This window comes from Planococcus sp. 107-1 (assembly GCF_021513255.1).
Classification (GTDB): domain Bacteria; phylum Bacillota; class Bacilli; order Bacillales_A; family Planococcaceae; genus Planococcus.
Window position 1 is genome coordinate 3,333,446 of sequence record NZ_CP090977.1, and the last position, 56,748, is coordinate 3,390,193.

Below are 56,748 nucleotides of genomic sequence, written 5' to 3' on the forward strand. Positions count from 1 at the left end.
AGATTCCTTGCTGATCTGCAATTTCCACTACTTTATCTATTGGCATGGGAATCAGTCCCTGCACAGATGAAAGCGGGACATCCAATGTTTCTGCTGCCCATGGAACTTCTGCAATTTCCTGGGTCTCGATGTCTGAAGACGGGGCATCCCCGATCCAGACTGACGGTGGATAGCCTTCACCGGAATTTGTGATGATGGCTTGGAAATTGTTTCCCCAAAAGCCGGACCACGGCAAGCCGGTCATTACTAGAAACAGCAGACCGCCCGTTAACCAAAAAGCCGGGACGGCGTGTAAATCGCGCCGAAGGATTTTTCTGCCTTTTCCAAAGCGGGGAAATAATACGCCGCCGAAGCCTTTCCGCTTTTTCGGAAACCACAGGAAAAAGCCTGTAGCCATGAGCACAATCGTCCAACAGGCAGCTAACTCTACAATGCGGTCGCCAATCTTACCGGTCATCAGCTCCCCATGAATCTCCTCGATTTTATCCATGATCCGGTCGTCGTCTTTTAATTCACCAACCGATTTGCCCGTATAAGGATCCATGAATACTGTAAGCGATTCTCCATTTGAACTGACCGTCACTTCGTTGGATCGCGCTTCATCTTCTCCGGGACGATATTTGGTGACAATTGCCCCTGGATACAAAGCCTGCACTTCCTCTAGCTGCGCCGAAACGGATACTTGCTCGCCCTGCGGCTCCACTTGGTAATAATCCGCGTACAGTACATTCTCAATCTCCGCCTTGAAAAGATAAATGGACCCTGTCACGGCCAATAGTACGAGAATCGGTGCAAAGATAATGCCCGCATAAAAATGCCAACGCCAAATGGTTTTATGGAGCTGATTATTTTTTGAACTTTTTTGTGCACCAGAAATACCTTTTTGTTCTTTGTTTTCTTCCATTTGGTTTTCCTCATTTCAGAAACTTACGGATTTCCGGTGAATTCCTGCAGTTTGATTTTTTACTTTATCTAACGGAAGAAATCCCGTTTTAGATCTCTTTTTTGCTGCAGCAATGTCCGCCGCCCATCTCTTTGGCTAAGCGTTCCACCGCTTCTTCAAAGGGATAACTCTCACCGCTGAACCCAAGCTGGAAGCGATCTGCCTGGCTGCTGTTTGCAAACGGGATCAATTGTGGTTCACAGCAATTGAGTTTAAGTTCCGCGTTCATTAAAAAAGTCCCCATTTTCGCATTGAAGGTTGTATCCGTTAAATAATCTTTGCCGATGATGTAGGCCACTTCATCAGCGATGTCGCGATAACGCAGCAGCCCGCAATGAGCACAGCAAGCCTGTTCTACCTGATGGTTCGTTTTGATCAGTTGGAACGCTAAGCGCGTATCCGCTTTTTTAAAACAATAAGAACACGTATCTGCCGTAGCGGAAACCGCTGCTTTTAGCGCTACCCCGTTCGACGTCTTTTCCACTTTCTGCTCTTCAACGAGTGATTGTATATCGCGGTAGACGGTCATTTCTGAGATGCCTAAGCGACTGCTGATGGCGGAAACTTTTAATGGCCCTTCTTTTTCTAACCAGTCTAAAATTTGTTGTTGCCGTTCAATAGGAAGCATGGCTTTGTCCCTCTTCTCATTTATATTTTCTGCTCTTAAGTTTCATCTTAAAAGAAAGGTTAAGAAAGAACTAGCACTTCTTGTTAATAAATGTGAATTTATGATGAACATTCACAAATTCTTGTTTCCGGTTTGCTGAAACCACTCACATTCTGTAGAATTCAATTTATCTATAAAATTGAAATAGTTGAAAACAGTATGAGAATCCACAATAGACTGGAGTAACCTTCATGAAAAATTTAACCCCTGAAACACAAATCGCTATTTTTGAAGCCATGCTGAATGGCAGTCGAGTAGCAACTGTGGTGACAGACCCGCAACAGCAAGATAACCCGATCATTTATACGAATAAGACTTTTGAAAAACTGACCGGCTACTCCCGCGAAGAGTCGATCGGACACAATTGCCGCTTCTTGCAAGGGCCGGAAACGGATCAAGCAGCGATTCAGCAATTAAGAGATGCCATTGCCAACAAAGAGCAAACTACTGTGACTATAAAGAATTTCAGAAAAGACGGCTCAGCTTTCTGGAATCGTTTGAACATTGAGCCTGTCACTGTTGAAGACCATCTGTACTTCATCGGGACCCAGACGGATGTTTCAACTGAAGAATATCAACGCCTTCTGCTCGCAGAAAAAGAGGATGAAATCAATCGCCTGCTGCTGCCGATTTTACCCATCCACGAAAACTTGGGTGCTGTGTCACTAGTCGGCAAGATGAATGAAGAGCGTTTTACTGTTCTGACTGAAAAATTAAGTGAATATGTCCAAAAGAATGCGACTCGCCATATTATCATTGATATTTCCGGCGTCATCTGGGAAGAAAGTTTCTTATTTGCCCGCCTCTTGATGATTCAGGATGTCCTTCGCCTAATGGGCGGAACTTTGTATATTACCGGAATCACACCAAAGACTGCTATTGAAATCTCCAGCATGCAAGCACCTGAGCATTCCCTTCGGACGTTCTCGACCGTTCAGCAAGCGATCGAAACCGTGATGGGAGCTAACGGAAAACTGAACAACTAAAACAACTAGATAAATCAGAAGCCTTAATCCTTTCGCAACCAACGAAGGATTAAGGCTTATTTTTAAGGAGGCTGTTTATGTTTTCAAACGACGACTTGCAACAATTGATCGCCGGAAAAATCATCAGCAATCAATTCCCATACGATACTCGGGACGAAAAGGAAGTCAACGCCCATATTAACCGCTTGTTCCACCGGATCTGCAGGATTCCACATGTGGTGTGCGAAGCCGAATGGAATCATTTCGGCAGCGGCTACGCTTCTTTTGTGGAGTTTTTCTGTTATCGAAATGAGGATGTTTCTGTCATTCAAGAAAAAGCAACGATCCGTGAGGAAAAAAGAGAAGGCTTGATTATTGATATATGCCGATTGGCACCCGCAGCCATTTTGGGTGGAGATATCCGCTATCGAACCACCGACAGAAGGACAAGTGAAGAAATCAGCGGAGCATACGGCTCACTTCTGGACGGACCAGAACGATTAAACGTGCCGGAGAAATTAAAGCCTCTTGCCTCTCAATTGTCCCAAGCATTGAGAGAATTTGGCTACGAAGAAATGGAAGCGGAAAAGCTTGTCGAACTTCTCCCATTTAAGAGCCGGATTCCTACCCTTTATCGCAAGCCGAAGGATTACTTGATACTTGATGCTTTCTTTTATTGGGAAGACTGACTGGATTTTTTGCTTGATTATTAATTCATAAAAAATAAGATTACGATTGCAATTGATCTTAAAATGAATTAAATTGAATCTAACGTATTTTTTGTTGCATTTGCAATAAAAAGAAAGGCGGCAGCCATGAAAGAAATTCTTCGGGAAATTGGGATGATTTCCAGAGCATTGGATTCCATCAGCAATATCGAATTCAAGGAATTGAACCTGACAAAAGGGCAATACCTCTATCTGGTCCGGATTTGTGAACATCCCGGCATCATTCAGGAAAAGTTGCTGGAACTGATTAAAGTTGACCGCTCCACCGCAGCCGCGCCGTTCAAAAGCTGGAAGCTAACGGTTTTATCGAGAAGCGCGAAGACCCGCAGAATAAAAAAACGAAAAAGCTGTTTCCTACTGAAAAAGGTAAAGCAGCTTATCCTTTTATCAAAAAGGAAAATATCCATTCGGATCGTATGGCCATGGATGGATTTTCAGAAGAAGAGAAGGAAATGGCGTTTTCCTTGCTTCAACGTATCCGAAAAAATGTAGAAAAAGATTGGGAATTCGTGAAAAAAGGACATAAACGAATTTATTAATTTGGAAAAGGAGTGGCGGCCCGATGACAGCAATTATACAAAAATGCACCTTAGAAGATTTGCAGGAGCTTCAGAAAATCAGTATTGAAACCTTCACGGATACATTCCAGGAGCAGAATTCGCCCGAACATTTGCAGGCTTACCTGGAAAAAGCCTATAATTTAGAACAATTGCAAAAGGAGTTGGCGAATCCGTTCTCCCACTTCTTTTTCGTCTACAGCGGCCAGGATATTGCCGGCTATCTGAAAATCAATACCGGATCAGCCCAGACAGAAGAATCGGACGAAGATGCGCTTGAAATCGAGCGGATTTACGTCAGAACAAAATTCCACAAACATGGGCTCGGCAAACAATTGCTGCAAAAAGCGATCGACCTGGCGCTGCAATTAGGGAAAAAGAAAATTTGGCTTGGCGTCTGGGAAGATAACGAAAATGCCATCGGCTTTTATCAGAAAAAAGGATTCGTCCAGACAGGTGCGCATTCATTCTTTATGGGAGATGACGAGCAAATCGATTTGATCATGACCAAAACCCTTTCGTGAAAGGCGGAACGCTATGTATATTCCAAAACAGTTTAAAGTCAACGATTTCGAAGAAGTCCATGGGTTTCTCCAGCAGCACGCGTTTGGAACGCTCGTCACCACGAGAAAAGGACGGCCCATTGCCACCCACCTCCCTTTCCAGTTTACAAAAGAACAGGAAGACTATTATTTAACCGGGCATATGGCTTATGGAAACCCCCAGTGGCGGACATTCGAACATACGGAGGAAGTGCTCGCTATGTTCCAAGGGCCGCACGCCTATATCTCCTCTTCCTGGTACGAACAGGAAAATGTTCCGACCTGGAACTATCAGTCTGTCCACATTTACGGAACGCCGCAAATTCTTTCCGGACAAGAATTGGAGCACGACTTATCGGAGCTTTTGAATAAATACGAGAAACACCGCGAACACGCTGTACTCTGGGATACTTTGTCTCCTGAATTGCTCGAAAAAGAACTGAAAGGCATCGTCGGTTTTAAGATCCGTGTGACCGAAATCCAGGCTGCCAATAAACTCAGCCAAAATCGCAATGAAGCAGATTACCGGAACATCGTTCAAAAATTGCAGGAAGAAAAGTCAGCTGCTTCTCAGGAAATGGCACATGTGATGGAAAAGAAACGTTGAGCGCAGCTTTTTCTGTCCCCTCAACCCTTTTGGATTGAAACATCGTTCTAAATAAAGTAAGCTTTGAATTAACTGCATATCGGAAATGTTTTCTAGGGTTCCGCAGCCTCCGTGCTGGCCTGGTCCGAGAGAAAACTCATAGCTTTTGCTATGCCACGGAAGGACAAAAGCCTGGGAGAAACTGTTTTTACAGTTCTCCCGGGCTTTTTTTATTTTTATTATCCAAAAGGAGGAAGCAATCATGAATGTAAATTGGTTAAAAGTCATACTAGCAGCTGTTTTTGAAGTGGTTTGGGTCATCGGATTAAAGCATGCGGATAATTTTTTGGAATGGACGATTACGGTCATTGCGATCATCATCAGTTTTACCGTGATGATTATGGCTGGCCGGAAGCTGCCCGTCGGAACAGTTTATGCAGTATTTGTCGGGCTTGGCACCGCTGGGACGGTTCTCTCAGACATTCTATTATTCGATGAACCGCTAAAAATCGAGAAGTTGATTTTGGTCGGCGTTTTGCTGGCTGGCGTCATCGGGCTGAAGCTCGTAACCCCTGATGCAAAACACGAAGGAGGCGATTCGTAATGGCTTGGGCAGCACTAATACTAGCTGGCATCTGTGAAATGTTCGGTGTCTCAATGATCAATAAACTGCATCAGGACCGCAATTGGCAGTCCGCTGTTCTACTCGTTTTAGGGTTCGGGGCAAGCTTTGTCTTTTTGGCCTACGCGATGGAAACTTTGCCGATGGGAACCGCTTATGCCATCTGGACCGGCATCGGTGCATCCGGCGGCGCTATTCTCGGAATGCTTTTTTACAACGAATCAAAAGACTGGAAACGGATTTTCTTCATTGCGCTGGTATTGGGGGCAGCTGTCGGATTGAAATTGGTTTCTTAAACGGAAAAGAAGGCAAAGTCTGCAGTAGACTTTGCCTTCTTTTCATTTCTTATACAGTTATTTATTGCGCTTGTTCCTGTTTCTTCTTTTTCACACTGATCAACGCGCCGACTGCTACAATTCCGAGTAGGACTCCCCAGAAAATCAGTTTCCATTCTGTCGAATGGGCAAATTCATAAGGGATGATCTCAAGCTCTTTATGTCCCAGAGTGAGGACAGTCAATTTGACGCCCACCCACCCGACAATGACAAAGGCCGTCGTTTCTAATTGCGGATAGTTCGCCAATAGTTTAACGAATTTATGGGCAGCAAATCGCATAATGACGAGTCCGACCAATCCACCCGCTAGCATCACTGCAAATTGCCCGGAGTTGATGCCGCCAATTTCACGGACGCCGAATAAATCCAAATGCGGTAAGGTAATCGCCAGAGCGACTGCTGCCAACATGGAATCGATCGCAAAAGCGATATCCGCCAATTCGACTTTCAATACTGTCATCCAGAAACCGGAGCCTTTTGTCGCTTCTGGCTCAATTGTGTGGTCTTTCCCTTTTCGCTGATCGTAAATATGCTTAAAGGCGATAAACAGCAGGTACGCTGCCCCAAGCGCTTGAATCTGCCAAACGTCTACCAACAATGTAATCATGAACAATGCCGCAAAGCGGAAGACAAACGCTCCTAGAAGACCGTAGAATAACGCTTTTTTCTGTTGCTCTTTCGGCAAATGCTTCACCATGACCGCCATGACCACCGCATTATCGGCCGCCAATAACCCTTCCAGTGCTACCAGTACGAGCAGCACCCATAAATATTCCAATAAAATTGCTTCCATCTTTCATCCTCCTCCTAATTTTTACCAACAGAAAAGACCCTTGCCTAATAAAAGGCAAAGGTCTTGCTAAGCAAAATTGTTTGCTATCACAACCGATGGCTACGAACCATGTAATGACGACTGTGAAATAGGTTTCCCTATAGCTACTCCCCTTTGACATAAAGTCAAAGTCTATTGAGTTGTACGGTTAGTATAGCATCTCTTTAAACATGATGAATCATCACATTTGTCTAAATTATGGCACAGTCATTTTTCTAAAGAAGAAGCTTTACTGTCCAGCGATTTCTTGACTTTTTAAATTTTTCTTTTCGCCTCTTGGATGCGGGCTTTTTGGAAACCTTGCACAATATCCATTAAAGCGGTCACGATGACAAGCAGTAAAATACCGCCAATCACCCAGTTCATATTGAAATCTGCGCCGAATATCGCGTTGATTTCAACTAGGAAGCGCTCGTTGAATAACGTCGCATCTGTGAAAATGACGACGAAAACAACGGTCGAAATTGCTTGGACAGCAGCATTCAACACGGCCAACCTCACTGTCCACTGCTCCTCGCGCCATTTATAGATTGATAATGCAATCTCCAATACGATGACAAGTGCCACGAGCAGCCAATAGGACACAAGAACTTCCTGGTTGAACGTCGGCGTGATCAATTCACCGTTTCGGTAAACCCCTACCCAGTTGTCCGCATTAAAGTAGAACACAGACCAAATAGCCGTCCAAATCAAACTTCCTGCAATTTGATATTTGGTGATCTTTTTTCTTTCGGAATATGGATCGTTTCCTTTAAATCGTCCGGCGTCCATTCCTGGTATTTCGATGTCAAAGGTGTATGGGAAGTTGAATGATCGGCCCTTTCGATAATCGCGAAAACAATCGTCAGCCAGAAAAACACTTGGATGGCTGCATTGACGCTCGCTGAAATGGCATTCCCGACAATCGCAGTGATGGTTTCTGTGATCGTAGCGCCTCCATCTGCAGTGAAAATCGATGTAATGACGACTGCGATCAGTGAGACAAGGACAGCAATCGGCAATATCAGTTTCAATAAGTCGATGTAAAGATCATAGAATCGCGGCCCGATTAAATGCATCGGCCGTTCTTTATAGCCGCTGGCGAGAATCGCGGGATTTCCGAGCTTCGCCAGCACTTCCTTTACATCATGCAGCGTATAATCCTCTGGCAGCATGTCTTCAATGGTCGATCGCAATTCCAAGGCAATGTCTTCCCTGTTCTTCTCAGGCAGCCTGCGCGTCACTTCTCCAATGTACAGCTCAATCAGATTCATTTGTCTCCGCTCCTTTAAGTAAAATGTAGAGCTCACGCGACGTCTTTTCCCATTCTTCTTTCAGCATGCCAAAAATCTCTGTTCCGTAATCGCTCAAAACATAATATTTCCGCGGACGGTTTTCGGTCGTATCCCAACTGCTTGTGACAAGTTCCTGTTTTTCCAGCCTGCGGAGCAACGGATACAAGGTGCTTTGTTCCATTGAAATTCCGCTGCTTTCCAATAACTGAACAAGCGAATAACCGTATTGCGGAGTTTGGAGCTGACTCAACACGGCTAACGTCAAAGTTCCTCTTCGCAGTTCAGTGGATAAGCTATTAAATAAGGAATTGTCCATTTTTACACCTCCCTAGCTATACTGTACGACGTACACCTTTATACTATGTATCATACACTATTATGAAAAATAAAACAATAATAATCTGATAATTCAACTATATTTATGGATATAAAAAAATTGGCCCCGTAAAGAGCCAATTTCCCATTGCAATTCGTTCCTATTAATTCCTGCTTTACTTATAAACTTGCGGCTTTTTTCACCGTCTTCTTAACTAAGAACAAATAAGCCATTAAAGCAATCAGACACATGGAAAAAATGGTCAAGCCCATGGGCACCGCTGTTTCTTCTCCAGCAATCCCGACGAGCGGCGCACTTAACGCACCCAAAACAAACGGCAAAAGCCCCAATAGCGCTGAAGCACTGCCGGCCGCTTGGCTTTGCGATTCCATCGCCAATGTGAATGAAGCCGTGCTGACAATCCCGATTGATGTAACGAAAAAGAAAATCGGCACTACGACTGCCCATAATGGCCCCTGTAAAATCACTACGGAGAGCAGCACAGCTCCGGCAAGAGTCGCCCCGTAAAGAGCGGTTTCAAGAAATTTCTTTTCTGAAAATACATGGCTGAACCGTCCTACCGCATAACTGCCGGCAATCAAGCCGATGCCATTCATGCCGAAAAGCAAACTGAATACTTGAGGGGACACGCCGTAAATATTTTGATAAATGAAAGGCGTTCCGGAAACATAGGCGAACACGCCGCCGATTAAAAAGCCTTGCGCCAGTGCATACCCCGTAAATTGTTTGTCCTTTAATATGGAAGCGAAATTGGAGAATGTAGCTTTTAAATTGCTTGGCACTCTCCGTTCTACCGGCAAGCTTTCAGGAAGGCGGAAACCGGTAATCAATAATAGAACCATTCCCAAAATCGTTAGGGCCAGGAAAATCCCTTTCCAGTCGGCAAACAATAACACGCCGCTGCCTACAGATGGTGCCAATAAGGGCACAAGATTATTTACCACCATTAACAGTGCAAACAGCCGAGTCAATTCTGCCCCACTGCTCACATCTCTTACTATTGCCCGGGAAATAACGAGGCCGGCAGAAGCCGCAAAGCCTTGCAAAAAACGAAGCAAGACAAAAATATAAATGTTGGGAGCAAATACACAAGCTGCAGAAGCTGCTGCGTAGACAAACAGCGAAATCACCAAAGGCTTGCGCCGTCCATGAACGTCACTTAAAGCCCCTGCGACTAGCTGTCCTACGGCAAGTCCAAGCAAACAAGCCGTCAAACTTAATTGGATAGATGAAGCATTTGTTTCAAATACCTCTGCCAGGACTGGAAAAGACGGCAGGTACATATCGATGGTAAAGGGGATCAAAGAAGTAAGAGCTCCTAATAAAAGAATGAAGCGGATACGTTTAAAGCCAACCAGTGTTTCCATTCGTGCAACAACCTTTCTGCATAAAAAACATGAAATCTTGCTTTTTATTTCGAGACTTGAAATACATCTTTATACAGTAGCATAAAACTTTTTCGGCTTGAATTTATTTGACTTTTTTTATCCAACCAGAAAACCTTCATTCTGAGAATGAAGGCATGGAATCCACTTATGTTTTCTCGTAATTTAAAAATTCCTGGATTTTTTTCGTGTATGCTTCCGGTTCTTCCACACTTGGCATATGGGAGCTGTTTTCAAATACATGAAATTGAGAATCCCGCACTAGACTCGCATAATAAGCAGTGGCTTCCGGTGTCGCTTCATCGTAGCGGCCACAAGTGAAAAGGGCCGGCATCTTCAATTCTCGAAGCCACTCTGCAGCATCATAATCTTGCAATGTACCCGTCACTGTAAATTCTGAAGCCCCCCACATGAAATTATAGATTTGCTGATTCATATTCTCTAATTCCTCGCTTACTTCCGGCGGCCACGGATCGAGCCTGCAAAGGTGACGATGATAGAAGCCATACATAGCCGATTGATATTCAGGGGAATCGGTTGTCTTCTGGAGCTCGTTTTTTTCAATGGCTGCCTGCAGTTCCAAAGGCATTTTTTTCAGATGATTTCGCTGGTCTCGCTCCCACCTTCGCGCTTGCAGGGCCGGCCCTGAAAAAATGACGCTTTTTACCCCTTTCGGCTGTTTCGAAAGAAAGGCTGCTAAAAGCATCGTTCCCCACGAATGGCCAAGAATATGGACTTCTTCCAGCTCAAGCGCTTTTCGAACCTGTTCCAGTTCTTCCACATAGCGCTCGACTGTCCAAAGTTCGGTATTGCGCGGATGCCCTGAATTGCCGCAGCCTAGTTGGTCGTATTGAATAATTGGACGTTCCTGTCCTAGCGAGCGCAGCGGATCTCGATCACTGCTTTTCCCTCCAGGGCCGCCGTGCAGGAGAAGGAGCGGTGTTCCTCGTCCATTGCCCGTAATGCGGTACCAGACATTCCCGCCATTGACGGAAATAAACCCTTCCGTTACGTCATCCATTGTTTTTTCTCCCCCTTTTTCACCATCACTCGTTTTATTGATTCTCCAGGTGGCGTTTAATTCCTTTATTTCAGCCATTTACGGCCAACTTTCACGTTTACAAAAAAAGGCACGCATCCATTGCAGATGCGCACCTTCTTTTCTTATTTCACTTCCACAGTCCAGCCAAGCGAATCTTCCACTTTTCCTGTCTGGATGCCCGTGATCGTGTCATATAATTTTTGAGACAATTCACCGATTTGGTGATTGTTGACGACCATTTTCTTCCCTTGCCAGTTCAATTCGCCGACTGGCGAAATAACAGCAGCCGTTCCAGTTCCGAATACTTCCTCCAACTGTCCCGCTTCGTATGCTTCATGAATTTCGTTGATCGATATTTTACGCTGCGTGACTGAAATGCCCCATGAACCCAGCAATTCGATGATCGATGTTCGGGTAATGCCATTCAAGATGCTGCCGTTAAGCTCCGGTGTTATGATTTCTCCGTTAATCTTGAAGAAAATATTCATGCTCCCGACTTCTTCGATGTATTTCTTCTCAATTCCATCAAGCCATAATACATCGGCATTCCCAGCTTTTTTCGCATTCGCTTGTGCCTGGTAGCCGGAAGAGTAATTCCCGGCCGTTTTCGCCATTCCTGTGCCGCCTTTTACCGCTCTTGTAAACTGGTCTTCAACATGGATGATGACAGGCGTCAATCCGCCTGTGAAATACGAACCTACCGGTGAAAGGATGATCATCAGCTTGTAAGCTTTTGCCGGGGCTACTGCAAGGTTCGCTTCTGTCGAAATGATGAACGGACGGATGTATAAGGAAGTGCCCTGTGTGGCGGGTACCCAATTTTTCTCAAGTTTGATCAGCTCCGTCAAATAGTCAAGCATCGCTTTTTCATCTACCGGCGGAATGCTTAAACGTTCACTTGATAAATTCAAGCGTTCAAAGTTCTTTTCCGGACGGAACAATAAGACGCGGCCATCTTCTGTGCGGTAAGCTTTCATGCCTTCAAAAACGGTTTGCCCATAATGGAAAATCATTGCTGCCGGATCCAATGTGATCGGGCCATAAGGAACGATTTTCGGTTCATGCCAACCTTTTCCTTCTTCATATTCCAACGTGAACATGTGATCCGTGAAGATGGTGCCAAACGGCACTTGGTCATGCAAAGGCTTGTCCTTCTTATTTGTGCTTTCTACAACTTCCAATTGATATGTATTCACCATTGTGAGGCACTCCTCTCATTTAAACAATATAATTGCAGGTATTTGAATAATTATACATTCTCTTAAATTAATTTCAAGTTTATTTTTATCCACTTAGTGAAAATTAAGAAAAAAGACCCGAACCATTTTTTCATAAAAAAGAGACCATTCAGCGAATGATCTCCATAAAATGTGCCAATATACGGGCCGTTAGCCCCCAAATGACCTTGTCTTCGTATAAATAAAAGTACTCTTCCATCTGCCTTGGCTGAAAACTGTAATCTTGTCCGCCTTCAATCAAGTCATATGGGAAATTTTCTTCTGGCTGTATATTAAAATTCATATAGTAAATTTCCGGCCGGGTTTCTAAGAAAAAAGACAAAGGCACACTAAAAAGGCTATCGACTTCGGAAGGGTTTGGTTTAAATTCCGCTTCTGCGTCGATTGTACCTGCAAAAGCATAAATGATCATGCCGAACGGCGAGACCATGTAATCGAGCGGATAAACAGCGGAAATTTCTTCTGAACGGATGCCAAGTTCCTCTCTTGTTTCCCGAAGCGCCGCAGCTTGCGGGGTCGCATCTCCCGCATCAATCCGGCCGCCCGGGAAACAGATTTCTCCCGGCTGCCTCCGCAATGTATGGGCCCGGACTTCAAAAACAATGTGGATTTCTCCGTTCCGCTCCAACAGCGGCAACAAGATGGCGTACTTCGAGAAATCCTTGCTGCCCAAGACAGCCGGGTCATGTGCTTGTATCTTTTCGAGTATTTTTTCCGGTTGCATTCCATCACCTCATTCAATCATCAAGATTTCCCGGATGTCTTCTTCTGTCATTGCCGTCAGCGCTTCACTTCCAGGTTGGATGACTTCATCAATCAGGTTCTTCTTTTTCTCCTGAAGTTCGTTGATTTTTTCTTCGATTGTCCCTTTGGCCACCATACGAATCACCTGCACCGTATTTTGCTGGCCCATCCGGTGGGCACGGTCTGTTGCCTGCTGCTCAACTGCAGGGTTCCACCAAAGATCGTACAAAATCACCGTATCAGCCCCTGTCAGATTCAAGCCCGTACCTCCCGCTTTCAATGAAATCAAGAAGAGATTGCCTTCCCCTTCATTGAAGCGGTCGCAAAGCGCTACACGTTCTGCAGCAGGCGTCTGTCCATCCAAATAGAAGTACGGCTGGCCTTGGCGTGCAAGCTGTCGGCCGATAAGTCCGAGCATTTGGGTAAACTGCGAGAAGATCAGCACTCTGCGGCCCGATAGCCGGCTTTCTTCAATAATCTCGAACAACTGCTCGAATTTCGCAGAACTTCCCGTGTAGCCTTCTACAAAGAGCGCAGGGTGGCAACAGATTTGGCGAAGCCTCGTGAGTCCGGCTAAAATCCGGATTTTGTTTTTCTTCAGGCTGCCTTTCGCTAAATGCTTCAACGCGTCATGTTTGAGTTCAGCCAAATAGGCGGCATAGACTTTTTTCTGTTCTTTCTGCAGATCAGAATACTGCATCGTTTCTATTTTCTCTGGCAGCTCGGTCAATACCTCTTTTTTCAAGCGGCGGAGAATGAAAGGACGAACCCTTTTCGCAATTTCTTCCCGTCTGAGTTCACTGAATGCCCTTCTTCCCGGCAGCAGCTCTGGAAAGACCACATGGAAAATCGACCATAATTCATCGATGGAGTTTTCTATTGGTGTTCCCGTTAATGCAAATTTATAATCCGCTTCTATCGACTTCAGCGACCGGGCGGTTTTCGTTATTGGATTTTTGAATGCTTGGGCTTCGTCCAAAAACAGGCTATGAAAAATTTTTCCGCTGTAAAAAGCGGCGTCCGAGCGCAGTGAAGGATAAGAGGTGATGAAGATATCCGTATCCACCGAACTTTCGAAGATGGCTTTTCTTTTTGCTTTTGTCCCGTCGATGATGCGGACATTCAGCTCGGGTGCGAATTTTTTCATTTCATTTAGCCAATTGTAGGTGAGCGATGCCGGTGAAACGACGAGCACCGGCCGTTTATGTGCTCGGATTTCCGGCAGCACCGACACGATATAAGCAATGCTCTGCAAGGTTTTCCCAAGTCCCATATCATCCGCCAAAATGCCGCCGAATTGATATTTCGCAAGCAGTTTCAGCCATCTGTAGCCGGCTTTCTGATAGTCCCTCATAATGCTTTCCAAACGTTCCGGAACAGCCGCCGCATGGTCAAGCGGATGGTTCAAGTTCTTGAGAAGCCGCGCAAAATTCTCGCCTGGCTCAATCACTTCGCCGCCTTCTACCACATCCAACATTTTCATCGCCTGCAGCAGCGGAATCCGGAATTCCTGCTCATCCAATTGCTGCGCTGTCAGTTCCACTTCATTCATAAAATCGTTGAATGCAAGAAAATCCGGCGTTTCAAGCGACAACAGCTGGCCATTCGGAATCCGGTAATATTTTCGTTTATGTTCAAGAGCTTTCAGGAGTTTTTGGATCTCTTTCTCCGGAATCCCCTGCAAATCAAAGCGGAATTCAAGCCAGTCCGTCCTTTCGCCAAAATCCATTTTGATTTTCGGTCCAATGTAGCCGGTATGGAGGCGCATCTTTACCGAAGTGGTGGCATATACTTCAACCACCTCTTCAAATTTCGGGATCCAGTGATAAAGGAAATCGTATTCCGCCTCTTCGTTATGGATATAAAAGCCGCCGTCTGTTTGGTTGAACAGGCTGTCGTGCATCATCTGCATGATGCGCTGCTCTTCCGCGATATGCCGGCGAAGCCCCGGGTAATGTTCAAGCCCTGCTTCCTCTTCTTCACACGGATTGATGATCAATTGCCCATAATGAAATTCAAGGCCTGCTAAAAGCCGGTTGCTGACGCGATCCAGATATAATTTTGCCCGAAGCGGCACTTCGCCTAAACTTCTGGCTACGCCATCATCCATTTTCACATTTCCAAGCTTCATCAGTCCTGGAATGGCCGTTTTCATGAAATGCTCCATCTGGCTTGCCGGAATCGTTAAACGCGGTTCTCCCGCCAACTCCAGCAGGTTCTTCAGTTCCACCAGCTGCCTGCAGCTTTCTTCGGGCAGCGGCACAAGCTCTCCGCCAGTAAACGCATAGCCGTAAGCACTTAATACCAAAATGCCATTCAGGCCTTTTGCTTCCAGTACATAACTCCCCGACGGCCCTTCTTCAATTTCAAAACGGACAGGGAGCCGCTCCGCTAACCGCAGCCCTTTATATAATTGATCTCCTTGCTGGGTGCTGACGTGGGGCGCTTGCTGCAATAGCGGCAGAAGCTGCAGCCAATCCGACACCGAAACGAAGATCATGCCTTCCCGGTCCGTCAGCAAACTTGGAATACGAGAGCTCTTAATAAGGAACTGCAGGACCGCATCGGTTTCACGGTTGAAATTATGCCATTCTGGATTATAAGTAAAATCACTGGTGATTTCCGCCGGTTCTTTCCGTTCGACTTTCTTCAAGAACTCTAAAACCCTTAGGACGCGGTGCCGTTCGCTAATCCCTGCCTGCAAGCGAAGGCCAATTCCATATTCCGCGTTTTCCAGCAAAAAAGGAAAGCAGGTAAACTCCACCGCTACTGTTTGGCGCGTATCAAAATGGAGCTGCTTTCCGGCAGGACGCCCCGATGGATTGCTGAACAAACTCAGCATCTGGTCAGCCAATGGACTGCCAACGGCCTGAACATCTCTTGCTGCAAGCAGTACGGCTGCAATGTGCTGGCAATGGGTTTTGATAAAACCGACAGGCGGGCAGCTGCATTCGGCGACAAGCTGATTGTGCTCGCCTTGGCGAATCAAAACAGTGAAATCTTCCCCAGCTTTTACTGTCGCTTTAATCGCTGCTTCCTCTTTGGAGTCCGCATGCAGCACTACTTTATTTGCTTCGAAATATGCTTTTCCTTTTTTATAAGCGGCGATTCCGCACAGTTCTTTAATCATTTGTTCACTCAATGCAAAGTTCATTCAGCAATCCTTTCCTAGCTTTTCAGATCAAGCTAACTTACTTGTCTTTTCACCCTACCACCCGCTCAACAAAGGGTCAAAATTTCCGGCGGCGGTAAAAGAAAACAAAACCAGCTCGGTTTAAAGAGCTGGCTTTGGGCACATTTATGAATTTATTGGGCTCGACGGTTTGCTTTCCGTTTCTGGCAATTGCTCTTTGACTGCCTGAATGGCTTCTTCAAGATTTTTGACGTCTAAATGCAGTTTTTGGGAATCCGGGTATTGCAGGCCGGTATGCTTGTACCGGGAATCGTAATAATACTCCAGCAGCAGGCGAATAGCGGATTCAAAATTACCCGTTTGGAGATCTTCTTCGATTTTTTTCGCAACCGGCACATGGATGCGCGACTGGATGCGATGGAAAGCTTCCAAGCATTCCTCTTGGTATTTTGAAGGCGTGTAATCTTCCATGATTTCCTTGATGCGCTCTTCCATCGGCAAGTCGATGATCAGATGAAGGCTGGTGTTTTTCAAATCACTGAGAAACGGTGGAATGACGACTCGGCCAATCCGGGTGCTTTCCGCTTCAAAAATAACATAAGGCGAATCCTTGAGTTCAATCAGGCGTTCATTTAATAATGCATCAAAGGTTTTCTGATTGTGGGGCTCCAAGCCGATCTGGCCGAATATTGATCCTTTGTGATTGGCCATCCCTTCAAAATCAATAACAGGATAGCCCTCTTTTTCAAGAGCTTTTAAGATCCGGGTTTTGCCGGTGCCGGTCAAACCGTTTAGCACAATCGCTTTTTTAGGAGCTTCGATATGCTCCAACTGATCAATTGTCCATTTTCGATAAGAACGGATTCCTTCTTCCAAACGGCTGACGTGGACATCCATCAAGCTGAGAAGCGTCGCAGTCGTTTTGCTGCGCATGCCTCCGCGCCAGCAAAAGACCGTTTTATCGCCTTCCACTTCTTTGAACTGGCGGATAAAATCCGGCAGTTTTGCAGAAATGATTTCAAGGCCCCGCTCTTTTGCCGCATGGACGCTTACTTGTTTATAGAGTGTACCGATTTCTGCCCGTTCCGCATCATTGAAAAAAGGAATATTAATGCTTCCTGGAATCGTGAAACTTTTGTATTCAGAAGGTGATCTCACATCAATTAGCGTCATTTCGTTTTTTCGATTGCCGGACATTAACTCTTCTACTCGGATATTGCTGAACATTTTTTCCTCCAAAAGCATGATCACAAGGCTCTGCTTGCTGAACGCTTTATAGTACCGGGGAATTCCCCTGATTTTACTGGCTTAAGACCAATTAAGTTGATTTTTCCTCTATTAAGTATACACCCATTCCCTGGAAATTTGGACTTTCTCGCCTCAAGCTCCTCTGATTGGCAGCACCGTGGAATATTTGACTTCCCGGAGTGCGAGGCTTGTTTGGATCTTCGTAATCCCCAATTTATTGAGCTTTCGGATAAAATCCTGCAGGTCTTTCCGATTCTTATTGGCCACTTTCAGCAAATAATCATACTCTCCGGTCAAGCATTGGCATTCCAGCACTTCCGGCATCTCCACCAGGGCAAGTTCCAGCCTGTTCAATTCTTCCGCTTGATGAATATCCGTGCTGATAAAAATGTAGCACAGCAAATCAAAGCCGAGTTTTTCCTGATTGAGAATGGCTACGTGCCCAATGATATAGCCTTCTGATTCCAAACGCTTAATCCGGGAATGGACAGCCGGCGGCGACAAATTGACCTGTTTGGCGATTTCCGTATTGCTGAGCTGCGCTTCCTTTTGCAAAATATCCAAAATCTGCACATCCGTTTGATCTAACACTTTATTGACGATCGATTCCATTTTTTTGCCCCTTTCATTCATTCCAAATAACTTGCTCTAACTATCCCTAAACAGAATAAATAAAAGTTTTTATTTTATATTTCTTATTTTATTTTAAATATAGCGTAATAAACAGAATAATATACGGAAAATATCGTTTAAATGATAAAATTATTCATTATCAAACCGAAAGAAGGTCTGCTTATGCGTCATTTATACTTCTTATTGCTGCTATTGACCAGCTTTTTATGGGCCGGAAACTTCATCGTCGGAAAATGGCTGGTCGGCCATGCTTCTCCGATGACCTTAACTAGTCTTCGCTGGCTTATTGCTATTCTCTGTCTTTTGCCTTTAGTCTGGTTGACCGAGAAAAAAATTAAACCTTCGCGAAAAGCGATCGTTCCGCTAGCTTTGATGGGAATTACAGGCGTCGCTTTTTTTAATATTCTACAATTCCTGGCCTTGGAGCAGACTTCCGCTTCCAACGTCGGCTTGATTTCCACCTTGAACATGATTTCCATCGCCTTATTTTCAGCGATTTTCTTGAAAGAACGCATCAACTCTTTGCAGATGGCTGCGATGGGCTTTTCCTTTCTCGGTGTTTTGCTTGTCTTGACGAAAGGCGAGCTCCACCTGCTTTGGTCGCTTCATTTCAATAAAGGTGATTTGTACATGCTCGCTGCTGTCGGTATTTGGGGCATCTATTCCGTCTGCAGCAAATGGGCAATGGCCAATACGAGTGCTGCGATGGCGACTTTGTATTCCGGCGTATTCGGGCTCGCCTTCCTGCTGCCGTTCAATATCTCCAACTTTGCCGTAGTGGATATCAACGCCTCATTTGTCTATTCCATCCTTTACACGGGCGTCATTTCGACTGTGCTCTGTTTTGTCTTATGGAATCTGGGTGTTCAAAAACTCGGCGCGACGACTTCCGGCCTTTTCCTGAATTTCAATCCGGTCTTCACAGCGATTTTAGCTTTTATGCTGCTTGGCGAAAAGATGACAGCTGTCCAAATTATCGGGAGCCTCATTGTCATCAGCGGGTGCTATTTCTTCAGCTATTTTAAAACGAAAAAATTTGCGGCTGACAGCATCGTTCCGCCAAATCTGCAAAGTTCAAAGGTGTAGCTACACATTCAGGATGATTTCCGCTATATTGTAAGCAGGTGATGCAGATGAAAAAGAAATTATATGTAGACAATGAAAAGTTTATTGCAGGGATGACGTTTAAAGACTTTGCCGAAGCTGAACAGAATAATATGGCGCTGCATGTCTGTGAAAATCCGGCATCCATCATAGAAAACCGCAGAAAATTCACGGCTGAACTTGGCCGGCCTTTGACCGATTTCGTCGCTGCCGAACAAACCCATAGCGCAAATTTTCACCGGATCACAGCGCAAGATAGAGGCCGCGGCGCAGAAACAAGAGACACTGCGATTAAAAATACGGATGCGCTTTACACATTCGAACCAAATCTTATTTTGAGCAGTTTTGCCGCTGATTGCGTGCCTGTCCTTTTTTACAACGAAGTTTCCGGCGTTGTCGGGGCAATCCATTCCGGTTGGCAAGGGACGGTCAAAGAAGTTTCCTTGAAACTCTTTGAACACTTGAAGCAGCAGGAACAATGCGACCCAACTGATTTCCACGTACAAATCGGTGCTGCACTCAGCCAACAGAAATTTGAAGTGGACGAAGATGTATTCTTGAAATTCAAAAGCTTGGGTTATGCCGATGAGTTTATTTCCTTTAACGCCGAAACCCAAAAATACCATATCGACAATCAATTGACCGTTCAAAAGCAATGTGCGCTGGCTGGGATCCCGGCCAGCCAAATCACCATTGACCGGACATGTACGTTCCAAGACCCTTCCGGCTTTTCTTATCGCCAAGACAAGAAAAGCGGACGGCATATGGGCTTTATCATGAAAAAAGAAGTGTAGAGGCAATCGCCCTGCACTTCTTTTTTCATTTGTTAATAAAGTATATGGCATTATAAAATTTCATATTTCTAAATATTTAGTCTTACTTTCCTTGTTTTTCTAAGGTATAGTTAGCATAAAATGACAATTCAAAAGGGGAAACTACATGAACAAAAAAATGATAATGGTTTTGCTGGCATTTCTCATCCTGTTGACGCCATTTCACACTGCCTTTGCCGCTCCCGTCTATAAAGATGTCCAGGACCCATACAAATTTAAAGCCGAATTCGATTATTTGGTGAAACAAGGGATTTTGACTGCAGATCCAGCGGTAGATTTTGGTGTAGACAAAGAAATCACCCGCATCGAAGCGGTTGGCATTTTGATCCAGGCCTTAAAGCTCAACACCACGAACAGGCCGGCCCCTGTTTTCACTGATGTGAAAGCTGACGACCCGAATTTCCCGCTCATCGCCACCATCGTCGATGAGAAAATCATGGTCGGAAATGGCAAAGGCCAGTTCAATCCTTATGAAAAACTGACGCGCGCCCAAATGGCTACCGTCCTTGTAAAAGCCTTTAAACTATCCGGAAAAACCACTACCGTGTTCAAAGACGTTTCCCCTAGTTCAGCAGCTTACGGAGCGATCCAAATCTTGATCGCCAATAAAATTACGGCCGGCTACAACGATTACACATTTAAGCCTTATACGTATTTAACGAAATCGCATTTTGCCGTATTTATAGCCCGGATCCTGAATCCGGCATTCCGGGCGGATCCCAAACCGCCGGCGCCAACTCCTGTTCCGCCAGCTTCATGTGAAAAGCCAAGCAAAACAGCCACTTATAAAGTGAATGTTTCCGTAACAAATATGTGGAAAAACCCAAATAAAACCCGGACTGTCGACAAGCCTTCCCTGTCCAAGCCCGTTGACATGAAAAAATGGATCAATGGCATGACCTTGAATGAAAAGAAGTGGCTAGTTGAAAAAACCGATACTCAAGCGGTGTTCGGTGAAGAAGTCAGCTTGCTCACAACCGGCAGCAATTGGGTTGAGATTGCAGCAAACGATCAATATGTACCTTATCAAAAAGAAGGCTACCCGGGATGGGTCCCAAAATCCCATATAGCAAAAGTGACAAAAGATTATTCCGATTGCGGCATTGCCATCGTTACAGCAAAACTTGCACCGCTATATAACACTAACGACCAAAAACAATTCATGGAAATCAGCTATTCGACCATCTTGCCGGTCATCAAATCAGACAATAAATGGTACCATGTCCAAACACCGGCTAATGGCATCAAACTTCTGCGGAAAGCGGATGCCAAATCGTATAAGAACTACAAATCCGTTCCTAAGCCATCACAAGCAAACATCGTCAATGAAGCGAAAAGGTTCTTGGACCTTCCCTATTTATGGGCAGGCACTTCCGCTTACGGCTTTGATTGTTCGGGAATCATTTATGCGGTTTATAAAAACTTCGGAATCACGATTCCGCGCGATTCGTTCTATCAAGCGACAAAAGGCACTGCGGTAGCAAAGAAAGATTTGCAGCCTGGCGATTTGGTGTTTTTCGCCTATAACGGCGGCAGAGGGAAAGTCTATCATGTAGGGCTTTACATCGGCTCAGGCAAAATGCTCCATGCACCGAATGCTTCTTCTAAAGTGAGAATTGAGGCCTTGAATTCGGGAGTCTATTTGAAGAATTACTCTGGAGCCCGTAGATACTTGAAGTGATCAAATGCAAAAATAAAACCCCCATGCCAAAAGGCAAGGGGGTTTTCGATAGTTTGCGGCGTATCAAGCCACGCTCCACAACGTGTTCCATAAAGGAATGCTTGTCCGTCTTACGCAAACGAGCTCATCGCGTCTTTAACAATAGAGCATGGCGGAAACTGTGTCAATGCTTTTCACTTCTCACTTTTCATTTGTCTTGTTTATTGATGAATTTGGTTAATGGATAGACGCCAATGCTTTGGATTACAAGTGATAGAAGAATGACCGCAAAAGCCAGCGACACCAACAAATCATCTTTCTCTCCTACTTCATTTTCAAGCCAAAGCAGCAACGCGACCGACATGGCGCCTTTGATGCCAGACCAGGTGAGCAGCGAAGTGGTTGAAAAATCATTGGTGAATTCCTTTCTCCAGGCTGGAACCCCGTAAATAAACACGGCCAGCACAATAAACCTGGCGAAAATGGATAACAGGAAAATCCCCACTGCTAGTCCCCATTTTGAAAAGGCCAAGTATTCAGCGCCTTGAATACCGATTAATAGGAACAGCAGCCCTAAAAGCGTCGGGTTGACAATATTCCAAAAGCCATCAAGCGATTCTTGGATGTGGCTATTGTCTTTATCCTCATCGAATTCAAAAGTTAATACGATACCTGCAACTACGGTTGCCAAAACGCCGGAAACGCCTATCGCCTCTGCCAGATAAAAACCCCCATAAGATACGATAATCGTCAGCATGACATGATAATGCCGGTTATGCGTGTAATGGATGATTTTGCTCATGAGCCAGCCAAGAAACAAGCCGACCGCAATCCCTCCAAGTGACACCACCAAAAATTCGGAAACGAACTTTCCTGCTGAAAAGCCATCCCCTGTCTGGAACATCGCAAGAAAAATAGTGAAAATGACAACACTCGTTCCGTCATTGACCATCGATTCCCCTTCTACTACATCTGCAATTTTCTCTTCTCCTTTACTTTGCTTCAATATGGCTGTTATCGAAACTGGATCTGTGGGAATGAGAATCGCAGCCAAAAGAAAGGCCGCCGTCAGTGAAATGGATATCGACAATCCGCTCATCCAGTAGATGCCAAGCCCTAAAAGCCCAGCGGTCGCCATCAGCCCCAATGTACTGAGTGCAGCAATAATCCCTGCATTTTCCTTCAGCTGCTTGATTGGAAACTGATAGGCCGATGTGAACAAAATAGCAGGAAGAAAAACAGTGAAAATGATGTCTTTAGTGATATGCAGATTTGAGAAAAATGGAAGAAATGAAAGACCGATCCCAATCAGTACAAGAACCACAGGAACCGGAAAGTAATTCTTTTTGATATCGATTGTATAAATAATGTACCCAATCAATAAGAGCAGTAAAATTTGATGAGCCAGCAAGGTATCCACGCCTTTCAAATTTTCTATACCGACCTTACTTCTCTTCATTCCTTTCTTTCTCAAAGTTAAACTTTTACCTTCCAAAGTACTAGTCGGCTCCGCTACTCGATTCTAGAATTTATATAAAAAAGCCTCAGACAATGACCACCTTGATAGTGCCTTGCCTGAAGCTTTTCAGTTCGTTAGATTTTTCTTTCTTTGATGCGTTTGATCGTCTCTTCGATCCAATGCGCTGTATGCTCCGCTTTGCTGTTAAAATAATCATTCATGAAATCAACAAAATTCGTTTTTGATTCGTCCACGTCGATCATTTCCCGGAAAGTGGCCATATGTCCCCAACGCTCTTTATGTTTTTGCAGTTTTCCTTCTAAGATCTGCACAACTTTATCCCGGTCCACATAATCCAAGGTTGCCAAACCAATGATCATTTCATTTACGGCTTTCGACTTCTCAAATAAGCTATAGATTTTCTTCGGCAACTCTTTCCGGCCTTTTTCAGTGATTGCAAAGACTTGTTTGTCCGGACGATGCTCTTCTCTAATCACTTCAACGACTTCGATTAAGCCTTGTTTCGTAAGGGCTTCAAAATGATAGTAAAGTTTGCTTTCCGTTAATCCCGCAAATTCGTCGAACGGGATCGGTTCAGAAAGCTGCCGCTTCAATTCGTAAGGATAATTATTGCCTTCGATCAGTTTGCTCAATATATAAATTTGGATTGCCATCTTTTAGACTCCTTTGGCAAGAACTGACTTCATTGTAGCAAACTTACGCTGTGATTTCAGCAGCGTTCTGGAGTTTTGCTTCTTGTGCTTCCGGCGCTTCAATCGGAACCGGTTTGTGAAGAAATGCCACGATCAAGATATTGATCAGCAGCGCTGCTCCTCCGATGGCTGCCATCATCCATTGATTAGGCGCCGCGCTGACGCTGCCATACAAAGTAGCAAAATAAGCTTGGACCGAATAATACATCGGTGAAATATAGCTCATCCACTCATATGGCAGATACATCATTTCGCGAGGCATAGTCGCCCCGTTCGCAAGCGTTTGAATCAATAGAATCGGCAAGTTTAGCACCATGCCGCCTTCGCCTACCAAGAAGATCAAAATGGCAGTGAAGTTAAAGCAGACCATATAGTTTAAGATTTGCTGTGCGGTTAGCCCCAGCAGCAATTCCGTTCCATAGCCGTTGACGAAATAAGAAATCGCCACGCCCAGAACCGAAGACACAACAGCAACCATTAAAGCAGTCAATTGAAGATAGATGAACAAGCGGGTTTTGCTTGCTTTGCCGCGGCTGTCTCTAAAGGCTGACACCAACTGCATGGCTCCAATCATGGCTCCGGTATATCCAGCCATCGTCAAGAACATCGGCAGCATATTATTGTTCATGCCCGCTGGCACTTCATTGATCGTCACCATATTGCCTGTATAAGACGTTTCAATCATTTGCGCCATTTCCGTTGCTTGTTCTTCCGGTATATTCAAGTTCATTAATACACCTTGTGCCGTCTGTGTAGAAAATTGTGTGCTTAATTGGTTATTGATTTGGTTTACGATGGAGGTCATCGTTGAAGATACGACGGTTGCGCTTGCACCGTTCGTGGTGAAGTCGATGCTTGATGCCGCTTCCCCGTTTTGCATATCAGCAGAAAAAGTTTCCGGAATGTGAATGATTAATGCTAAATCATTCTTTTCCAGTTGTTTCATCGCTTGTTTATTTGTTAGACCCGTTTCAATTTCTTCAAATGGCAGTTTTTCCGATAATTGCTCGGAAATCATTTTGCCATACTCGCCGGCATCGTCATTCACCATTGCAATCGGCATTTGATCAATATTATTCGGAATGGCCGAGTAACCGGGAATGAAAATGCTCAGCATAGCAATCGCGTAGAAAATCCCCATAAAAATGGCAGCGATTGCGCCTTTGTTCTTTAAGAACTGTGTAAACTTCATCTGTTGCTTCCTTCTTTCTCTTTTCAATTCACTTTTTAAATAGTACTTTAATTAAAGTACTATTTTTAAACTAGTTAGCATTCTACGCTCTTCTTTTTCAAAATTCAACACATCAGTCCATCTTTTTTTGCTGATAGTGGAAATATGTATATATGAGGAAGGAAATATTTGGATGAGGCTAGGCAGTGGATAAATTGTTTCATGTGAAACATTCCTTATCTTCTAAATGATAAGGGTTCTGAGCAAAGCGTTCCTTTTAAATTTGCACAAAAAAATTGCCTGCAGACATTAGGACAACCCTAACATCTGCAGGCATTTTTTCTTTAAGAGGAAAAATTATACGTGTTCATTTACTTTCTTCATTCAGGGAAGAAATTGAATGTGTAAGTAATGCCACGGAATTCGTCATTATACGGAAGGTTGAATGTAATATCAACTGTATTTTTGCTTGCCAATGAAACCATGATGGCTTGTTTTGCATCTTGAGCGCCAGCAGCAACCGTGCCATTGCCATTAGAGATTTCATAAGAAACGTTATTGACTAGGACTGTTTCAATTCCTTGGTCTGCTAACGATTGGAAGAATCCTGTACCTGATTCAGGCGCCGGAAGATCTCCAGATCCTTCAATGTTAAATGTATTCACTCGGGACTCATCTACAACTACATCGTAGCCATATTCTGCTCCAAGAGAAGCAAATCCATTCATTGCATCTCGGAAGTCTTCGCTCAACTCTTCCACTTCAAGCATTTCTGCTCTGTAAATGAAGATAGCGAAATCTCCGCGTTTGATGGAATTATCGGGAGCAAATTTAGTAGCAGAAACCCCTTGCGTGATGCCATTTGCCATCAAGCCGGCTACTGCCTGGCTATAGCGGCTGTTTACATCAGTAAACGTCATGTTCGATACATCGCCTTTAAAGTTATACGCGTTAGCGTTGCTCATCATTAAAGCGACTTCTCCACGTGTAATCGTGTCGTTGAAACCGAAAGTTTTTGATGTCTTCCCGTTAATGATTCCAGCTGCTTTCAATGAATTGATTGCAAGGGTACCGCGAGTTGGTACGTCGTTGAATCCAGATGCCGGAGCTTTAGGATCCTTCAAGTTCAATGCTTGTGCCAAAATAATAGCTGCATCACCGCGTTTGATCGTTTCATTGACGCCAAATGAAGTCTTCGTCAAACCGTTTGATAAATTATTTGTCACCAAATACGTAATTGGCAACGCATAGCGTTCGGATACATCAGTGAAAGCTGCTGTTTTCACTTCGTCAGCTGCAACCGCTGGCACTACTGCAGTAGCTACTAATGCAGCCGAAGCTCCTGCTACTGCGAAATACTTGAATTTTTTTGAATCGATTCTCATTCACTAATTCCTCCTCTTAAATGGGTTCATTCTCGCCTTTATTTCCCAGTTGTTTAAATATTATAGTAATATTTGTAATAAAGGCCTTCTCCTATTTATACCAATTCGCTATCAATATTAATAGAATAGAAATACCCAATTTTGAAAATTCATACTAATTATCTATTGACGTTTATAGGAAATAAAAATTAGTTTTTTCAGTTATCAATTCTATTTTTTATAACTGACCTCTACATTTTCTTCTAAATTGATACTTTTCACTAGGCCACCCCTTTGATAATGTATGGTAACAGTCCGTTACAGCATTGCAATGGACCGAAACAATAGATAAGGATGGGTTACCATGCAAAAAACAACTACTTACCCGAGTACACGCACTTTTGATCTGATTTTAACTTCTATGGCCATCGCTCTCGTATTTGTGGCTACTCTTTTGTTAAATATCCGACTTCCTATCGCTGCAAATGGCGGATTGGTCCATTTAGGAACTGCTATGCTTTTCATCATTTCCACCCTTTTCGGCCCTAAAAAAGGAGCCATTGCCGGCGGTGTGGGGATGGGATTGTTCGATTTGTTTTCCGGCTGGACGCTTTGGGCGCCATTCAGTCTCGTGACGCGCGGCCTGCAAGGCTATATTGTCGGCAAAATCTCTTGGGCTAAAGGGCGGAATGGCGGAAGCATCGGCTTTAATATTTTGGCGGCTCTTGTCTCGCTGCCGTTTATGCTCGCCGGCTATTATGTTTGCGAAGCTGTGCTCTTCAGCAGTTGGATCATTCCACTGGCTTCTATCCCGGGCAACCTTGTTCAAAATATTGTTGGCCTCGCTGTGGCGATTCCAGTCGTGGCAGCATTAAAGAAAACCCCATTTTTCAAATAAACACATAAAAAAGAGGATGCGAAATTGCTGCATCCTCTTTTTCATTCCAATCAATTTATGACTCTTGAAACAGTTACTCCATCACCAATTGGAATTAATAAAGATTCCAATCGTGGATGATTAGCTACTAAGTCATTGTATTTTTTCATGATGTCCGTATACCGTTTTGGCTCGGCTAGATCGTCGACGACACTTCCCGCTGCCATTACGTTATCTGAAAGAATCAACGCACCTGGTTCTGCAAGCTGCAGACAGCCATTCAAATAATTTTCATAGTTTTCTTTATCGGCATCGATAAAGAAAAAATCGAATGTGTTCTTGTCCGCAATCAACTTTTCCAGACTTTCCAGCGCTGGGCCTGTCACATAGTTAATCTGTTTTCCAAAACCGGCCTTGGTCAAATTCCGCTCCGCAACTTCTGCATAACGTTCTTCCAATTCCAAAGACGTTAACTTTCCTTCGCTGCCGAATCCACGAGCCAGGCAAATTCCGCTGTATCCGCCAAGTGCCCCTATTTCCAAGATATTCTTCGCTCCAGAAATTGCCACTAGCATGGTCAGCAATTTTCCGGAAGACGGTGAAACTGAAATGGCTGGCATGCCATTTTCTGCGATGGAAGCTACGACTTCTTCTAATAGAGCATCTTGAGTGTTGAATACGGCATCAATATACGCATTTGTCTTTTTCATATCAGAGATTCCCCTTTTTCGATTTTGGATGCTGCCTTTATTATAACGGCCCCATCAAAAAAAGAACCATTCTTCCCTTTTACGGGAGGAATGGTTCTTTTGGAATTACTTCGTCAGTACAACTGATTTTGTTTCTTCTTCAACCACTAATCCCAATGTTTTAGCTGTTGAAGTGTGGACTTCTTTTAAAAGTTCCGGATGTTCGTTTAATGATTTGCCGTAAGATGGCACCATTTCTTTGATCTTCGGCTCCCAGTCTTTGATTTGTTCTGGGAAGCATTTTGCAAAGATTTCAAGCATGGCATGGACCGCTGTCGATGCACCTGGAGAAGCGCCCAGCAATGCTGCGATCGAACCGTCAGCCGCTGTTACGATTTCCGTACCGAACTGAAGCGTCCCTTTGCCTTTATCGGTATCTTTGATCACTTGAACGCGCTGTCCTGCTACCACAACATCCCAGTCTTCAAGTTTTGCCGTCGGGATGAATTCACGCAATTCTTCGATGCGCTGTTCGTTGGAGAGCATCAATTGCTGCACAAGGTACTTCGTCAAAGAAAGCTCTTTAGCGCCTGCTGCAAGCATTGTGAAAACGTTATTCGGTTTTACAGAACCGATTAGATCCATATTTGAACCGGTCTTCAGAAATTTTGGAGAGAAACCGGCAAATGGACCGAATAGTAATGATTTTTTGTTGTCGATAAAGCGTGTGTCAAGATGCGGAACAGACATCGGAGGAGCTCCGACTTTTGCTTTTCCGTAAACTTTCGCATGGTGCTGTTCAACGATTTCGGGTTTGTTGCAGACAAGGAACAAGCCGCTTACCGGGAATCCGCCAATATGCTTGGACTCCGGAATGCCTGTTTTCTGCAGCAATGGCAAGCTTCCGCCTCCGCCGCCGATAAATACGAAGCTTGCTGTATGATACTCGATTTTGTCGCTTTCAAGATCATGCACTTTCACTTCCCATTTGCCTTCGCTGTTGCGTTTAATATCTTTCACGCTGTGTTTGTAATTGATGTCGACATTTTGCTCTTTCAAATGTTCAAAAAGCATTTTTGTCAACGCGCCGAAGTTTACATCTGTACCTGTATCGATTTTAGTTGCTGCCAATGGCTCAGTTGATGTACGGCCTTCCATGATGAGTGGAATCCATTTCTTCAATGTCTCTGCATCTTCTGCGTATTCCATTCCTTTGAATAACGGAATATCAGCCAATGCTTTAAAGCGGTTGTTCAAGAATTTCACATTGTCTTCCCCTTCTACTAAACTCATATGGGGAATCGACTTGATGAAATCTTCCGGGTTGCTGATCCGTCCGTTTTTCACAAGGAAGGACCAGAATTGCCGCGACAATTGGAACTGTTCATTGATTTTGATCGCTTTATTGATATCAATGGATCCGTCAGAGTTCTCAGGAGTATAGTTCAGCTCGCATAATGCAGCATGTCCTGTACCCGCGTTATTCCATTCGTTAGAGCTCTCAGCCCCTGCGCTTGGAAGCTTCTCAAACACTTGGATTTCCATCTCAGGTGCTACCTCTTTAAGCATTGACCCTAAAGTCGCGCTCATGACTCCAGCACCAATTAAAATAACGTCTGTTTTCTTCTGTAGGTTGCCCATTATAACCTTCCTTTTCTAACCGATTATTGCAGAAAACTCAAGGCATGGCTTTCTTGGTGTCAAACACCGCCGAAGAATGCTGATTTCTGCTTTACTATTAACTATATCATACTGGCTCGTAGTTATTTACAATTCAAAACATTACTATTATAAGCCTTTTAAAGAGAAAAGTCCGTTAAAAAGACTTCAATTTGCATAAAAATAAAGCCTTTTCCCATTTTTTTAAGGAGAAGGCTTTTATACTTTCCGTGATTTCTTTATTAATATTTTAGGAGCTGTTCAGCCGCATAGGTTTTCACCTGGTTGCGCCCTTCGTGTTTTGCCGCATATAAAGCGAGATCCGCTTTGTTCAGGAGCTGATAGAGGGTTTCTTCCGGCATCGCCGAAGCTTCAGCCACCCCGCTGCTTATGGTTACGGAGATCCGGTTCTCGTCCACCTGCAAAAAGCTGGTTTCTACGTGGCGGCGCAGCCGCTCTGCCACTGCTGCCCCTTCTTCAATATTCATACCGTCTAACGCCAATACAAATTCCTCGCCGCCATAGCGCGCGAACAACATCTTCTCTTTCAACTCTGCTCGGCAAATGTCGACCACATGTTTCAGCAGCTGATCGCCTACTTGATGCCCAAATGTGTCGTTTACTTGTTTGAAATGATCGATGTCAATCAGCATCACAGTGAAAGGAGCTTCCACTCGTTTGGCTTTGGCAAATTGCTGCTCGCTTATTTGGAAGAATGCCCGCCGGTTGAAAATCCCGGTCAGTTCGTCGTAATAGGCTTGGTGCTCAAGTTTTCGCTGCAAGCTCTTTAATTCTGTAATATCCGTAAAAATGATCAGTAAGCCTTTATTTTCGCTGCCATGCCGCAACGGAGAAATGCGGACTTGGTAAACGCGTTCCAAAAGTTCGTTCTTCAACTCGATTTCCTGCAGCGACTCTGCCGCTTTTAATTCAAATGGAAATGCTGTTTCAGACAACCCTTTCCATACATTTTCAAAATGCCCACCGAATAGCGATGCATCGAGCGAAGGAAACATCTTTTCAGCCGACTGGTTAAATTCAATGAGATTGAGTGATTCGTTCAACACAAAAACACCATCGCTTATGCTATTGAATATCGCATCTTTGGCAATCGGCATAACCGCAAATAATTGCGAGCGGTTGATCACCCATAGATAGAGAATGGAAGAAACGCAAATAACCATCGGCACCGGATCAATTCCTTCAGGCGTTAAGCCGATCAAGTAAATAAATGCAGTGGACATGGGAATCAATTGGCCAATTGATAAAGCAAAAATTTGTGGACGGTAAGCTTTCGCCGTTTCTCTCCAGCGGAAAAGCACTAGTAAGAAAGCAACCAACATACAGCCGAAGGTATAAATTCCGTGGATAAGGTACCAGAGACCGATTTCTTGATGAACGAAAGGAGCGCCTAGCGAAGGGTCAATTTCAAACACTTTGTAATGCAGATGATGAAAATCATTTGTAGCTACCATCAGAAAGCTGATGGCGGGTATAGCAAGCATCGCTGCAATTCTTTTTTTCGTCAGCTTTATCCCTAAATAATGCATGATGAACAGCAATCCTAAAGGCGCCGAAGCCGCCATGCCAATGTATAGCAAGATGTTCCAAAACTTCAATTGTCCGATGGTATCGGCGGTTAAACTAAACGCGGAAGCAAAGCAATAGATGGTGATAGAAGCTGTATAGATCATAAAAAAATTAGCGGTTTTCTTATATTGCTGTCTTTTCGCAAAGACATAGGCGCCTAAATACAAATTCAATACACCGGATGTGCAAATCAGTGTGATATAAGTCGTTAATTGAGAGCTCATCATACTACCTTCTTCAAACTTTAAATTTTTTCTTATAATGTAGCATATGTTAAAGGAAAAGTAGACAGAAAGTAGAAGATATTTTCAAACAAATTAGCACAATTTTCCCATGGGTATGTATGGAACTGATTTTGAAAATAATTTTTATTGAAAGGAATTTCTTTTTCTAAACGGAATACTATAGATACCTGAATTGAGAGGAGGAATTTCATGGAAATCAGAAATTTCGATGCGGCTATGGCTTCTCATGCTGCTGCTTTGCTTGCAGGCCGCCATCAAACCGAAAGAGCCCTTTTTCCTGGATTGCCTGCCCGTTTTGAGAAACCGGAGCATGCGGAAAAAGCCATCCGGGGACTGTCAGCAAAATCGCCTTCTGTAGGAGTTGCCGCTTTCCGGCATGAAAAAATGGTCGGTTACATGATTGCCCAAACTCTAAACGAACCGCAAAGAGGCCGCCATGCTTGGATCGATTATGCTGGATACGCCCTCGATCCGAACGAACCGGAAGAACTGATCCGCCAACTTTATTGCGAATTAGGTGAACAATTGGTGCAGCTTGGCTATTTCAGCCATTTTGTGCTGACGCCTTGCGGCAATCCAAAAGCAATGGATGCCTGGTTCAGAGTTTGTTTTGCCTATGAACAGGTCCATGGATTGCTGGACTTGAAAAATGTTCAGCCGCTCGCCCCCTACGATTCTTCCATTCGTTTGGCAGTAAAGTCAGACGAGGCGGCTGTCCGGGAAATGTCGAATATGATTCCGTCCCAAGTCGCTTCCGCTCCTTCCTGGGGTGCTACATTGCCCGAAATGCTGCCGGATTTGAATGACGGCTATGCGGAATTATTGGATGAAGAAGATGTGCGGTTTTGGGCGGCATTTGAAGAAGACGGGACGATTGCAGGCTGCATCGCTGCCTGGCCTGACGAAGCGTCTGAGGCGGATATGCGCATACCGGAACGTTGCAGCACAGTGAGCTGTGTCGCCACAAGAGAAGGATTTCGCGGAAAAGGGCTATCGAGCCAGCTATTATCGATTGTTTTGAACGAGGCAAAACAATCCGGATTCGAATTTTTCGAAACCGACTGGCGCATGGCGAATCTCCCCATCTCCAACTTCTTGCCAAGGCGCGGATTTAAACCTTATGCCTACCGGCTCCATCGCCAAATTGACGCCCGCGTTCTTTGGGCGAACGGCAGCAATTCAACAAAGTAAAAAAGCTGCCTTTTAAGGCAGCTTTCATTTTAGAAAATGAAGAATCTTTTTCGCTCCGCCCTGCACTACTTAGAAATCTTTCTGAACAGCTCTTCCTACCACTAAATTGGCGGCAATGAAGCCAAAAACACCAAGCAGGATCGGAACGGCTGTAAAGGACAGCAAGTTAGTGCCAATCGTATCCACTGACGATGACAATAACGCCACAATGAGAATGGACGAAGTGATCGTTGCCGGCACTGAATATTTCATCATGCCGAAAAACAGCGGGATTAAGGACATGCCTGCACAAGCAATGGCTAACACAACGAGATGGATAAGGTAATCGGTTGGCAATGCACCCGGCAGATCGACGGGCGTGACGGTGTAAAAACCATTAAGAAAGGAAAAGCTGTAGTAGACGATCAAGATCGAGACGATGATGAAAAAAAAGTGAGCATGCTGATGATGATCAGTTTAGCGAGCAGCAGCTTTTTCCGGCTGATCGGATACATGAACAGGACGGAGATGGTTTTATTCTTAAATTCTTCGATAATGGTATTGGAAAGCAGCACCGACGCATAGATTACAAATGCCGCAACGACCAGCAGTTCAATCAGCATGCGTATGTCTTGCCCGCTGGCCAGAAATTCCTGCGCGGCTTCCGGTTCAAGGCCGAGCAGCATCAAAATGCCGAGAATGGCCAGATTGATGAACACAAAACTCAAAGCGACACTCGTTAAATTCATTCTTTTCAGTTCCAGTTTGATCAAATTAAGCATGGGAATCTCCTCCTATAAGGTGCAGGAAATAATCTTCGAGAGGCTGCTGTTTATGATTGATGGCCCCAATGGCGACGTGGCTTTGGACCATTGCCTGGATGATGTCATTTTGCGAAATGTGTTCATCGTAGATATTGATCAAGCCTTTTTCTTCTTTCACTCGGAAGTTTTTCAATTTCAATTCGTTTTCCAGTACGAAAGCCGCTCTTGGGTAATCTTCAACAAAAAGTTCCAAGTGATTGGCGTGCGAGTTTCTGATTTCCTCCATGGAAGCTTCTTTAATGAGTTTTCCTTTTCGGATGACGCCGACTGTATCGGCGATATGTTCAATTTCTGCCAGGTTATGGCTTGATATCAATAAAGTGATGCCGTATTGGCGGCTCAATTTCATAAAAAGATCGCGCAATTCATGCATGCCGACCGGATCGAGCCCATTCACCGGCTCATCTAGAATCAGAAGTTCCGGCTTTGTCATGACTGCTCTTGCAATGCCGAGCCGCTGCTTCATGCCGAGCGAGAATTCCTTGACCGGCTTGTCTTCCACATTGATCAGGTTCACAAGTGCCAAAGCTTCGGAAATCGCTTTTTTGTCGTAATACCCCATATACTCACAATGAAGTTCGAGGTTTTTTCTCGCTGTCAGCTTTTCGTAGAAAATCGGGTATTCAATGATGCTTCCCATTCTTTTCAGCAGTTCGTATGAAGTTCCGTGGACTTTCTCACCCATTACTTCAATCTCGCCTCCAGATGGCTTTACCAAATTGGTGATCATTTTCATGACCGTCGTTTTTCCTGCGCCGTTCGGTCCAAGGAAGCCGTAAATCTCTCCTTTGCGTATATTCATACTCACTTCGGAAACCACTTCTTCCCCGCGATAAGTTTTCGTCAGCCCTTGCGTTCTAAGAATATAAACCATTCCGCCATCTCCTCTCTTGCTTCTTAGATACACTTTATCAAAGGGAACTGTCGTTTCACTTACTAAATCCTTACGAATTCCTTACGTTTGTTATGGCGTTGAATTTCAGGATAAAAACCGTCTTGTTGAAAGGAACGCTGGAAAAATCAATGCTTCCTTTCATGCGTTCCGTGAGCCTTTTCGCAATAGTCAATCCGAGCCCGCTTCCTTCAGCGGAAGAACTTCTCGCATCTTCCAATGTGTAAAGGCGCTCGAACACATGATGGAGATCTTTGGCGTTGATCCCTTTGCCGCGGTCCCAGACTTCTATCTGCACTTCATCCTTCTTCCGCTCTAATTTGAGCCCCAGTACCTGCCCATCTTTTCCGTACCGAATGGCATTGGATATCAGATTCTCCAACACCACGTGAGAGCTTCCGAATCCGCTTGGATATAAATCGATTCTTCCGGAATTTCAACCGCTACTTCCAAGCCTTTCGCAGTTAAGGTATCGTAAAAGCCGAGGATGGTTTTGCGGCATACTTCATTGATGTCGACCGTTTCAATTTCAATCGGCCAATCATCCGATTCCAGCTTTGCCAAATCAAAAAATTTGCTGATCAGGTTTCCGACTTCAATGACTTTTCCGTTCACTTTTGAAAGCAGCTCTTCCTGTTCTTCAGGCGTGTAGCGCTTGTCATGCTGAATCGTTTCAATATAGCCCAGAATGACCGTTAACGGCGTTTTCAGGTCATGGGAGACATTGGACAGCATGCGGTTCATCGACATTCGGATGCGTGCTCCGTCAGCTGTGTATTCCTGATGGTAATCAAGCAGGGAATTGATGCTCGCCAGCAACTCACGGAGCGGTTTTTCATCAGTAACGAGCCGCAGCCGTTCAGTCGATTGCGTATCCATGATTTCATTTATTTTCCGGGAAATATACGGAAGGTCTTCTGTGATGGCTTTTTTTATCTTGTAATAGCGGTAGCTTACAAACAGCAGCAAAATTAGGAGGACAGCGCTCACATAAATCATTTCTCCATCTCCATCTTGTAGCCGATTCCCCAAACGGTCTTTATGTATTTCGGCGAGGACGCATCTTCTTCGATCTTCCCCCGGAGCCGCCGGATGTGGACATTGATGACATTATCGTCTCCGTAATATGCCTCTTTCCATACGCTTTCAAAAAGTTGGCCTTTCGTGAAGACGCGGTTCGGATTGGTCGCGAGCAAACTCAGGATTTGAAATTCCTTCGCTGTCAGGTTGATTTCACTGCCGTTTTTCAAAACGGCAAAATTCGATAGATTGATTTCGAGCTCATCCACTTTCACCAGTTGATCGGGATGTCCCGTTGCCGTATGGCTGTATTGTTTGGAACGGCGCAGCGCCGCTTTCACGCGTGCCGTCATTTCAATCAATGAAAATGGCTTTGCGATATAATCATCCGCCCCGAACCCAAGCCCAAGCGCTTTGTCCACATCGCTGCCTTTTGCAGACATGATCAAAATCGGCAGCATGCTGTCTTTTCTTAGTTCCTGCAGAATATCCAGTCCGTTTGCTGTCGGAAGCATCAAATCCAGGATGACCAAATCCACCATTTCTTTCGCAAATAGGCGCAACGCTTCATCACCGTCAAACGCTGACGTAACGGCATAGCCTTCCCTTTTCAAATGGTTTGCCACCATTTCGTGGATTTGCTCATCATCTTCAACCAATAATATCGTTTCGTTCACTGTTTTCACTTCTTTCTCGTCTTGTGCCCGTTTAATTTAAATCGTTTCCTCTTCCTATGATTCCATTCGAAAGGGAAAATTTCCTTTTTTCAGAGCAAGTTTCCGAAATAAAAAGCTGCCGAGTATCGACAGCTTCAAACCTTGCCGTATCGTCAGTCGTTACCCCGCTCCTCCGGCAGCGGCAGCAGACTGATCCGATTTGACACAATCAATGGCCACAACGATAGCAATCACCACAGTTTCCATTCCTTCATCCAGTATCTCTACTTTGTAGCTGTCTCCCCAAGTGAACCATTCCTTGCTGACCTGGCCCACCACTTCTCCGTGCTGAAGGATTTGAAAATTCATATCCCACCAATTTCCTTGAACATCGATGCCCGTGCCTTCAATCGTATAACGGGCTTTTAAAAAAGAAAACTCTTTTTGGATCGTCAACCGCTCCTGTCCGTTCACTTCCACAAAAAACCTAGGCAGGAAGCTGAATGTCTTCTTTGTGATCAGCGCCACTTCTTCTCTCGCCGGGTTCATGATGGAAAAGGTTTTAGGAATTTGCATAAAACTGCCTTCAACATAATAGACATCGTTTTCTGCTGAATCTTTTACCGTGAATTTGCCGCTCAGACTGAAAACTTTCTGTTTGATGTAGAATTGCTTCATTTTCTTCATCCCCTTTTCGAAAATTAAAAACCTCGCCAAAAATCCTTATTATCCTTATTAACTTGTATACGTTTTTACAAGCGCTTGGTTTCCGATTCAAGACGATTCTTTTGGATACGTGGAAAAGCATTCCGTATCTCTTTTCCACCGGTTATACTAAAGGCAATTATTTTCCGAAAGGATGAGCCATTTATGGAGATCCAGAATTTAATACCTGTGAAAACCCGTCAAGAGCTGAGAACTTGGCTGGAGGAACACGCAGCAACTGAAAAGTTCTGTTGGGTGGTCGTCAGCATAAAAGAGCAGCCCGGAACGCTCCTCTATTTAGATGCGGTCGAAGAGGCGCTGTGCTTCGGCTGGATCGACAGCACCAAAAAAAGGGTCTCCGATACCGAAGTTGCCCAACGGCTTTCCCAGCGGCAAAAAAAGAGCAATTTTACAGAGTTGAACAAAGAACGTGTGCGGAGGCTCGAAAAATTGGGCTTGATGACAGATCGTGGCCGGAGCATCTTGCCGGATATGCGTCCGGAGTCTTTTATCATCGATCCTGAAATTGAAGCTCGCTTGAAAGAAGACGAGCAAGTCTGGCAACATTTCCTCCACTTTCCGGAACCCTACAAAAGAATTCGCATCGATACCATCCAAAGCTCCAAAAGCGACCCTGACCTTTTCAATAAACGATTGGAGAAGTTTATCGAAAACACGAAGGAAAATAAATTGTACGGCCAGTGGCATGACAACGGACGTTTGATTGATTATTAACACGAGGAAAGGCTGCCAGATGATTTTGGCAGCCTTTTCGGTATCACTAACTACAGCGGGCTTCAAAGAAGAATGTTCTTTTTCCGCCTGGACCAAAGGAGATAGCCCAACCAGATTAAGGTCAGCCCCATCGGTACTGCCAGCACCCGGTCGTATGGATGCGGAATGATGGAAGCTCCAAGGGTAGCGACGGCACTAAAGACCAGGAAAACACCGGCAAGGCGCGGCAGCACTTTGGCACGGATGATGGCAAAACCGAACAAGACGCCGCCAAGAATATACATTCCTCCAGCCAAAGGCGCTAAAAGCGGCAGAAATCCGAGATCTGCGCCCGTTGAATAGCCGCCAAATATCCCCAAGAATCCTTCGACAAATTCAGGTGCCTCATCGATGAGCACGGGCAGAACCAACGCTTCAATAAAGCTGAAAATCAGTGAGGCTAGCCAGAACAGACTAAAGATGAGCGTTCCCACCAGTCCGAGCCAGCCGCTTTCCTTTATTTGCTTTGTGTAAATTCCTACGGTTCCAATCAAACTCGAAAAAGACATTAGACTGGTTAGCCCTGAAACAACAAGCCAGGAGCTTGTTCGAACCGAGGGTAATTGATCCGGCGGATGGATTAGTTGGATTGCAATGAATAAACTTCCTGCCAGAATCGCTGATAATCCCATCCAGCGGATCAAACCGTCAGCTGAAATGGTTTTTCTTTCTTCGGTAGTCGTGAAAAGTGTTGCCATAAGCTATTCCTCCCTTTCTGAATAAAAGTAAAATCATTTTTGTATTGCCTCAAGCCAGTAGGAGAATGATGTAATTAACTGAAAAAACAGTCTTTTTTAAGGAGAATCCGGATGAATCATTATGAAATCATCGAAGATGCGCTGATGCATATTGAAGAGAATCTTGAGCAGCCCTTGTCATTGGATTCTGTTGCCGCTTCAGCCAATTTATCCAAATATTATTTCCATCGATTATTTTCGGCGATGATCGGCTGTTCTTTGAATGACTACCTTCTGGCAAGAAGGCTGAATGCTTCACTGGATTTCATCCAAAACCAAAAGGATTCGTTAACCGAAATTGCGTACCGGTTGAATTTCGGCACGCAATCTTCTTTTAACAGGGCCTTCAAGCGGCAGTACCAACTGGCGCCAGGAGCTTTGCGAACAGGAAGCCGGCGGATTTCTGCAACGCCTGTGCCCACGGTCGTCAAAAGAGCGGTTAAGAATATCAATGGCGATGTGGTGGCAAATTTCAGCCTTACCGAACTCGAGCATATAACGCTCAGCGGCATCGCTTTTGAAGTTGATTTAATTACGGATGCCTATAAAGCGGAAATTCGTTCCTATGCCAAGAAACTGTTGAGCCATCTTGACGAAAGCGCGAGCGGCCCTTGCTATGTGGTCTACTCCAACTGCCAACCCGATTCGACGCGCTTTAAAGTTCTATTTGGAATTCCCTCTGCGATAAAAATTGATGAACCCTATTATTTCACGGTCGATCTGCCGCCGCTTTTTTGCGCCAAATTCACTTATTCAGGGGATTTGCTCGATATCGGCAACGTCCTAAAAAGCGACTACGCCCGGTTTTTAAAAATTTCCAAGCAGGAAACAGAAGACTCAACAATTGAACTTGTCCAAGTCTTCGACGACGTCCACCACCTTGAATCGGACTATCACATTTATGCCCCGATCAAGAAACTGCCAATCGATTCGGATTTTTGATGTTCACCCCAGTTTGCTTGCCGCTCCTTTCTTTTTTGGTAATTCCAATGTAGCGGCGAACCGCCTCCTCCTGCTATCCAAATCTTGCTGTAATAAAAAAATCAACCAAGCACCTCGCAAGAGATGTTTGGTTGATTTTCTTTTTAATCCAGCTGTTCTTCTTCCAGCAGCTTGAAGCCTTCGATCATCGTGTCTTCTTCCACTTCGATCAAGATGCAGCGCTTGCCGTTGTAATTGACTTGTTTAACATAGCGCAAGTCTTGCGGACTGATTTTGATCTCCGCGACTTTCGTGTTGATCTTGATGGATTTCGATGCGTAGCTCGGCACGACATGGCTTGCTTTCATTTCGTAGTTTTTGTCTTCCACGACTTGCTGAAAAGCGCGTTCCACTTTTTCAGCACTGATGTCTTTCACGCCGCTTGCCTTCAGCACCCGCGTCACTTCCACCGTATCCAAAACAGGAATTTCCACGTCTTCTTTCTCCGCTTCTTTTTCCACTTCAAGCATGAGGTTGATTTCATCATAGAGGCCAGCTAAGGTCCGGGAATTCACTTCTTCGCCGATCACCGCTTTGACAATTTCCTCGAACACCGCTTTGTCTTCCTCCGCCGTGACGATTTCGTCGCCGTTCAGCACATTTTCGATAAACTGGAAATCCGGCTTATTCGCTTTGCTCGCCGAGTAGACGATGTGGTTGATGTCTGCGGCATTGTCCGTGAAGCCCGGAAACAGGAAGCCTCCCACTGGTGAAGTTAATTTGATCACCGGATCGAGCAGGGTATTCGATTTGAATTCCTTTTCGGCAAAATCAAACACGAGCGAGCTTTTCGGCAATTCGGTCTGATTCATGCTGCCGAGGATGAACGGCGTCGTGTACACTTCATCGCGCATATCGATTTCGGTTTCATCCGCTTCGCGCTTCGTCGTCTTGAAATACGTCCCGCGGATAAATGTGATGACCATGTCCTTCTCAAACGGTTTTTCTTCAATCATTTTTAACGCGATACGCTGCATGTTTTCCTGCCATTCCGCAGCCTCTTTTGTTTCAAGCCCTTCATACAATAAGCGCTGCGTATGGTCTGCCTGCCCTTCTTCCTGCGGCAGAAACTTCACTTCAAACAGTTTGGCATCGAGCTTCCCGCCCAATACCTTTTTAAAATTGGCTAAAAACAGCTCTTGCTGCTCCCGGTCGAGCAGTGAAAACGAACGGCTGTCCTCGTGGAAAATTTCCGTCGCTTCTCCCTGGATGTAGACATTGTAAATCTCTGCGATTTTCAGTAGATCCGTATCAAGCTTAAAACGTTTGCGAATATCGGCTATATCTTTGTTATTCATTTTCAATTCCAACTCCCTGGCTCATAAAATCCGTGTGGTGCAAAAAAAGAGCAGCCAAAGCGAAATTCCGGCTTTTGGCGCTCTCTTATTATACCAATAGTTGAAGTCTCACGCGTGGCTCCGAAGCATGCGCGATGATTTCTTTAAGTACGCTTGATTCGGCTTTCGATATAGCTTCTCCGGTTCTCGAGAAAATCCGGCAAAAACAAGGGAATTGCGTCGTAGTCGTCCGCAGCCGTCTTCGGTTTGACGAAATTCGTCTGCTCTGTAGCGACTTCGATCAATAGATTGTTCGGCTCCCGGTAATACAGCGATTCAAAAAAATCGCGCTGCTTAATGCCGGAATATTTGAAGTTGATTTCCAGGATCCGTTCTTCTACTCCAGTTAAGAAGCTCCGGTCTTTTGCATTGAGTGCAATGTGCTGGACGGACCCCACCCCTTGTTCTTCAATATCGCGTGTACGGTCTTCAATGAGGTGAAGCTGCTGTCCGAACAAGGCATTTTCTCCGCCTAATACCGTTACTTGCTGCTGATGATGTTCATATGTCTCGATTAGCTTCAGCTCATGCAAGTCCATAAAAGCACGGGCAGAAGCCTCTGCGTACCGGACGCGGCATTGAAAAGAGTCAATGCCCAAAATCGCATGTTCCAGCGGGATATCGGCTGACTTATGCGGTGCATGTTCAGAAGCCGCTCCTGTTCTTAACGGCGTCAGTGCCAACTGTATGCCGTCCCGGTCTTCAAAATGCAAATACTTTTTGCCTTGATAATATTCAATTTCGCAATTAAATACCTCATGGGCTTCGAACCGGCTCAGCCAGAATTGGAGCGATGCTTCAGAAGGCACTGCAAAAACGGTGCGCTCGAGGCTATTCGTGCCGAATTTCTTTGATGGCGTATTCTGCATTTCAAATACGCTGAATTCAGTTCCCGGCCGTCCTGTTTTGTCGCCGAAGAACAAATGGATCATTTCCACTTCATCCTGGTTCACGGTTTTTAATAGAAATTCCATACCGAGTAGCTTATGATAAAAATCAAAGGTCACGTAACGGTCACGGTTGATGACGGAAACATGATGGATAATCGGACTTGCCATAGGACACCTGCCTTGGTCAGATTGGAGACTTAATTATGGAACAGTTTAACATAGCTTCAAATTCGAATACATCTTTTGCCGTTTTCCACGGCACCGGCGGAAATGAGTATTCCTTGCTGCAAGTTGTCGGGGATATTGATCCGACTGCAGCAATTCGCGCTTATATCGGGGATGTGGGCCAAGGTAAAGAGCGCCGCTTTTTTGCCCCTTTGCAGGATGGCGAACTGGACCGCACCGAGCTTGATACCCATGTTTCGTCCTTCCTGGCCCACTGGGCGCAGCAAAAGCCTGAAGGTACAGTGATCATGATGGGATATTCCAACGGCGCTAATTTCCTTCTGGCGCTCCTCGAGAAGGAACCGGATCTGGCAGATGCTGTCATCTTGCTGCATCCATCTAATCTGGGCTATCAGTTCACCGGGACTTCGGACACTGCGCTGCTTTTGACAGCAGGCGCACGCGATGTCCTATCCAGTCCGGGCGAATCTTTAAAACTGTCAAAAACGCTGGCTGCCCATTTTCCGCATTCCGCGTTTAAGCTATTCGATTACGGCCATGAACTGACGGATGAAGAAGTAAGCTTTATCCGCTCCTGGCTCGCCCGGCAGAAATAGCTGCTAAAAAATAAAAAGTCATGCAAGGCGCGTAAAGTGCCAGCATGATTTTTTATTTTTTGCCTGGAAATTCAAGTCGCAATTCCGATCGATGTATTTTCATAGCTTGGGTCTTTTAATGCTTTCAAGATGAAATGTGCGACATCCGCACGCGGGATGGTCTTCGACTTTTCCGGTACGCCTTCTGCCGCTTCCCGGTATTTTCCGGTGAACGCGCCGTTGGTCAATCCCATCGGACGAACAATGGTATAGATCAGTCCATGCGATGCAATCCAGTCTGCAGAAGCCCGGTGGTCAATAAGCGCGTTCTTTAGCATGCCCATCATCAGCTTCCGCTGAAGCCCGGAAGTTCGTTGTGGATGCCGGCAGATGCCGTATAGACGATCCGCTTCACACCATGCGCTTGCATCCCAGCGACAATGTGTTCAGTCATTTCTTCAAGTTCGGATGATCTTTTCATTCCTTGGCTCGAGCCGAGGCAAGAAACCACGGCATCGTGTCCCGCGATTGCTGCGGACACTTCGGCCGGGTTGAAGGCATCCCCTTGGACCACCGTCAATTTTTCGTGGGCCGTCTCCAGTTTTGCCGGTGTCCGGACAAAAGCCGTAACTTCCAAACCGCTTTCTACTGCTTGTTTCACAACGGATTGGCCTACTCCGCCCGTAGCTCCAAAAACGATGATTTTCATCTTTATTTCCTCCTTTATGGTTTCCCAGTTTCTTCTACCGTTATCATACCTTATTTGCTTAAACTGTCCTGAGGAAATTAGACTTCAAAAAAATCAACTTCAGTTCCTTGTTAATTCAGAGACTGAGTTGATTTACTTTTGTTATCCTTCTGCTATGGAGGTCGGTGTCAATCAAAAATTCAATTAGCTTTTCATAGGTCTGCCGAGCTTGAGGCGTATTCATGATGAATTGATATTCATGGCCAAGTTCTGCTGCTTCTTTTGAATAAAAGACATCGACCACAGTCACACCACTTTCATGCAATTTAGCTGAAAGCTCCATCCCTTGTTCTTCAAACGATCCTGTATTGCCATCGGTGATAAACGTCGGTGGAAAATTGGCTGAAACATGGTCAATCATGGAAGCTTCCCGCACTTTGTCGGAGCTGCTCCATTTTCGTTCCCCTATATACGCCCAGCCGACCCGGTCGAACAGGAAATTGATCAGGAAACTATCGCTGGTTCCTCCGAATTTCGATACATCATAAGGGCCGCAAAATAAGAGAGCGCCCAAAATCTTCTCAGGCGGCACAATCCCTTTAATCCCGATCAATTGGGCATATTCCTCGTCCACTTGTACGTTTACAAACTGGCTGATAATCTGAGCCCCCGCCGAATCCCCAGCGAAATACAGACGATCCATATCCATCCTGTAGGCCTCTGCTTGTTTTCCGATAAATTGATACGCTTCATTTACTTGGTGAAGAGGCGTTGGATACTTGGCTCCCGGAGCCAGTTCATAATTCATATTGACAACGATATAGCCCTTGCTCGCCACCTGCACTGCGTATTCCGTAATGTCGGATTTATCGCCGCCCAGGAAAGCCCCGCCATGCACCCAAAAAATCACCGGAAGCTTGCCGCTGAATTTCTTCGGTGCAATAATATCTAAATTGCCTTTCTTATAGGCCGAGTCATAGGAAAGATCACACTTAATCTGAACCTGTTCCTCGATTTCCTCATAATTGTCTGGCTTCACTGCAACGCCGCCCTCAAACCACCGATACACCAGCATAGCTGTCGGCTTTGGTGACAGGATAAATAACAGCAGAAGCAGCACAATCAGCGCTAAAAATACTGCTAATCCAATAATCACGATGCTTTTTATCTCGTTCACTCTCCGTATCCACTAATATGTTCTATGTCGAATTTATTCCGTTGATTGCCCATATTCAATCTGAAATTTCGTTAATCTTTTGCTATTTACTGCTTTAAACGGCTAATTGTAAAATACAATACCTATGGCAAGGATCGCCTTTTGGATTTTTTTAAGTGGCACCTTTCATTATACACCTATACGGACTTATGCTGCTAAACCTCTAGGAAGAGGAAATCGTAAAGGACTCGTTGTTTTTTTGTTGAATTTAATAATAGCGGGTTGAAAAGAGAGGATGAAATGATGAACATCTATTGTGTGGGCGTATTTAAAGAACTGGATTTGGCAGTGGAGTCTATTGTGGAATTGATCAACACGTTAAACGAAGAGGATTTGGCCATACGGCCGACAGAAAGAAAATGGTCCATTGGTGAATTGCTGGCACACATGTCCGTTCTCTGCAAAGCCGATTTTCTGATTGGCGCTGGCGCTTCTGAAGAAGAGTTGGATCTTTTCTATGCAGAAGCGGAACCTGCTGCTAATCGAAAAGCGATCCAAGAAGCATTGCTGAAAAATTATGCCGATCTAAAAGACGGCATCGGAAAATTGCGGGACGAGGAATTGCTGGCCGAAACCACTTCCTTTTTCGGCATTGCCCATTCCCGCTACGAATGGCTTCTCGACACACAAGCCCACTTATTTCATCACCGTGGGCAATTGCATGCGATGATTGTACATCTACTCAAGCGGGAGCCGAACGTTCCGTTGTTTGAGTAGAGCGTACGGCCTTATTAAATTTAGACAAAGAGAAACCACCTAACAGGAATGGATGAGTTAGATGGCCCCCTCTCAATATGCTATTAAAAGTGCAAAATCAGCGCCTCGGCCACAACAAACAGCCAGATGAAAAACGAGGCGCCGCAAACGATTATTTCAAAAAAATGGATTTTCAATACTTTCAATCCGTTCTGTTGTGCTTTTCGAATCCCAAAAAGGTCGCCATTATTAATGATGTAGATGAAGGTACTGACGACCATCAGGCCGGACAGGGAAAATGCGATGTTGGGCAAATCCGTGGCATAGCGCGGATTGCCGCCTACCTCCATATACAGCGGGATGCCGAATTGTTTGCTCAATACAAAACTCGCCACAATTAAGGTGAATAAAATCAAAGACAGGTTAAAGGGATGCCGGCGGTAGTCGATCCCATCCAAAATTTTTTTCGTTTTCCCCGTAAAATCCAAGTCGTCCGGTTCTTCCACCCGCTTGCCCTGCATCACAAAAAGAAAACCGGCCAAAACGATTCCAATGAAAACATACAAGGCCACCAAATTAAAGACAAGGGACCAACTGGAGAAAGCAGCAAAAACCAGGGTCAAGAGTGCGGTACCGGCTAACCCATTCTCCAGCCTTTTCTTATGGTTCTCCCACTTATTGATAAAGTCCCGATTATCTCTTTTTTCCGTGTGTAAAATCTCGTTATAAAGTGAAATTTTATTTAGGACGAACGCACAGACAACTAGGAGCCAGCCGACTGCGAATGCTAAGGAGACAGATTTAGGATAGAGGGAAATGGCATCGTAATTTTTCAGCACCCAATTTCCGCTTAATGCGACCACAAATATGCCAATAAACATTGTATAGGAAGAAAAAGTTCTCACGTTCACACTTAAAAGACCGCCTTTCCTTGTAGTATGGAGGATGACTGAGTTTTTCATGTTCCATTTTTAATTCTCTGGATCTGTCAAAAGGATCCCTTTTTAATGATGCCTTTTCTTATCCATTCCCCTAACTATATAGGAGGTGTTCAAATGCGACAATTAGTTCGGGGCAGCTTCGGGTCTGGCAAATATCGCGAAACACGTGCCTGTTCCAACATAAAAGGGGACGGCCAAAGAGAGTTGATTTCTCTTTCTGCCGTCCTCTTCTTTATCCGCATATACAGAAATTGCACGCTATTTTCACCCTTTTGCCGCATGAAGCCGGCGATGAAGTTCGTGGACCTGCTCTGCCAGTTCAGGAACCGGCCCTTCCACTTGGGCATCCCTGATCACTTCTTCTATGGCCAGGTTGTAGACAGGTCCCTGCTCCACACCCAGCTCACTGAGCCAGCCGGCCAATTGCTTCGATGAAGTCGCATAGAAGATTTTTCCTAATCCGACTTTTCCATGGGCTGCTGAACACATGGGGCAATGCTCCCCGGACGTGTAAACCGTTGCCTTTCTTCTTTCTTCAGGCATCATATGGTTGGCTGCCCATCTCGCAATCGCAAATTCCGGGTGCTGCGTGTAATCGCCGCCTCCCACGTGATTATGGTCTTCAAACAACACTTTCCCTTCAGCTGACACCAAAACGGAACCGAATGGCTCGTCCCCTTTTTCTAAAGCGGTTTCTGCAAGTTCCACGCAACGCCGCAAGTGTTTTAAATCCGTTTCAGTCACCATTTCCGCATCTTCCCCCGTCTCTTCAAATCATATCCAAAGCGATTTCCATCATCTGCGTGAAGGCAGTCTGCCTTTCTTCCTGCGTTGTCTGTTCGTGCGTAATCATGTGGTCGCTCACCGTCAAAATGGTTAAGGCTTTGACGCCCGCACTGGCAGCATTCAAATACAGGCTTGTCGTTTCCATTTCCGCGGCCAGGATCCCCATCTTCGCCCATTTTTCTGTGGCGGTTTCATCTGCATTATAGAAAATATCACTTGATAGGACATTTCCGATATGGACTTTGTACTCTTTTTCATCCGCCGCTTTTTTGGCCTTCTCCAATAGATCATAAGAAGCGGTCAGCGGAAATTGCCCCGGCAGATTCCATTGATGGGCATAATCCGAATCCGTTGCCGCGCCCATTGCGAATATCAGATCATACAATTTGATTTCCTTTTGCATGGCACCACAAGAGCCGATACGAATTAAATTCTTAACACCAAATACGTTGATCAATTCCCAAGAGTAGATCGCCATGCTCGGCGTCCCCATGCCGGTACCCATTACAGAAACTTTCTTCCCCTTGTATTCTCCTGTATAGCCCAGCATGCCCCTGACTTCATTAAACAAAACAGGGTTTTCCAGAAAGGTTTCAGCAATGAATTTGGCACGGTACGGATCTCCCGGCAAAAGAATCGTTTCGGCGATTTCCACTCCGTTGGGCTTGATGTGCGGGGTTTCTTTTACTTCGTTGTTGGTCATTTGAATTGCTCCTTTTCTTTTTACTGTATTTCTTTAGTCTTGACAGAGATATTGGAGCTCAACTGCTGAAGTTTTCAAAATCCCATGAATAAACCACTTCCACGCTGTTCGCGTCTACTTTTGAAAACCCCAATTTCTCCAGTAACCGAGCCGAAGCCATATTCTCCGGCGCTGCTCCGGCCATTATTTTGAAATTCCCTTGCTGCCTGATCCAAACCATCAGCGAATGGACGATTTCATACGCAATCCCTCGTCTTTTAAAGGCTGGGCTCACCGTATAGCCAATCCAGAACGTGTCCACTTCCTTTTTCACGTAGATATCCCCGAGCAGCTTCTGATCGGCTTTCCGGACAACCGCAAATTGCGCCCCGCTTTCCAATGACTGTTCTTTCAATAGCGCTTCTTCATATTCTTCCTTTGAGCGGCCTTTAAAATATTGATGCTTCATCCATTCCGAATTATTGCGGTAGGACATGAAATCATCCAGATCGTCCGCATGAAATGGCCTGACCCAGCATCTTTCTGAGGTGAATAGCAACTCTTTCTCCACTTCTTGAGCCCCCTTGCCGTATTGTATGCCAACCGCTCCGGTCAGTTGATAATTTCACCGGTCTTCTTCGCTGAACTCTCCCGCATTTTTTGCAGTTCAGCGGGTGTCAGCGCCGTCCATTCCGTTTCTTCCCCGACAATTCGCAAAGGTTCTTTCGAGCGGTAGGAGCGTGTTAAATTTCCTGGGAATTTTTTGTCTGTCACATTGGGATCGTTTTCAAATTCGCCGGTCGGTTCCACTTGATAAACGCGTTCTTTTCCTTCTCCTGCTGCTAAAGCGGCTGCAAGTCCCGCGCCATCGGCACCCGCTGCAAAATAGATGTGGTTCATCTTGAGCCCGTCCCTGTAATTTGAATTACCGCCAGCGGTCAATAGATCACCGACTGCCAGGTCCGCTTTTGTGCCATGATAAAATGGACCCGTATCAGTTGGCGGGCCCTCAAATGATTGGGCCAGTTCCTCATTTCTTTTTGCGTTCTCCAGATCACCCAATTCTTTATGGCAGTCCGCAATATTTCGATATAAGTTCGGATACGCACTTTTAACATTCTCATCGTTGATTTCCAGTGCACATTGCACGGATCTTTCCATCCACTCCAATTTTTCTTCGGGACTCTTTTGTACACGCCCTAAATGATAAGCTGCAATAAACCGTTCATAGTCATCCGTTGCCGCGTGCCAAGCTTGTTGAAAAGTCTCGGCTGCCTCGGTTGTGTTTCCGCTGTCTTCCAGGGCCATTCCCTTCATGCAAAGTTTAACAACGGCATTGGCTGGGCTGAATTTTGTCTCCATAGAAGGTCCCTCCAATTGAATGTTTTGTCAGTGGCATTTCCATCCTCTTGTCCGATGCTCCGCACAGAATCTTATGGCTGATTGGCTTTATTATATAATAAAAAAACAGCAGCAATCACATACGGAATAGAAAAATTCAGATAAATTCATTGCCTTCATTTAACCCCGCTTTTCATCTCCATCAGGATTTTTTTAAAAATATCCTGCAGTGAAACCTTTTTTCTTATTTATTCCCCTAACTATATAGGAGGTATTTTAATGGAACAATTAGTTCGAGCAGCGATCGCCGGTCAGCAAGAAGCATTTGAACAGTTAGCAGAAACCGAAAAGTCTAAGCTTCTCGCAAAAGCTTACTCCTATGTCGGCAACAAAGAAGACGCATCAGACATCGTACAAGAAACATTGCTGCAGGCGTATAAATCAATTCATCAACTAAAAGAAGCAAAATATTTCTCAACATGGCTATTTAAAATTTTAATTCGGCAATGCTATGCTTTTCTGCGGCAAAAGAAGCGAACTCTTGTCATACAAACTGACCTCATCCAGCAGCAAATAACAGCGCACGAACAGCCCGCTGCCTATGAATTTGTCCATGAGGCGCTTTCTTCACTTCGAAAAGATTATCAGACGGTCCTTGTCCTATTTTATTTTTATGATTTTCCTGTACGAGAAATTGCCTCACTGTTAGATAAGCCAATCAATACGGTCAAAATGCATTTGCATCGCGGCCGCAATCAATTAAAAAAGCAGCTGGAACAACAGATGAACTTACCGGTTACGGAGAAAGAAGTGATCTACATGTTAAAAGAACAACTGGCCCAATCCGCCTTGAATTTTGTGTCGATTCCCCAGGACTATCAATTATTTGTTGAAGATTATTCAAATGAGCAGGCAAAATTCATATGGGCGACGGACGAATTAGACAATGAAATTGGTGTAACCCTTGATCAAAACGGCAAATTAATCGAATTGACCAGACTGCCTTCAACAAACGGGATACATGCAACGATAGAGCAGCAGCAATCGATTGCCGAACAGTTTTTAAGCTCGCACTACGCGGAAGCACTTGATTATTTATCGTTGTCTCAGGTGAGCCAAAAAGAGGAGGAAACCCGGTTCCTTTATGAACAATATGCAGGAGGCTCCCCTCTTGCAAGCTATACCACCAAAATCTCCGTTTCCAAATACGGGGAAATGATTGATTTTAAATACGGCGGGTATACGAAAACACCCCCGGCATTTCCAGCGCAGCTTGCTGGTGAAGAAGCGATTTTGCAGCAACTGCATAAAGCGCCATGGAAGTTATCGTTGAAATATTTAACGACTGACATTTATTCGGTTCCAAACCAGGGCTTGTACCCAGTTTATGAAAGTCCGATCGTTTACCATTCCTTCAATGCCATGACCGGGCAGCCTGCCTTTGAGCATGAACCGGAAGAGCCTGGGACGTTCATCCCTTTTCCAAACACCGCGGCAGTTGAAAAACTGGCGACGATTGAAGACATAATCGGCGTATTGGAGGGAATGGTTAAACTGCGGGAAGTGGAAATCGATGAAAACACACTCGTCGCCGTATGGCGTGGAAAGGACTGGCAAGCGCCAAAAGATAAAACAATGGAGAGCCTCCTTCTTGATCGTATGGAAGATACGGTAAAAGCAAAAGTGGATAAGCATTCCGGGAAGCTCAAGGAATTCATGTGGTTTAAAGAACGTAAAGGTGAGCTGGATTTTTCGTTTGAAGCTTGCCGTGATATCGCTTGTGCATTTATTGCCACGTATTTTGACGAGTATATTCCCTTTCTGCAATTACAAATCGAGGAGCCCTCTTTTAACGGAGTCAATTGCGCATTTTTCACATTCCTGCTGTACGCAGGCCAAGATTTGCAAATAGAAGGTGAACGTTTTTATGTCGGTGTCAACAGAACTACAGGGTTCATTGACATCTTCTGGTCTCCGCGGATGGACTTAGACGAACTTCAATCTTTTGAAGCTTCAACGATCCAACCTTTCGAACAGGTGAAATCCGCCTTGCAGAAAGTCGAGCCTTTCTTGCAATGGTCTAAAACGTACAATGAACATGATTCTGATGATGTCTTAGAATACAAATTAGGGTTGAGAGGAACAAAAGAGCAGGTTGTTGGGATTGATGCGAGGACGGGGGAGCTTATTGTCAGTTGTATTTAGGCAATTAACCGTGAGGAAATGAACTTCATGGTGAAGTGAACTTATTTTTACAGTGTTTCATAAGCAGCGCTTGATTACTCCAATAAAGCAAAAAGGTGCGGTCTTCTCAGTAAAAGAAGACCGCACCTTTTTAATAAACGCTATAAATGATAAGTTTCTGCCTCTTGCTTCCCTGTAAGAAGAAAAAGGCAGGCATTTTCTAAAATCTAATTGTAATACAAGTTCTCAGTTGGATATACCGGATCATTGGTGATATCGATTCCAAGCTTCTTAAAGGTTTGTTCGTTTTCTCTATTCAATATGACCGTGGAATGCGCTTGGGTGTCTTTTAAATTCGGCAATTGCTTATAAGCCAGCTCAGAAGTAGGATTGGTGACCGCACTGATTGCCAGTGCAATGAGCACTTCATTGGCGCTTAATGTCGGGACGCGGCTATTCAAGTCCTCGGTTTTCAAGCGTTGAATCGTTTGTAAAATCATCGGCGACAACAAATCAATTTCATCGGAAATATTGGTCAATTTCTTCAATCCATTCAAAATCGCGGCTGCCGAAGCATCCATCAACGTGGTCGTCCGGCCGGTGATCATCTCGCCACTCGGCAGTTCAAGCGCAATGACGGCTTGTAAATTCGTGCTGTCCAGTTGCGTTTGGACAGCTTTCGCATAGTTGCGGGCCGGCAATACAGGTGCCCGGTCCTCTTTCTTTAAACCGGTCTCTTCCAGAATCACTTGCATGTGGCGTACACTGTCTTCATCGGCAAGCCCTTTTTTATAGTCGTTCTCTACGACGAAACTGCGGCGAATGATTTCCTGCTTGGCAGCTTCTTGGACAACCTTATCATCGGTGATGCCCGATTTCAGGCGATTGACCCCCATATCAGTCGGTGAGCTGTAAACAGACTCTTTGCCGGTAATCCTTTCGATAATCCGTTTGATGACAGGAAACGTCTCAATATCACGATTGTAATTGACGGCTACTTTTCCATATGCCTCGTAGTGGTAATTATCCATCATATTCACGTCTTTTAAATCGACCGTAGCGGCTTCATAAGCGATGTTTACCGGATGCTTTAACGGCAAATTCCAAACGGGAAACGTCTCAAACTTGGCATAGCCGGCTTCATTCCCCCGTTTGTTCTCGTGGTACATTTGGTTAAGGCAGGTAGCAAGCTTTCCGCTGCCCGGGCCCGGGGCCGTTACGACCACAATTGGCTTTGTCGTTTCAATATAAGGATTCGTCGCAAATCCTTCTTCCCCAAGGACCGCGTCCACGTTTGTCGGATACCCTTCGATTTCGCGGTGAATACAGACGCTGATTCCGCTTCTCTCAAGCTTTGTCATAAACACCTTGACTGTTGGCTGCCCTTGATAACGCGTGATCAAGACACTGTTGACAGAAATGCCATATGCCCGGTATTCATCGATTAAGCGCAAGACATCCTGGTCATACGTGATGCCATAATCTTCACGGACTTTGTTTCGTTCGATGTCTCCAGCATACACACAGATGATGATTTCCGCTTTTTCTTTCAGTGTATGCAATAGTTTGATTTTGGCATCTTCATCAAATCCAGGCAAGACACGCTTCGCATGTTTGTCGCCGATCAATTTCCCGCCAAATTCCAGGTAAAGTTTATCGTACTGCTGCACCCGTTCCAGGATGTAAGCTGATTGTTCCTGCAAATATTTCTCCGAATCAAATCCGATTTTTTTCATTAATTTCAGTCCCGCCTTCTCTGCTTCAAGCTTTCTCTTAACTCTATGTGTAAAAACGCCTTAAGAGAAGATCCCAGCTAAAAATTCATCATTTATCATTATATAGCTTTTTAAAAAAAGAGAAAGGAAAACAGACCCGTTTGGTTTGGTGATGGAGTGATTCTAATAGGCGCGGCAAGCTTATTTACTTATGATACGGTTCACCCTTCATAATCCGGAAAGCCCGATACACCTGCTCTACCAAAATCAACTTCATCAACTGGTGCGGGAACGTCATTTTCGAAAATGACAGCTTCTCATCCGCACGCTTCAACACTTCCTCGTGGAGGCCGAGCGATCCGCCAATGACGAAGACGATTTTGCTGCGGCCGTAAGTCATCAGCGATTCGATGTCTTTTGCGAGCTGTTCGGATGTTTTCATTTTGCCGTCGATGGCGAGGGCGATGACGTAGGCATCCGGTGCAATTTTAGCTAGGATTCGTTCGCCTTCCTTCTTTTTGACGATTTCCATGTCCGCTTCGCTCAATTGTTCCGGCGCTTTTTCATCTGCCACTTCAACTTCGCTGACTTTTGCGTAGCTTCCCAGCCGTTTCGTGTATTCTTCAATTCCCGATTTCAAGTATTTCTCTTTCAGCTTACCTACACTGATAATTGAGATATTCACAACTTATCCCCCTTTACGCAATCTTTACAAACAACTTACTAACAGAAGTTATACACATATCCACAGGATTTTCTATATCTTGTGTCCATTCATTCGTTCGCCACAAGATACGTTGCAGCCTCTTCGCAATAATCACATTTTGTGGATAACTTTTCTCCATCTGATAATTCTGTAAGAATAGGATAACTTTTTGTCTCCGCTACAAACATGTCCAACGCATGCTCCACGTGGGTTTTGCATGATTTGATCTCCATTTTTTTCGCCTCCTTTAATTTCCGAATATTCCACACAGTTATACACAATTCGTTCACGTTTATCCACAAGCTATTTTACCAGAAGAAAACGGTTACTGAAAGCCGGGGTTTTAAATGCCTGTGGATTGTGAATAGATTGGCTTTTCTAAAAAGTTATCCACATATTATTTTTATGCTTTCACGAACATTGCTGCGCTTTTCTTTAAAATTCTTTACAAAGATTACAATAACATTACAAACTTTTATCCACTAAAAAACCACCTTCCATTCGCAGAATGAAAGATGGTGAAACTTCCCTTATTAAATTTCCGGCGCTTGGCCCCCGAAATCGGCCCATTCCTCTTTTGACGGACCATATAACCCGGGCACTTTCAATCCCGCTTGCCGCATCAATACGGTCATCTGCCCCCGGTGATGGATTTGGTGGGTAAAGAGCACTTTCAGGACCGTTCCAATCGTCCACATCTCTCCGTACATATCCCGTTCCTCTGTTAAGGTTGCATCCGTCCACTGCTGCCGGATGGCTCCGATCATGGATTCGTTTGTCCGTCGGTAAGCGTCCGCAATTTCCTTAGCTGTTTCAGGAACCGGCTCTCCAAATTTAGCCGCTTCAAACTGGAGTCCCGTGTGCCCAGCAACCATTTCATCAAAAGTCGTCGTCAAATGCCAAGCAAGACGTCCTAATGTCCGGTGATCCGCTGTTACTTGCTGCGACAGTGACGCGTCTGTTAAGTTATCCAAGACCTTCTGAGTACCTTCCGCTTCCGGCTGCCATTCCCGCAAAAAATCATCAATGCTTGCAAACATGGAATCCCTCCAAAAATTTTAATGTGTTATGGTGTTTTATTCGGTATGGAGGTTTAGATTCCTGCCGCATATAAAAAAGAAGCTGTCGCAAGAACAGCTTCTTTCAAAAATTATAAAGCAGAGTTGTCCACAAGCTCCAATTCGAAGTCCATGAGTTCTCCGTTGCGGTAAGCTTTTACTGTCAGCGTGTCACCAATTTCTTTTTCATTGTATAGATGTTTGCGAAGTTCGATGATGTCACCGACTGCTTCCCCGTCCATTTCAACAATGACGTCAAATTGCTCCATTCCCGCTTTTGCTGCAGACGAATCGGCCACGACTGAATTCACTACAACACCTTTTGTGACATCTTCCGGCAAATTCAAGGTTTCTGCACGATAAGTCTGCGGCACTTGAGCAAGATCGAGAAGCGTGACGCCCATCGCTGGCCGTACCATCTCACCATTCGCTTCAAGCGATTCGATCACTGGCATCGCTGAATTGATCGGGATGGCAAAACCGATTCCTTCCACAGAGGAAGTCGCAATCTTCATCGAGTTGATGCCAATCAGCTGGCCGGCTAAATTCACAAGCGCGCCGCCGCTGTTCCCGGGGTTGATCGCTGCGTCTGTCTGAAGAACTTCCGCTTGCCAATCTTCCTGTCCGTCTCCGTCCAAATCCACGGGAACCGCACGATCTGTTCCAGAAACTACGCCGGTCGTAACCGATCCCGAAAAATCAAGGCCGAGCGGATTGCCGATCGCGATAACGGTTTCGCCTTGCTTCAATACATCCGAATCCCCGAATTCAGCTACGTCCGGCACATTGGCACCGTCCATTTCAAGAACCGCCAAATCGGTCCAGATATCACTTCCGACAAGGGTCGCTTCCACTTTCGAGCCATCTGCGAGCGTGACTTCGATGCCATTGGCACCTTCAATCACGTGATGGTTCGTCACCACGTAAGCTGTACCGCCTTCATTTTTATAAATGACACCTGAACCGGTCCCGACAGCTTGTTCCTGTCCTGGGGTCTGCGACCAGAAATCAGACCCCGCTTGTAAATTCGTAATTCCGACCACCGCATCCGCCACTTCTTCCACAGCTTTTGTGACATCTGTCGTAATTTCCACTGCTGTTGACGACTGTTCCGTGGAGCTGTTCGTCTTTACCGCTTCTGATGTGTTCGCCGATTCTTCCTCATTGCCAGGCGCTAAACCCGGCACCGAATAAAACAAAAGCCACACAAGAAGCGCACCGACCGCGACACCCGCTACTCCTGCCAGGAACGTCCCTGCACGGCTCTGCTTCTGTGGGCTATTATAATATCCCATCGCATTCATCCTCTCTCTCAATTCAACTACTCTTTATATAACCTTAGTTTAAGAATCCGAAACGGACAATGCAAGCCGCAGCAAACTGGATTTAATAATGCTTCAGTTGATTTCAAAATACGCTCTATAGCACTGTAAATACGCACAGTAACTCCTAAAATACGCCCCGTTATCACTAAAATACGCCTCAAACTAAAAAAAGCCGGAAGCAGCTGCGCTTCCGGCTTTATCAATTACACGATCACTAATTCGGTTGGGATGTTCGCATCCGTATGGAGCAGATCGACATATTCACCGACGATGATGCCTTTTGTCTGCAAAGTCTGTTCGACGCTCATCCGTGCGAGGTCTTTCATATTATTGTCTTTGCTCAAGTGGGACAAGTAGATGCGCGTCGGTTTTTCCGCCATCACTTCACTCATCGCCACGGCTGCATCTTCGTTCGATACGTGCCCGACATCACTCAGGATGCGCCGCTTAACGGACCACGGGTAACGCCCCATCTGCAGCATCCCGACATCGTGGTTGCTTTCGAAAACAAAAGCATCCGATGCCTGGATGATGCCTTTCATGCGGTCGCTGACATAGCCGGTATCGGTAATCAGCGCGAGCTTCCTGCCGTTTTCGTGGAACACGTAGAACATCGGGTCTGCCGCATCATGGGACACCGCAAACGATTCGATATCAATCGAACCGAAGGTCTTCACCGTTTCCATATCAAAATGGAATCGCTGCTCCACCGGAATCGCACCGACCAGGCCGTCCATGGCTTCCCATGTTTTGGCGTTCGCATAAATCGGCACTTTATGCTTTCTTGCGACAATCCCGAGACCCTTGATGTGGTCGCTATGTTCATGCGTCACCAAGATGCCGTCCAGGTTGCTCATGCTTTTGCCGATCGAAGCGAAAAGCTCTTCCATTTTCCGCCCGCTCAACCCCGCATCCACAAGAAATGAATGCTGATCGTTTTCTATATAGATAGCATTGCCGCTTGAGCCGCTTGCTAACACACTAAAACGCATAATAAAAACTCCTTATTCTTCAAGCTCCATCTCATCTTTCTTGACTTCCACTACGCCGTCCTTGATGGCATTGACGAAATATTCATCTTTGCTGCCATCTGCGAGCGTAGCCCGAATGCGCCATGTCGGCAAAAACATCACTGTGTTTTCAGAAACCGTGACATATTCCGTATAGCCAAGCGCTGCCGAATCGATATGCGTATCCGGCTTTAATACTTGTTTCTGGTAAAGGGTATGAATGGCTTGAAGCGGCGGAATCACTTTTTTCTGCAATTCGGCTTCTTCCACATTTTCGAACAAGGTCTGTTCATAATGAGTGACTTTCGCATCGTCATTAAAATGCAGCGTCAATAAACCGTTGTCGCTGTAAAACAGTGGTTTCCCGTTAATCTCTTGGAAAAACACCGCTTCCTGCTCTTCTTCATCCATTCTCCAGAAGACGTAATCTTCCCCTTCGTAGATGGTTCCTTCCACAAATTCGGTCAGAACTTCTTCG

General features: G+C 45.1%; 59 protein-coding genes, 2 pseudogenes and 1 riboswitch (2 of these 62 only partly in view). Of the genes and pseudogenes, 17 read left to right on the forward strand and 44 right to left on the reverse strand.

Going from position 1 to position 56,748, the window contains the following annotated elements:
* Together L0M13_RS17380 and L0M13_RS17385 are read right to left on the reverse strand one after the other, a co-directional pair.
* Positions 1-904, reverse strand: the 5' portion of a protein-coding gene (locus tag L0M13_RS17380; protein WP_235197668.1) for a PepSY-associated TM helix domain-containing protein. The gene continues 476 nt to the left of window position 1, outside the view; 904 of the gene's 1,380 nt are visible here — the first part of the coding sequence; the start codon lies at positions 902-904; its stop codon lies beyond the left edge, outside the window.
* Positions 905-992: 88 nt separating this feature from the next.
* Positions 993-1,571, reverse strand: coding sequence for a DeoR family transcriptional regulator (locus L0M13_RS17385; RefSeq protein WP_235197669.1), 579 nt, complete (start codon positions 1,569-1,571; stop codon positions 993-995).
* A 230-nt stretch (positions 1,572-1,801) separates the two neighbouring features.
* On the opposite strand from L0M13_RS17385, the gene L0M13_RS17390 reads away from it, so the two are divergent.
* The 7 genes and pseudogenes from L0M13_RS17390 to L0M13_RS17420 all read left to right on the forward strand — a co-directional run bounded on the left by L0M13_RS17390 (position 1,802) and on the right by L0M13_RS17420 (position 5,906).
* The gene (locus L0M13_RS17390) at positions 1,802-2,596 is read left to right on the forward strand and encodes a YtvA family blue-light photoreceptor (RefSeq protein ID WP_235197670.1); all 795 of its coding nucleotides are present in this window, start codon (positions 1,802-1,804) and stop codon (positions 2,594-2,596) included.
* Positions 2,597-2,673: 77 nt separating this feature from the next.
* The gene (locus L0M13_RS17395; RefSeq protein WP_235197671.1) at positions 2,674-3,264 is read left to right on the forward strand and encodes a hypothetical protein; all 591 of its coding nucleotides are present in this window, start codon (positions 2,674-2,676) and stop codon (positions 3,262-3,264) included.
* Positions 3,265-3,390: 126 nt separating this feature from the next.
* Positions 3,391-3,842, forward strand: a pseudogene (locus L0M13_RS17400) (MarR family winged helix-turn-helix transcriptional regulator).
* A 23-nt stretch (positions 3,843-3,865) separates the two neighbouring features.
* Positions 3,866-4,384 carry a spermidine/spermine N(1)-acetyltransferase gene (locus L0M13_RS17405; RefSeq protein WP_235197672.1) on the forward strand — a complete coding sequence of 173 codons (519 nt, stop codon included), beginning with the start codon at positions 3,866-3,868 and terminating at the stop codon, positions 4,382-4,384.
* Positions 4,385-4,397: 13 nt separating this feature from the next.
* Complete coding sequence (locus tag L0M13_RS17410; RefSeq protein WP_235197673.1) at positions 4,398-5,009, forward strand: FMN-binding negative transcriptional regulator; 612 nt, start codon at positions 4,398-4,400, stop codon at positions 5,007-5,009.
* Between the two features lie 81 nt (positions 5,010-5,090).
* Positions 5,091-5,189: riboswitch (guanidine-I (ykkC/yxkD leader) on the forward strand.
* Between the two features lie 61 nt (positions 5,190-5,250).
* The gene (locus L0M13_RS17415; protein WP_235197674.1) at positions 5,251-5,592 is read left to right on the forward strand and encodes a DMT family transporter; all 342 of its coding nucleotides are present in this window, start codon (positions 5,251-5,253) and stop codon (positions 5,590-5,592) included.
* Positions 5,592-5,906: a DMT family transporter gene (locus L0M13_RS17420; RefSeq protein ID WP_235197675.1), complete on the forward strand. Its 315-nt coding sequence runs from the start codon at positions 5,592-5,594 to the stop codon at positions 5,904-5,906. The genes L0M13_RS17415 and L0M13_RS17420 overlap by 1 nt, the downstream gene beginning before the upstream one ends.
* 61 nt (positions 5,907-5,967) lie before the next feature.
* Here L0M13_RS17420 and L0M13_RS17425 read toward each other — a convergent pair whose 3' ends face one another.
* The 11 genes from L0M13_RS17425 to L0M13_RS17470 form a co-directional block, all read right to left on the reverse strand.
* Positions 5,968-6,738, reverse strand: a complete 771-nt coding sequence (locus L0M13_RS17425; protein ID WP_235197676.1) for a TerC family protein — start codon at positions 6,736-6,738, stop codon at positions 5,968-5,970.
* A 294-nt stretch (positions 6,739-7,032) separates the two neighbouring features.
* Complete coding sequence (locus L0M13_RS18665) at positions 7,033-7,470, reverse strand: hypothetical protein (RefSeq protein WP_311195593.1); 438 nt, start codon at positions 7,468-7,470, stop codon at positions 7,033-7,035.
* On the reverse strand, positions 7,467-8,030 hold the full coding sequence (locus L0M13_RS18670) for an HAAS signaling domain-containing protein (RefSeq protein WP_311195594.1): 564 nt from the start codon (positions 8,028-8,030) through the stop codon (positions 7,467-7,469). The genes L0M13_RS18665 and L0M13_RS18670 overlap by 4 nt, the downstream gene beginning before the upstream one ends.
* Complete coding sequence (locus L0M13_RS17435; protein WP_235197677.1) at positions 8,017-8,367, reverse strand: PadR family transcriptional regulator; 351 nt, start codon at positions 8,365-8,367, stop codon at positions 8,017-8,019. The genes L0M13_RS18670 and L0M13_RS17435 overlap by 14 nt, the downstream gene beginning before the upstream one ends.
* Positions 8,368-8,546: 179 nt before the next feature.
* Entirely contained in the window at positions 8,547-9,755 is a 1,209-nt protein-coding gene (locus L0M13_RS17440) for a multidrug effflux MFS transporter (protein WP_235197678.1), read from the reverse strand.
* Between the two features lie 166 nt (positions 9,756-9,921).
* Entirely contained in the window at positions 9,922-10,794 is an 873-nt protein-coding gene (locus L0M13_RS17445; RefSeq protein ID WP_235197679.1) for a proline iminopeptidase-family hydrolase, read from the reverse strand.
* A gap of 143 nt (positions 10,795-10,937) precedes the next feature.
* Complete coding sequence (locus L0M13_RS17450; RefSeq protein ID WP_235199342.1) at positions 10,938-12,011, reverse strand: branched-chain amino acid aminotransferase; 1,074 nt, start codon at positions 12,009-12,011, stop codon at positions 10,938-10,940.
* A 151-nt stretch (positions 12,012-12,162) separates the two neighbouring features.
* On the reverse strand, positions 12,163-12,777 hold the full coding sequence (locus L0M13_RS17455; RefSeq protein ID WP_235197680.1) for an NUDIX hydrolase: 615 nt from the start codon (positions 12,775-12,777) through the stop codon (positions 12,163-12,165).
* A 9-nt stretch (positions 12,778-12,786) separates the two neighbouring features.
* Positions 12,787-15,951 (reverse strand): DEAD/DEAH box helicase, encoded by a 3,165-nt coding sequence (locus L0M13_RS17460; protein ID WP_235197681.1) that lies wholly within the window; start codon positions 15,949-15,951, stop codon positions 12,787-12,789.
* A gap of 144 nt (positions 15,952-16,095) precedes the next feature.
* Positions 16,096-17,157 carry a tRNA 2-selenouridine(34) synthase MnmH gene (gene mnmH / locus L0M13_RS17465; protein WP_235197682.1) on the reverse strand — a complete coding sequence of 354 codons (1,062 nt, stop codon included), beginning with the start codon at positions 17,155-17,157 and terminating at the stop codon, positions 16,096-16,098.
* Positions 17,158-17,310: 153 nt separating this feature from the next.
* Entirely contained in the window at positions 17,311-17,790 is a 480-nt protein-coding gene (locus tag L0M13_RS17470; protein ID WP_235197683.1) for an Lrp/AsnC family transcriptional regulator, read from the reverse strand.
* A gap of 141 nt (positions 17,791-17,931) precedes the next feature.
* Here L0M13_RS17470 and L0M13_RS17475 point away from each other — a divergent pair, with 141 nt between their 5' ends.
* The 3 genes from L0M13_RS17475 (at position 17,932) to L0M13_RS17485 (ending at position 21,429) form a co-directional block, all read left to right on the forward strand.
* Positions 17,932-18,897, forward strand: a complete 966-nt coding sequence (locus tag L0M13_RS17475) for a DMT family transporter (protein ID WP_397443504.1) — start codon at positions 17,932-17,934, stop codon at positions 18,895-18,897.
* Between the two features lie 47 nt (positions 18,898-18,944).
* On the forward strand, positions 18,945-19,709 hold the full coding sequence (pgeF, locus tag L0M13_RS17480) for a peptidoglycan editing factor PgeF (protein WP_235197685.1): 765 nt from the start codon (positions 18,945-18,947) through the stop codon (positions 19,707-19,709).
* 145 nt (positions 19,710-19,854) lie between these two features.
* Positions 19,855-21,429, forward strand: a complete 1,575-nt coding sequence (locus L0M13_RS17485) for an NlpC/P60 family protein (protein ID WP_235197686.1) — start codon at positions 19,855-19,857, stop codon at positions 21,427-21,429.
* Positions 21,430-21,616: 187 nt separating this feature from the next.
* Here L0M13_RS17485 and L0M13_RS17490 read toward each other — a convergent pair whose 3' ends face one another.
* From L0M13_RS17490 to L0M13_RS17505, 4 genes are all read right to left on the reverse strand, one after another.
* Entirely contained in the window at positions 21,617-22,867 is a 1,251-nt protein-coding gene (locus L0M13_RS17490) for a cation:proton antiporter (RefSeq protein WP_235197687.1), read from the reverse strand.
* A 134-nt stretch (positions 22,868-23,001) separates the two neighbouring features.
* Positions 23,002-23,541, reverse strand: a complete 540-nt coding sequence (locus tag L0M13_RS17495) for a PadR family transcriptional regulator (RefSeq protein ID WP_235197688.1) — start codon at positions 23,539-23,541, stop codon at positions 23,002-23,004.
* A 43-nt stretch (positions 23,542-23,584) separates the two neighbouring features.
* Complete coding sequence (locus L0M13_RS17500) at positions 23,585-24,772, reverse strand: YhgE/Pip domain-containing protein (RefSeq protein ID WP_235197689.1); 1,188 nt, start codon at positions 24,770-24,772, stop codon at positions 23,585-23,587.
* A 359-nt stretch (positions 24,773-25,131) separates the two neighbouring features.
* Positions 25,132-26,136, reverse strand: a complete 1,005-nt coding sequence (locus L0M13_RS17505) for an S-layer homology domain-containing protein (RefSeq protein WP_235197690.1) — start codon at positions 26,134-26,136, stop codon at positions 25,132-25,134.
* A gap of 343 nt (positions 26,137-26,479) precedes the next feature.
* Between L0M13_RS17505 and L0M13_RS17510 the strand changes: the two genes are divergently transcribed.
* Entirely contained in the window at positions 26,480-27,013 is a 534-nt protein-coding gene (locus tag L0M13_RS17510; protein WP_235197691.1) for an ECF transporter S component, read from the forward strand.
* Between the two features lie 50 nt (positions 27,014-27,063).
* Here L0M13_RS17510 and L0M13_RS17515 read toward each other — a convergent pair whose 3' ends face one another.
* The 3 genes from L0M13_RS17515 to L0M13_RS17525 form a co-directional block, all read right to left on the reverse strand.
* Positions 27,064-27,702, reverse strand: coding sequence for an O-methyltransferase (locus tag L0M13_RS17515; protein ID WP_235197692.1), 639 nt, complete (start codon positions 27,700-27,702; stop codon positions 27,064-27,066).
* A gap of 105 nt (positions 27,703-27,807) precedes the next feature.
* Positions 27,808-29,322 (reverse strand): malate:quinone oxidoreductase, encoded by a 1,515-nt coding sequence (locus tag L0M13_RS17520; protein WP_235197693.1) that lies wholly within the window; start codon positions 29,320-29,322, stop codon positions 27,808-27,810.
* 260 nt (positions 29,323-29,582) lie between these two features.
* Positions 29,583-31,154: a histidine kinase N-terminal 7TM domain-containing diguanylate cyclase gene (locus tag L0M13_RS17525; RefSeq protein ID WP_235197694.1), complete on the reverse strand. Its 1,572-nt coding sequence runs from the start codon at positions 31,152-31,154 to the stop codon at positions 29,583-29,585.
* Between the two features lie 210 nt (positions 31,155-31,364).
* Here L0M13_RS17525 and L0M13_RS17530 point away from each other — a divergent pair, with 210 nt between their 5' ends.
* Entirely contained in the window at positions 31,365-32,366 is a 1,002-nt protein-coding gene (locus L0M13_RS17530) for a GNAT family N-acetyltransferase (protein ID WP_235197695.1), read from the forward strand.
* Positions 32,367-32,435: 69 nt separating this feature from the next.
* Here L0M13_RS17530 and L0M13_RS17535 read toward each other — a convergent pair whose 3' ends face one another.
* From L0M13_RS17535 to L0M13_RS17560, 6 genes and pseudogenes are all read right to left on the reverse strand, one after another.
* Positions 32,436-32,702: a hypothetical protein gene (locus L0M13_RS17535; protein WP_235197696.1), complete on the reverse strand. Its 267-nt coding sequence runs from the start codon at positions 32,700-32,702 to the stop codon at positions 32,436-32,438.
* Positions 32,703-32,770: 68 nt separating this feature from the next.
* Positions 32,771-33,127: an ABC transporter permease gene (locus L0M13_RS17540; protein ID WP_235197697.1), complete on the reverse strand. Its 357-nt coding sequence runs from the start codon at positions 33,125-33,127 to the stop codon at positions 32,771-32,773.
* Positions 33,120-34,043, reverse strand: coding sequence for an ABC transporter ATP-binding protein (locus L0M13_RS17545; RefSeq protein WP_235197698.1), 924 nt, complete (start codon positions 34,041-34,043; stop codon positions 33,120-33,122). Before L0M13_RS17545 ends, L0M13_RS17540 begins: the two co-directional genes overlap by 8 nt.
* A gap of 70 nt (positions 34,044-34,113) precedes the next feature.
* Positions 34,114-35,060, reverse strand: a pseudogene (locus L0M13_RS17550) (sensor histidine kinase).
* Positions 35,057-35,758: a response regulator transcription factor gene (locus L0M13_RS17555; protein ID WP_260107710.1), complete on the reverse strand. Its 702-nt coding sequence runs from the start codon at positions 35,756-35,758 to the stop codon at positions 35,057-35,059. The pseudogene L0M13_RS17550 and the gene L0M13_RS17555 overlap by 4 nt, the downstream one beginning before the upstream one ends.
* 159 nt (positions 35,759-35,917) lie before the next feature.
* Positions 35,918-36,415 (reverse strand): LURP-one-related/scramblase family protein, encoded by a 498-nt coding sequence (locus L0M13_RS17560; protein ID WP_235197699.1) that lies wholly within the window; start codon positions 36,413-36,415, stop codon positions 35,918-35,920.
* A 192-nt stretch (positions 36,416-36,607) separates the two neighbouring features.
* Between L0M13_RS17560 and L0M13_RS17565 the strand changes: the two genes are divergently transcribed.
* Positions 36,608-37,177, forward strand: a complete 570-nt coding sequence (locus tag L0M13_RS17565; RefSeq protein WP_235197700.1) for a YdeI/OmpD-associated family protein — start codon at positions 36,608-36,610, stop codon at positions 37,175-37,177.
* Positions 37,178-37,239: 62 nt separating this feature from the next.
* Here L0M13_RS17565 and L0M13_RS17570 read toward each other — a convergent pair whose 3' ends face one another.
* A complete protein-coding gene (locus L0M13_RS17570) occupies positions 37,240-37,914 on the reverse strand; it encodes a hypothetical protein (RefSeq protein WP_235197701.1) in 675 nt (224 codons plus the stop codon).
* 111 nt (positions 37,915-38,025) lie between these two features.
* Here L0M13_RS17570 and L0M13_RS17575 point away from each other — a divergent pair, with 111 nt between their 5' ends.
* The gene (locus L0M13_RS17575; RefSeq protein ID WP_235197702.1) at positions 38,026-38,895 is read left to right on the forward strand and encodes a helix-turn-helix domain-containing protein; all 870 of its coding nucleotides are present in this window, start codon (positions 38,026-38,028) and stop codon (positions 38,893-38,895) included.
* A gap of 143 nt (positions 38,896-39,038) precedes the next feature.
* Here L0M13_RS17575 and L0M13_RS17580 read toward each other — a convergent pair whose 3' ends face one another.
* Positions 39,039-40,232 carry a DUF4317 domain-containing protein gene (locus tag L0M13_RS17580; protein ID WP_235197703.1) on the reverse strand — a complete coding sequence of 398 codons (1,194 nt, stop codon included), beginning with the start codon at positions 40,230-40,232 and terminating at the stop codon, positions 39,039-39,041.
* A gap of 143 nt (positions 40,233-40,375) precedes the next feature.
* On the reverse strand, positions 40,376-41,329 hold the full coding sequence (locus L0M13_RS17585; RefSeq protein WP_235197704.1) for a VOC family protein: 954 nt from the start codon (positions 41,327-41,329) through the stop codon (positions 40,376-40,378).
* Positions 41,330-41,364: 35 nt separating this feature from the next.
* Here L0M13_RS17585 and L0M13_RS17590 point away from each other — a divergent pair, with 35 nt between their 5' ends.
* The gene (locus L0M13_RS17590; protein WP_235197705.1) at positions 41,365-41,943 is read left to right on the forward strand and encodes an alpha/beta hydrolase; all 579 of its coding nucleotides are present in this window, start codon (positions 41,365-41,367) and stop codon (positions 41,941-41,943) included.
* Between the two features lie 71 nt (positions 41,944-42,014).
* Here the strand turns inward: L0M13_RS17590 and L0M13_RS18395 are convergent, their stop codons facing one another.
* The 3 genes from L0M13_RS18395 to L0M13_RS17600 form a co-directional block, all read right to left on the reverse strand.
* Positions 42,015-42,266, reverse strand: a complete 252-nt coding sequence (locus tag L0M13_RS18395) for an NAD(P)H-binding protein (protein WP_260107711.1) — start codon at positions 42,264-42,266, stop codon at positions 42,015-42,017.
* Positions 42,267-42,268: 2 nt separating this feature from the next.
* Positions 42,269-42,631, reverse strand: coding sequence for an NAD(P)-dependent oxidoreductase (locus L0M13_RS18400; RefSeq protein WP_260107712.1), 363 nt, complete (start codon positions 42,629-42,631; stop codon positions 42,269-42,271).
* Positions 42,632-42,746: 115 nt separating this feature from the next.
* On the reverse strand, positions 42,747-43,787 hold the full coding sequence (locus L0M13_RS17600) for an alpha/beta hydrolase (RefSeq protein ID WP_235197706.1): 1,041 nt from the start codon (positions 43,785-43,787) through the stop codon (positions 42,747-42,749).
* Positions 43,788-44,069: 282 nt separating this feature from the next.
* On the opposite strand from L0M13_RS17600, the gene L0M13_RS17605 reads away from it, so the two are divergent.
* The gene (locus L0M13_RS17605) at positions 44,070-44,543 is read left to right on the forward strand and encodes a DinB family protein (protein ID WP_235197707.1); all 474 of its coding nucleotides are present in this window, start codon (positions 44,070-44,072) and stop codon (positions 44,541-44,543) included.
* 83 nt (positions 44,544-44,626) lie between these two features.
* On the opposite strand, the gene L0M13_RS17610 is transcribed toward L0M13_RS17605, so the two are convergent.
* The 5 genes from L0M13_RS17610 to arr all read right to left on the reverse strand — a co-directional run bounded on the left by L0M13_RS17610 (position 44,627) and on the right by arr (position 47,957).
* Positions 44,627-45,433 carry a nucleotidyltransferase gene (locus L0M13_RS17610; RefSeq protein WP_235197708.1) on the reverse strand — a complete coding sequence of 269 codons (807 nt, stop codon included), beginning with the start codon at positions 45,431-45,433 and terminating at the stop codon, positions 44,627-44,629.
* Between the two features lie 294 nt (positions 45,434-45,727).
* Complete coding sequence (locus tag L0M13_RS17615; protein WP_235197709.1) at positions 45,728-46,210, reverse strand: nucleoside deaminase; 483 nt, start codon at positions 46,208-46,210, stop codon at positions 45,728-45,730.
* Positions 46,211-46,232: 22 nt separating this feature from the next.
* Complete coding sequence (deoD, locus tag L0M13_RS17620; protein ID WP_235197710.1) at positions 46,233-46,952, reverse strand: purine-nucleoside phosphorylase; 720 nt, start codon at positions 46,950-46,952, stop codon at positions 46,233-46,235.
* Between the two features lie 58 nt (positions 46,953-47,010).
* Positions 47,011-47,502, reverse strand: coding sequence for a GNAT family N-acetyltransferase (locus tag L0M13_RS17625; protein ID WP_235197711.1), 492 nt, complete (start codon positions 47,500-47,502; stop codon positions 47,011-47,013).
* A 41-nt stretch (positions 47,503-47,543) separates the two neighbouring features.
* Positions 47,544-47,957 carry an NAD(+)--rifampin ADP-ribosyltransferase gene (gene arr, locus L0M13_RS17630; RefSeq protein WP_235199344.1) on the reverse strand — a complete coding sequence of 138 codons (414 nt, stop codon included), beginning with the start codon at positions 47,955-47,957 and terminating at the stop codon, positions 47,544-47,546.
* Between the two features lie 594 nt (positions 47,958-48,551).
* Between arr and L0M13_RS17635 the strand changes: the two genes are divergently transcribed.
* Entirely contained in the window at positions 48,552-50,477 is a 1,926-nt protein-coding gene (locus L0M13_RS17635; RefSeq protein ID WP_235197712.1) for a sigma-70 family RNA polymerase sigma factor, read from the forward strand.
* A gap of 206 nt (positions 50,478-50,683) precedes the next feature.
* On the opposite strand, the gene L0M13_RS17640 is transcribed toward L0M13_RS17635, so the two are convergent.
* The 7 genes from L0M13_RS17640 to L0M13_RS17670 all read right to left on the reverse strand — a co-directional run.
* Entirely contained in the window at positions 50,684-52,192 is a 1,509-nt protein-coding gene (locus L0M13_RS17640) for a DUF1846 domain-containing protein (protein WP_235197713.1), read from the reverse strand.
* A gap of 184 nt (positions 52,193-52,376) precedes the next feature.
* Complete coding sequence (gene rlmH, locus L0M13_RS17645) at positions 52,377-52,856, reverse strand: 23S rRNA (pseudouridine(1915)-N(3))-methyltransferase RlmH (RefSeq protein WP_235197714.1); 480 nt, start codon at positions 52,854-52,856, stop codon at positions 52,377-52,379.
* 89 nt (positions 52,857-52,945) lie between these two features.
* Entirely contained in the window at positions 52,946-53,110 is a 165-nt protein-coding gene (locus L0M13_RS17650; protein ID WP_235197715.1) for a CxxH/CxxC protein, read from the reverse strand.
* A 300-nt stretch (positions 53,111-53,410) separates the two neighbouring features.
* Positions 53,411-53,917 (reverse strand): DinB family protein, encoded by a 507-nt coding sequence (locus L0M13_RS17655; RefSeq protein ID WP_235197716.1) that lies wholly within the window; start codon positions 53,915-53,917, stop codon positions 53,411-53,413.
* A 110-nt stretch (positions 53,918-54,027) separates the two neighbouring features.
* A complete protein-coding gene (locus L0M13_RS17660) occupies positions 54,028-55,230 on the reverse strand; it encodes a S1C family serine protease (RefSeq protein WP_235197717.1) in 1,203 nt (400 codons plus the stop codon).
* 233 nt (positions 55,231-55,463) lie between these two features.
* On the reverse strand, positions 55,464-56,252 hold the full coding sequence (locus L0M13_RS17665) for an MBL fold metallo-hydrolase (protein ID WP_235197718.1): 789 nt from the start codon (positions 56,250-56,252) through the stop codon (positions 55,464-55,466).
* Between the two features lie 12 nt (positions 56,253-56,264).
* A protein-coding gene (locus L0M13_RS17670) for a two-component system regulatory protein YycI (RefSeq protein ID WP_235197719.1) crosses the window boundary here: on the reverse strand, positions 56,265-56,748 show its 3' portion. Its footprint extends 326 nt past the window's final position; the window shows 484 of its 810 coding nt (coding positions 327-810); the start codon falls outside the window, past its right edge — the gene reads right to left on this strand; it ends in the stop codon at positions 56,265-56,267.

Excerpts from the sequence above, each read along its gene's own strand:
- L0M13_RS17385 (WP_235197669.1), bottom strand. The coding sequence starts at position 1,571 with ATGCTTCCTATTGAACGGCAACAACAAATTTTAGACTGGTTAGAAAAA.
- L0M13_RS17390 (WP_235197670.1), top strand. The coding sequence starts at position 1,802 with ATGAAAAATTTAACCCCTGAAACACAAATCGCTATTTTTGAAGCCATG.
- L0M13_RS17395 (WP_235197671.1), top strand. The coding sequence starts at position 2,674 with ATGTTTTCAAACGACGACTTGCAACAATTGATCGCCGGAAAAATCATC.
- L0M13_RS17405 (WP_235197672.1), top strand. The coding sequence starts at position 3,866 with ATGACAGCAATTATACAAAAATGCACCTTAGAAGATTTGCAGGAGCTT.
- L0M13_RS17410 (WP_235197673.1), top strand. The coding sequence starts at position 4,398 with ATGTATATTCCAAAACAGTTTAAAGTCAACGATTTCGAAGAAGTCCAT.
- L0M13_RS17415 (WP_235197674.1), top strand. The coding sequence starts at position 5,251 with ATGAATGTAAATTGGTTAAAAGTCATACTAGCAGCTGTTTTTGAAGTG.
- L0M13_RS17420 (WP_235197675.1), top strand. The coding sequence starts at position 5,592 with ATGGCTTGGGCAGCACTAATACTAGCTGGCATCTGTGAAATGTTCGGT.
- L0M13_RS17425 (WP_235197676.1), bottom strand. The coding sequence starts at position 6,738 with ATGGAAGCAATTTTATTGGAATATTTATGGGTGCTGCTCGTACTGGTA.
- L0M13_RS18670 (WP_311195594.1), bottom strand. The coding sequence starts at position 8,030 with ATGAATCTGATTGAGCTGTACATTGGAGAAGTGACGCGCAGGCTGCCT.
- L0M13_RS17435 (WP_235197677.1), bottom strand. The coding sequence starts at position 8,367 with ATGGACAATTCCTTATTTAATAGCTTATCCACTGAACTGCGAAGAGGA.
- L0M13_RS17440 (WP_235197678.1), bottom strand. The coding sequence starts at position 9,755 with ATGGAAACACTGGTTGGCTTTAAACGTATCCGCTTCATTCTTTTATTA.
- L0M13_RS17445 (WP_235197679.1), bottom strand. The coding sequence starts at position 10,794 with ATGGATGACGTAACGGAAGGGTTTATTTCCGTCAATGGCGGGAATGTC.
- L0M13_RS17455 (WP_235197680.1), bottom strand. The coding sequence starts at position 12,777 with ATGCAACCGGAAAAAATACTCGAAAAGATACAAGCACATGACCCGGCT.
- L0M13_RS17460 (WP_235197681.1), bottom strand. The coding sequence starts at position 15,951 with ATGAACTTTGCATTGAGTGAACAAATGATTAAAGAACTGTGCGGAATC.
- mnmH (WP_235197682.1), bottom strand. The coding sequence starts at position 17,157 with ATGTTCAGCAATATCCGAGTAGAAGAGTTAATGTCCGGCAATCGAAAA.
- L0M13_RS17470 (WP_235197683.1), bottom strand. The coding sequence starts at position 17,790 with ATGGAATCGATCGTCAATAAAGTGTTAGATCAAACGGATGTGCAGATT.
- L0M13_RS17475 (WP_397443504.1), top strand. The coding sequence starts at position 17,932 with ATGATAAAATTATTCATTATCAAACCGAAAGAAGGTCTGCTTATGCGT.
- pgeF (WP_235197685.1), top strand. The coding sequence starts at position 18,945 with ATGAAAAAGAAATTATATGTAGACAATGAAAAGTTTATTGCAGGGATG.
- L0M13_RS17485 (WP_235197686.1), top strand. The coding sequence starts at position 19,855 with ATGAACAAAAAAATGATAATGGTTTTGCTGGCATTTCTCATCCTGTTG.
- L0M13_RS17490 (WP_235197687.1), bottom strand. The coding sequence starts at position 22,867 with ATGAAGAGAAGTAAGGTCGGTATAGAAAATTTGAAAGGCGTGGATACC.
- L0M13_RS17495 (WP_235197688.1), bottom strand. The coding sequence starts at position 23,541 with ATGGCAATCCAAATTTATATATTGAGCAAACTGATCGAAGGCAATAAT.
- L0M13_RS17500 (WP_235197689.1), bottom strand. The coding sequence starts at position 24,772 with ATGAAGTTTACACAGTTCTTAAAGAACAAAGGCGCAATCGCTGCCATT.
- L0M13_RS17505 (WP_235197690.1), bottom strand. The coding sequence starts at position 26,136 with ATGAGAATCGATTCAAAAAAATTCAAGTATTTCGCAGTAGCAGGAGCT.
- L0M13_RS17510 (WP_235197691.1), top strand. The coding sequence starts at position 26,480 with ATGCAAAAAACAACTACTTACCCGAGTACACGCACTTTTGATCTGATT.
- L0M13_RS17515 (WP_235197692.1), bottom strand. The coding sequence starts at position 27,702 with ATGAAAAAGACAAATGCGTATATTGATGCCGTATTCAACACTCAAGAT.
- L0M13_RS17520 (WP_235197693.1), bottom strand. The coding sequence starts at position 29,322 with ATGGGCAACCTACAGAAGAAAACAGACGTTATTTTAATTGGTGCTGGA.
- L0M13_RS17525 (WP_235197694.1), bottom strand. The coding sequence starts at position 31,154 with ATGAGCTCTCAATTAACGACTTATATCACACTGATTTGCACATCCGGT.
- L0M13_RS17530 (WP_235197695.1), top strand. The coding sequence starts at position 31,365 with ATGGAAATCAGAAATTTCGATGCGGCTATGGCTTCTCATGCTGCTGCT.
- L0M13_RS17540 (WP_235197697.1), bottom strand. The coding sequence starts at position 33,127 with ATGCTTAATTTGATCAAACTGGAACTGAAAAGAATGAATTTAACGAGT.
- L0M13_RS17545 (WP_235197698.1), bottom strand. The coding sequence starts at position 34,043 with ATGGTTTATATTCTTAGAACGCAAGGGCTGACGAAAACTTATCGCGGG.
- L0M13_RS17560 (WP_235197699.1), bottom strand. The coding sequence starts at position 36,415 with ATGAAGCAATTCTACATCAAACAGAAAGTTTTCAGTCTGAGCGGCAAA.
- L0M13_RS17565 (WP_235197700.1), top strand. The coding sequence starts at position 36,608 with ATGGAGATCCAGAATTTAATACCTGTGAAAACCCGTCAAGAGCTGAGA.
- L0M13_RS17570 (WP_235197701.1), bottom strand. The coding sequence starts at position 37,914 with ATGGCAACACTTTTCACGACTACCGAAGAAAGAAAAACCATTTCAGCT.
- L0M13_RS17575 (WP_235197702.1), top strand. The coding sequence starts at position 38,026 with ATGAATCATTATGAAATCATCGAAGATGCGCTGATGCATATTGAAGAG.
- L0M13_RS17580 (WP_235197703.1), bottom strand. The coding sequence starts at position 40,232 with ATGAATAACAAAGATATAGCCGATATTCGCAAACGTTTTAAGCTTGAT.
- L0M13_RS17585 (WP_235197704.1), bottom strand. The coding sequence starts at position 41,329 with ATGGCAAGTCCGATTATCCATCATGTTTCCGTCATCAACCGTGACCGT.
- L0M13_RS17590 (WP_235197705.1), top strand. The coding sequence starts at position 41,365 with ATGGAACAGTTTAACATAGCTTCAAATTCGAATACATCTTTTGCCGTT.
- L0M13_RS18395 (WP_260107711.1), bottom strand. The coding sequence starts at position 42,266 with ATGGGCATGCTAAAGAACGCGCTTATTGACCACCGGGCTTCTGCAGAC.
- L0M13_RS18400 (WP_260107712.1), bottom strand. The coding sequence starts at position 42,631 with ATGAAAATCATCGTTTTTGGAGCTACGGGCGGAGTAGGCCAATCCGTT.
- L0M13_RS17605 (WP_235197707.1), top strand. The coding sequence starts at position 44,070 with ATGAACATCTATTGTGTGGGCGTATTTAAAGAACTGGATTTGGCAGTG.
- L0M13_RS17615 (WP_235197709.1), bottom strand. The coding sequence starts at position 46,210 with ATGGTGACTGAAACGGATTTAAAACACTTGCGGCGTTGCGTGGAACTT.
- deoD (WP_235197710.1), bottom strand. The coding sequence starts at position 46,952 with ATGACCAACAACGAAGTAAAAGAAACCCCGCACATCAAGCCCAACGGA.
- L0M13_RS17635 (WP_235197712.1), top strand. The coding sequence starts at position 48,552 with ATGGAACAATTAGTTCGAGCAGCGATCGCCGGTCAGCAAGAAGCATTT.
- L0M13_RS17640 (WP_235197713.1), bottom strand. The coding sequence starts at position 52,192 with ATGAAAAAAATCGGATTTGATTCGGAGAAATATTTGCAGGAACAATCA.
- L0M13_RS17650 (WP_235197715.1), bottom strand. The coding sequence starts at position 53,110 with ATGGAGATCAAATCATGCAAAACCCACGTGGAGCATGCGTTGGACATG.
- L0M13_RS17655 (WP_235197716.1), bottom strand. The coding sequence starts at position 53,917 with ATGTTTGCAAGCATTGATGATTTTTTGCGGGAATGGCAGCCGGAAGCG.
- L0M13_RS17660 (WP_235197717.1), bottom strand. The coding sequence starts at position 55,230 with ATGGGATATTATAATAGCCCACAGAAGCAGAGCCGTGCAGGGACGTTC.
- L0M13_RS17665 (WP_235197718.1), bottom strand. The coding sequence starts at position 56,252 with ATGCGTTTTAGTGTGTTAGCAAGCGGCTCAAGCGGCAATGCTATCTAT.